This is a genomic window from Chitinophaga oryziterrae (genome assembly GCF_009758125.1).
Classification (GTDB): Bacteria; Bacteroidota; Bacteroidia; order Chitinophagales; family Chitinophagaceae; genus Chitinophaga; species Chitinophaga oryziterrae.
The window spans coordinates 115,343-173,013 of the sequence record NZ_WRXO01000006.1 but is presented as its reverse complement, the minus strand read 5'-3'; the positions used below and the strand labels follow the sequence as shown (position 1 = coordinate 173,013).

The 57,671-nt window shown below is 43.2% G+C and carries 53 protein-coding genes and 1 riboswitch (2 of these 54 running past the window's edge); of the genes, 38 read left to right on the top strand and 15 right to left on the bottom strand.

All coding sequences use genetic code 11. From position 1 onward, the window contains the following. A protein-coding gene (locus GO495_RS20475; protein ID WP_157301590.1) for a Crp/Fnr family transcriptional regulator crosses the window boundary here: on the bottom strand, nt 1-88 show its beginning. The gene continues 491 nt to the left of window position 1, outside the view; the window shows 88 of its 579 coding nt (coding positions 1-88); the start codon lies at nt 86-88; its stop codon lies beyond the left edge, outside the window. Nucleotides 89-351: 263 nt separating this feature from the next. On the opposite strand from GO495_RS20475, the gene GO495_RS20470 reads away from it, so the two are divergent. Then, nucleotides 352-1,215, top strand: a complete 864-nt coding sequence (locus tag GO495_RS20470; RefSeq protein ID WP_157301589.1) for an SDR family oxidoreductase — start codon at nt 352-354, stop codon at nt 1,213-1,215. 299 nt (nt 1,216-1,514) lie between these two features. Here the strand turns inward: GO495_RS20470 and GO495_RS20465 are convergent, their stop codons facing one another. Next, the gene (locus tag GO495_RS20465; RefSeq protein ID WP_157301588.1) at nt 1,515-2,579 is read right to left on the bottom strand and encodes a glycoside hydrolase family protein; all 1,065 of its coding nucleotides are present in this window, start codon (nt 2,577-2,579) and stop codon (nt 1,515-1,517) included. Between the two features lie 226 nt (nt 2,580-2,805). Here GO495_RS20465 and GO495_RS20460 point away from each other — a divergent pair, with 226 nt between their 5' ends. Further along, a complete protein-coding gene (locus GO495_RS20460) occupies nt 2,806-5,049 on the top strand; it encodes a GAF domain-containing protein (protein WP_157301587.1) in 2,244 nt (747 codons plus the stop codon). 63 nt (nt 5,050-5,112) lie between these two features. Beyond that, nucleotides 5,113-5,748: a hypothetical protein gene (locus GO495_RS20455; protein ID WP_157301586.1), complete on the top strand. Its 636-nt coding sequence runs from the start codon at nt 5,113-5,115 to the stop codon at nt 5,746-5,748. Here GO495_RS20455 and GO495_RS20450 read toward each other — a convergent pair. Further along, complete coding sequence (locus GO495_RS20450; RefSeq protein ID WP_157301585.1) at nt 5,691-6,998, bottom strand: cobyrinic acid a,c-diamide synthase CobB; 1,308 nt, start codon at nt 6,996-6,998, stop codon at nt 5,691-5,693. The genes GO495_RS20455 and GO495_RS20450 overlap by 58 nt on opposite strands. Nucleotides 6,999-7,042: 44 nt before the next feature. On the opposite strand from GO495_RS20450, the gene GO495_RS20445 reads away from it, so the two are divergent. The 23 genes from GO495_RS20445 to GO495_RS20335 all read left to right on the top strand — a co-directional run bounded on the left by GO495_RS20445 (nt 7,043) and on the right by GO495_RS20335 (nt 29,252). Further along, the gene (locus GO495_RS20445) at nt 7,043-8,491 is read left to right on the top strand and encodes a cobyric acid synthase (RefSeq protein ID WP_170302697.1); all 1,449 of its coding nucleotides are present in this window, start codon (nt 7,043-7,045) and stop codon (nt 8,489-8,491) included. Between the two features lie 4 nt (nt 8,492-8,495). Further along, complete coding sequence (locus tag GO495_RS20440) at nt 8,496-9,512, top strand: pyridoxal phosphate-dependent aminotransferase (RefSeq protein ID WP_157301584.1); 1,017 nt, start codon at nt 8,496-8,498, stop codon at nt 9,510-9,512. Further along, the gene (cbiB, locus tag GO495_RS20435; protein WP_157301583.1) at nt 9,497-10,405 is read left to right on the top strand and encodes an adenosylcobinamide-phosphate synthase CbiB; all 909 of its coding nucleotides are present in this window, start codon (nt 9,497-9,499) and stop codon (nt 10,403-10,405) included. The genes GO495_RS20440 and cbiB overlap by 16 nt, the downstream gene beginning before the upstream one ends. Nucleotides 10,406-10,407: 2 nt before the next feature. Further along, nucleotides 10,408-10,602: riboswitch (cobalamin riboswitch) on the top strand. A 127-nt stretch (nt 10,603-10,729) separates the two neighbouring features. After that, nucleotides 10,730-11,041, top strand: coding sequence for a (2Fe-2S) ferredoxin domain-containing protein (locus GO495_RS20430; RefSeq protein ID WP_157301582.1), 312 nt, complete (start codon nt 10,730-10,732; stop codon nt 11,039-11,041). Between the two features lie 15 nt (nt 11,042-11,056). Beyond that, nucleotides 11,057-13,315 (top strand): TonB-dependent receptor domain-containing protein, encoded by a 2,259-nt coding sequence (locus GO495_RS20425; RefSeq protein WP_157301581.1) that lies wholly within the window; start codon nt 11,057-11,059, stop codon nt 13,313-13,315. A gap of 10 nt (nt 13,316-13,325) precedes the next feature. Further along, a complete protein-coding gene (locus GO495_RS20420) occupies nt 13,326-14,138 on the top strand; it encodes a HoxN/HupN/NixA family nickel/cobalt transporter (protein WP_157301580.1) in 813 nt (270 codons plus the stop codon). Beyond that, nucleotides 14,125-14,922, top strand: coding sequence for an SDR family oxidoreductase (locus GO495_RS20415; RefSeq protein ID WP_157301579.1), 798 nt, complete (start codon nt 14,125-14,127; stop codon nt 14,920-14,922). The genes GO495_RS20420 and GO495_RS20415 overlap by 14 nt, the downstream gene beginning before the upstream one ends. After that, on the top strand, nt 14,919-15,827 hold the full coding sequence (locus tag GO495_RS20410; protein WP_157301578.1) for a sirohydrochlorin chelatase: 909 nt from the start codon (nt 14,919-14,921) through the stop codon (nt 15,825-15,827). Before GO495_RS20415 ends, GO495_RS20410 begins: the two co-directional genes overlap by 4 nt. Then, nucleotides 15,824-16,489 (top strand): precorrin-2 C(20)-methyltransferase, encoded by a 666-nt coding sequence (cobI, locus tag GO495_RS20405; RefSeq protein ID WP_157301577.1) that lies wholly within the window; start codon nt 15,824-15,826, stop codon nt 16,487-16,489. Before GO495_RS20410 ends, cobI begins: the two co-directional genes overlap by 4 nt. Continuing rightward, a complete protein-coding gene (gene cobJ, locus GO495_RS20400; protein WP_157301576.1) occupies nt 16,486-17,841 on the top strand; it encodes a precorrin-3B C(17)-methyltransferase in 1,356 nt (451 codons plus the stop codon). Before cobI ends, cobJ begins: the two co-directional genes overlap by 4 nt. After that, nucleotides 17,838-18,476 (top strand): 5,6-dimethylbenzimidazole synthase, encoded by a 639-nt coding sequence (gene bluB / locus GO495_RS20395; protein ID WP_157301575.1) that lies wholly within the window; start codon nt 17,838-17,840, stop codon nt 18,474-18,476. Before cobJ ends, bluB begins: the two co-directional genes overlap by 4 nt. Nucleotides 18,477-18,728: 252 nt before the next feature. Beyond that, entirely contained in the window at nt 18,729-19,904 is a 1,176-nt protein-coding gene (gene cbiE, locus GO495_RS32545; protein ID WP_338075450.1) for a precorrin-6y C5,15-methyltransferase (decarboxylating) subunit CbiE, read from the top strand. Continuing rightward, nucleotides 19,901-21,712 (top strand): precorrin-4 C(11)-methyltransferase, encoded by a 1,812-nt coding sequence (cobM, locus tag GO495_RS20385; protein ID WP_157301574.1) that lies wholly within the window; start codon nt 19,901-19,903, stop codon nt 21,710-21,712. Before cbiE ends, cobM begins: the two co-directional genes overlap by 4 nt. Then, the gene (locus GO495_RS20380; RefSeq protein WP_157301573.1) at nt 21,709-22,443 is read left to right on the top strand and encodes a precorrin-6A/cobalt-precorrin-6A reductase; all 735 of its coding nucleotides are present in this window, start codon (nt 21,709-21,711) and stop codon (nt 22,441-22,443) included. The genes cobM and GO495_RS20380 overlap by 4 nt, the downstream gene beginning before the upstream one ends. Next, on the top strand, nt 22,440-23,513 hold the full coding sequence (locus tag GO495_RS20375; protein ID WP_157301572.1) for a cobalt-precorrin-5B (C(1))-methyltransferase: 1,074 nt from the start codon (nt 22,440-22,442) through the stop codon (nt 23,511-23,513). Before GO495_RS20380 ends, GO495_RS20375 begins: the two co-directional genes overlap by 4 nt. Further along, entirely contained in the window at nt 23,510-24,205 is a 696-nt protein-coding gene (locus tag GO495_RS20370) for a hypothetical protein (RefSeq protein WP_157301571.1), read from the top strand. Before GO495_RS20375 ends, GO495_RS20370 begins: the two co-directional genes overlap by 4 nt. Next, nucleotides 24,202-25,140: a magnesium chelatase ATPase subunit I gene (locus tag GO495_RS20365; RefSeq protein WP_157301570.1), complete on the top strand. Its 939-nt coding sequence runs from the start codon at nt 24,202-24,204 to the stop codon at nt 25,138-25,140. The genes GO495_RS20370 and GO495_RS20365 overlap by 4 nt, the downstream gene beginning before the upstream one ends. A 41-nt stretch (nt 25,141-25,181) precedes the next feature. Continuing rightward, on the top strand, nt 25,182-25,811 hold the full coding sequence (locus tag GO495_RS20360; RefSeq protein ID WP_157301569.1) for a VWA domain-containing protein: 630 nt from the start codon (nt 25,182-25,184) through the stop codon (nt 25,809-25,811). Then, nucleotides 25,808-26,311, top strand: a complete 504-nt coding sequence (locus GO495_RS20355) for a bifunctional adenosylcobinamide kinase/adenosylcobinamide-phosphate guanylyltransferase (protein ID WP_157301568.1) — start codon at nt 25,808-25,810, stop codon at nt 26,309-26,311. Before GO495_RS20360 ends, GO495_RS20355 begins: the two co-directional genes overlap by 4 nt. Nucleotides 26,312-26,315: 4 nt before the next feature. Further along, nucleotides 26,316-27,356 (top strand): nicotinate-nucleotide--dimethylbenzimidazole phosphoribosyltransferase, encoded by a 1,041-nt coding sequence (gene cobT, locus GO495_RS20350; RefSeq protein ID WP_157301567.1) that lies wholly within the window; start codon nt 26,316-26,318, stop codon nt 27,354-27,356. Beyond that, nucleotides 27,353-28,198 (top strand): adenosylcobinamide-GDP ribazoletransferase, encoded by an 846-nt coding sequence (locus GO495_RS20345; protein WP_157301566.1) that lies wholly within the window; start codon nt 27,353-27,355, stop codon nt 28,196-28,198. Before cobT ends, GO495_RS20345 begins: the two co-directional genes overlap by 4 nt. Continuing rightward, entirely contained in the window at nt 28,180-28,677 is a 498-nt protein-coding gene (locus tag GO495_RS20340) for a histidine phosphatase family protein (protein WP_157301565.1), read from the top strand. Before GO495_RS20345 ends, GO495_RS20340 begins: the two co-directional genes overlap by 19 nt. Then, on the top strand, nt 28,674-29,252 hold the full coding sequence (locus tag GO495_RS20335; RefSeq protein WP_157301564.1) for a cob(I)yrinic acid a,c-diamide adenosyltransferase: 579 nt from the start codon (nt 28,674-28,676) through the stop codon (nt 29,250-29,252). The genes GO495_RS20340 and GO495_RS20335 overlap by 4 nt, the downstream gene beginning before the upstream one ends. Here GO495_RS20335 and GO495_RS20330 read toward each other — a convergent pair. After that, entirely contained in the window at nt 29,242-30,012 is a 771-nt protein-coding gene (locus tag GO495_RS20330; RefSeq protein ID WP_157301563.1) for a DeoR/GlpR family DNA-binding transcription regulator, read from the bottom strand. The two genes, GO495_RS20335 and GO495_RS20330, sit on opposite strands and share 11 nt — an antisense overlap. 178 nt (nt 30,013-30,190) lie before the next feature. On the opposite strand from GO495_RS20330, the gene GO495_RS20325 reads away from it, so the two are divergent. The 4 genes from GO495_RS20325 to GO495_RS20310 are packed head-to-tail and all read left to right on the top strand — an operon-like array spanning nt 30,191 to nt 34,829. Then, nucleotides 30,191-31,750, top strand: a complete 1,560-nt coding sequence (locus GO495_RS20325; RefSeq protein WP_157301562.1) for a glycerol-3-phosphate dehydrogenase/oxidase — start codon at nt 30,191-30,193, stop codon at nt 31,748-31,750. A gap of 19 nt (nt 31,751-31,769) precedes the next feature. After that, nucleotides 31,770-33,272 (top strand): glycerol kinase GlpK, encoded by a 1,503-nt coding sequence (gene glpK / locus GO495_RS20320; RefSeq protein ID WP_157301561.1) that lies wholly within the window; start codon nt 31,770-31,772, stop codon nt 33,270-33,272. 50 nt (nt 33,273-33,322) lie between these two features. After that, nucleotides 33,323-34,054 carry an MIP/aquaporin family protein gene (locus GO495_RS20315; protein ID WP_157301560.1) on the top strand — a complete coding sequence of 244 codons (732 nt, stop codon included), beginning with the start codon at nt 33,323-33,325 and terminating at the stop codon, nt 34,052-34,054. A 7-nt stretch (nt 34,055-34,061) separates the two neighbouring features. Continuing rightward, entirely contained in the window at nt 34,062-34,829 is a 768-nt protein-coding gene (locus GO495_RS20310; RefSeq protein ID WP_157301559.1) for a hypothetical protein, read from the top strand. On the opposite strand, the gene cobN is transcribed toward GO495_RS20310, so the two are convergent. Next, nucleotides 34,826-38,512, bottom strand: coding sequence for a cobaltochelatase subunit CobN (cobN, locus tag GO495_RS20305; RefSeq protein WP_157301558.1), 3,687 nt, complete (start codon nt 38,510-38,512; stop codon nt 34,826-34,828). The genes GO495_RS20310 and cobN overlap by 4 nt on opposite strands. Beyond that, nucleotides 38,513-39,565 carry a cobalamin biosynthesis protein CobW gene (cobW, locus tag GO495_RS20300; RefSeq protein ID WP_157301557.1) on the bottom strand — a complete coding sequence of 351 codons (1,053 nt, stop codon included), beginning with the start codon at nt 39,563-39,565 and terminating at the stop codon, nt 38,513-38,515. Nucleotides 39,566-39,648: 83 nt separating this feature from the next. On the opposite strand from cobW, the gene GO495_RS20295 reads away from it, so the two are divergent. Beyond that, a complete protein-coding gene (locus tag GO495_RS20295; protein WP_157301556.1) occupies nt 39,649-40,221 on the top strand; it encodes an eCIS core domain-containing protein in 573 nt (190 codons plus the stop codon). 46 nt (nt 40,222-40,267) lie between these two features. On the opposite strand, the gene GO495_RS20290 is transcribed toward GO495_RS20295, so the two are convergent. The 6 genes from GO495_RS20290 to GO495_RS20265 form a co-directional block, all read right to left on the bottom strand. Beyond that, a complete protein-coding gene (locus GO495_RS20290; RefSeq protein ID WP_157301555.1) occupies nt 40,268-42,082 on the bottom strand; it encodes a M2 family metallopeptidase in 1,815 nt (604 codons plus the stop codon). 158 nt (nt 42,083-42,240) lie between these two features. Next, nucleotides 42,241-42,615 carry a DoxX family protein gene (locus tag GO495_RS20285; protein WP_157301554.1) on the bottom strand — a complete coding sequence of 125 codons (375 nt, stop codon included), beginning with the start codon at nt 42,613-42,615 and terminating at the stop codon, nt 42,241-42,243. Nucleotides 42,616-42,621: 6 nt separating this feature from the next. Further along, the gene (locus GO495_RS20280) at nt 42,622-43,041 is read right to left on the bottom strand and encodes a transcriptional regulator (protein WP_157301553.1); all 420 of its coding nucleotides are present in this window, start codon (nt 43,039-43,041) and stop codon (nt 42,622-42,624) included. 144 nt (nt 43,042-43,185) lie between these two features. Continuing rightward, nucleotides 43,186-44,343, bottom strand: a complete 1,158-nt coding sequence (locus GO495_RS20275) for an alginate lyase family protein (RefSeq protein WP_157301552.1) — start codon at nt 44,341-44,343, stop codon at nt 43,186-43,188. 349 nt (nt 44,344-44,692) lie between these two features. Further along, a complete protein-coding gene (locus GO495_RS20270) occupies nt 44,693-45,166 on the bottom strand; it encodes a protease (RefSeq protein ID WP_157301551.1) in 474 nt (157 codons plus the stop codon). A gap of 36 nt (nt 45,167-45,202) precedes the next feature. Beyond that, the gene (locus GO495_RS20265; RefSeq protein ID WP_157301550.1) at nt 45,203-45,829 is read right to left on the bottom strand and encodes a hypothetical protein; all 627 of its coding nucleotides are present in this window, start codon (nt 45,827-45,829) and stop codon (nt 45,203-45,205) included. A gap of 73 nt (nt 45,830-45,902) precedes the next feature. Between GO495_RS20265 and GO495_RS20260 the strand changes: the two genes are divergently transcribed. Genes GO495_RS20260 through GO495_RS20250 form a run of 3 tightly spaced genes read left to right on the top strand, consistent with a single transcriptional unit; the run spans nt 45,903 to nt 47,765 of the window. Then, nucleotides 45,903-46,481, top strand: coding sequence for an LOG family protein (locus GO495_RS20260; RefSeq protein ID WP_157301549.1), 579 nt, complete (start codon nt 45,903-45,905; stop codon nt 46,479-46,481). Nucleotides 46,482-46,510: 29 nt separating this feature from the next. Further along, nucleotides 46,511-47,080 carry a HEAT repeat domain-containing protein gene (locus GO495_RS20255; RefSeq protein WP_157301548.1) on the top strand — a complete coding sequence of 190 codons (570 nt, stop codon included), beginning with the start codon at nt 46,511-46,513 and terminating at the stop codon, nt 47,078-47,080. Nucleotides 47,081-47,093: 13 nt separating this feature from the next. Beyond that, entirely contained in the window at nt 47,094-47,765 is a 672-nt protein-coding gene (locus GO495_RS20250; RefSeq protein ID WP_420808924.1) for a DUF2461 domain-containing protein, read from the top strand. Between the two features lies 1 nt (nt 47,766). Here GO495_RS20250 and GO495_RS20245 read toward each other — a convergent pair whose 3' ends face one another. Further along, nucleotides 47,767-48,948, bottom strand: a complete 1,182-nt coding sequence (locus GO495_RS20245; RefSeq protein ID WP_157301546.1) for a THUMP domain-containing class I SAM-dependent RNA methyltransferase — start codon at nt 48,946-48,948, stop codon at nt 47,767-47,769. A 640-nt stretch (nt 48,949-49,588) separates the two neighbouring features. Between GO495_RS20245 and GO495_RS20240 the strand changes: the two genes are divergently transcribed. The 4 genes from GO495_RS20240 (at nt 49,589) to GO495_RS20225 (ending at nt 56,043) form a co-directional block, all read left to right on the top strand. Beyond that, nucleotides 49,589-50,632 carry a LacI family DNA-binding transcriptional regulator gene (locus GO495_RS20240; RefSeq protein WP_157301545.1) on the top strand — a complete coding sequence of 348 codons (1,044 nt, stop codon included), beginning with the start codon at nt 49,589-49,591 and terminating at the stop codon, nt 50,630-50,632. A 187-nt stretch (nt 50,633-50,819) separates the two neighbouring features. Continuing rightward, nucleotides 50,820-51,569 (top strand): SDR family NAD(P)-dependent oxidoreductase, encoded by a 750-nt coding sequence (locus GO495_RS20235; protein WP_157301544.1) that lies wholly within the window; start codon nt 50,820-50,822, stop codon nt 51,567-51,569. A 13-nt stretch (nt 51,570-51,582) separates the two neighbouring features. Continuing rightward, the gene (locus GO495_RS20230) at nt 51,583-54,090 is read left to right on the top strand and encodes a glycosyl hydrolase 115 family protein (protein ID WP_157301543.1); all 2,508 of its coding nucleotides are present in this window, start codon (nt 51,583-51,585) and stop codon (nt 54,088-54,090) included. A 45-nt stretch (nt 54,091-54,135) separates the two neighbouring features. Then, nucleotides 54,136-56,043: a sialate O-acetylesterase gene (locus tag GO495_RS20225; protein ID WP_157301542.1), complete on the top strand. Its 1,908-nt coding sequence runs from the start codon at nt 54,136-54,138 to the stop codon at nt 56,041-56,043. Nucleotides 56,044-56,076: 33 nt separating this feature from the next. On the opposite strand, the gene fsa is transcribed toward GO495_RS20225, so the two are convergent. Together fsa and GO495_RS20215 are read right to left on the bottom strand one after the other, a co-directional pair. Beyond that, a complete protein-coding gene (gene fsa / locus GO495_RS20220) occupies nt 56,077-56,730 on the bottom strand; it encodes a fructose-6-phosphate aldolase (RefSeq protein WP_157301541.1) in 654 nt (217 codons plus the stop codon). Between the two features lie 97 nt (nt 56,731-56,827). Continuing rightward, nucleotides 56,828-57,671, bottom strand: partial view of a fatty acid desaturase family protein gene (locus GO495_RS20215; RefSeq protein ID WP_205691296.1) — the 3' portion only. The gene runs 266 nt beyond the window's last position; the window shows 844 of its 1,110 coding nt (coding positions 267-1,110); its start codon lies off the right edge, out of view; the stop codon is at nt 56,828-56,830.

Sequence of the window (57,671 nt, the reverse complement as noted above, 5' to 3'; positions counted from 1 at the left end):
TTTCGATACTAACAGCACGCACCGCATCCAGTTCGTCCGGTGTCAGGTCTGCTTTTTCCTTTAAGTAAATTTCGAAAGCTTTAAACATAGATCAATCGCAATAAAACAAATCTACAATAAATGGCCGTTTTTACAATTTCAAAATTGGTGACTGACTAAAATGACCAGGCTAACGATCTCTCCTGAAAAGCCTTTTACATTTTTGATCGCAAATATCGTGATGTCATTCTATACCCTTAATTACTGTGATAAAAGTCACAGGTATTTTGCTTTAAATGTCCTTGTCCCGGACGTACTGTTCCCGCGACCTTTGTGTACTATCTTATTATTAAGATTTAAACATAAGAACATATGTCAAAGACGATTTTAATAACCGGAACAAGTTCCGGATTCGGAAAGCTGATGGCTTTGGACCTCGCTGCAAAGGGATACACGGTAATTGCGGCTATGCGTAGTATAGCCACTAAAAATGCCGGTATAGCAAAGGAATTGAACGCTATACCTAACATCGAAGTGGTTGAAATGGATGTGACCAGCGCAGAATCAGTAAATGCTGCTGTTGAAGTAACAGTCAAAAAATACGGGCAGATCGACGTATTAATCAATAATGCGGGAATAACAGGTTTTGGGCTGTTCGAAGCAACATCCATTGAACAAATGAAAAATATTTTCGAAGTAAATCTTTGGGGTACCGTACGGAATCTTCTTGCGGTGCTGCCGTCTATGCGCGAGCACCGTTCGGGTCTGATCATTAATATTACCAGTGGTTTGGGCTTAATTACCGCGCCGTATCTCGGGCCATATAATGGATCGAAATGGGCCATTGAAGGAATAACTGAAACTATCCGTTATGAGGTTAAGGACTATGGGATTGAAACGGTAACGCTTCAACCCGGCGCCTATCCGACAGGTATTAGTGAGAAACCGGAAAATGGATCTGACAGGCCGGAGATAACAGCAGCTTATGGCAGCGAAGCGTTGGAAAAAATCCAAAAATTCGGCGGCATTATGTATGGAAAGATCGATGAATATAAAATGGACCCGCAGGAAATTGCTGATGCAGTAACCAAACTGGTAGAGATGGCACCTGGTACAAGACCATTTTATACCACTGTCAACCGGGTTACCGGTAACCTGGAACAAGAATATGCAAATACAAAAATTCCATATAATCAGGAATGGATAAAACGAATGGGCTGGGGCGAATGGTTATAAGCAGGGTATTCATTCGAATGTTTAAGCGATAAGACTTTATTCATGGCCGTTTCGAATTTGAAACGGCCATGAATAAATAATCTTTTCCTCAACTTTTATTTGAAGTCCCCAATATTTGATATATCAACTAGTTCCTTTAGGATTGTGAAAATTAAGTGGCTTTGTTTTATTCAAATCCGACTTTTTTGTACCGAAGCTTGTCGCTTCGGAATTTTGCCATTCAGGCTGTAACAGTATTTTTTGTTTCCCGTTGCCGCATACATGTTCGAGAATGCAGATAAATAATGCCTTCCGATATACTACTTAGGTCGTGAAAGTTTTACGTAGGTTGGTTTGTTTCTATCGGCTGTAAGCCACCCCGCTTCATTCAACTTTAATTCTACCACCTGAACAGAAGTGCGTCGCTGTTCATAAGTATCTTTATTTTTATCGGCTCCTATCCTGCCAGGATGAGTGAAGTAATACATATATACCCTGTTATTACTGATAACAACGTTAGCATGCAATGCATTAGGAATATCATCTTTACCAGTTCCCTGCCCATCGGGCATAAGAGGGCTTCCGGGTTGAACCTCCCAGGTATTGCCATCTTTTGAGCGATGAACTGTCTGCCCGTTCCAGGTATCAATAATCAGCCAATAATAATCTTTCCATTGAAAAGCAATGGGTCCTTCTCCGTTAGTCCTTAGTACTTCTTTGGGGGTAGATGAGAAGTAAAGGTCTTTGCTTTCTGTCACATTGATATGCGAGTAGCCTCTTTGATCTTTATAGTACATGCGCCACATCCCATCAGGCATTCGCAAAATATCGGCATCAATTACCTGTGTGCCCAGTTGAGTGAGGCGATTTTCATATTTCCAGTCGCGAAGGTTAGTGCTGCTTAAATGAGAAATAAAACCAGGAAGGCCCCATTTAACGTCAATACCTGGCACTATGCTTAAGTACATGTGCCACTTGCCATCGTCACCTGACACAATATCGGGAGCCCAAAAGGTTGTAGAATCCCTTGCTCCGCATTCTTTCGGCAGATCATTAAAATTTGCAGTACCTAAATATTTCCAATTCGCACCATCAGTGGATTCAGCAATGCCGATAGGTGAACCGAACACCCAACTAACTCCCGGTAAATTAGTCATATTGGCTCTGCGGTTTGTGTAAAACATCCACCATTTCGACACCAGCGGATTCCAAATAACCATCGGGTCGGCTGCGCCGTCATAAACCGGATCACGGAATGCCGGCTTTGGAGCTAAGACACCATTTTTTGAGTTTGTTTCATTCAAAGCTGAGTGGTTTTGACCACATACCTGTAAACAAGTGAACAAAAACAAAGTAAAAAAACTGATATCTCTTACATTTTTCATCTCAATTGTATTTTAGTCAGGCTTAAACAAGCTTTCATTATCTGAGCGGGTAGCAAATTCATTGTTTGAAGGCAATAAGAAATCCCAAATGTCAATTTACAAAGAATTAAGAATATATTTTAATAACAGAACAAATCATGCGAAAAAAGTTTGAGCCAACAGCACAATTTATAACTCCCTCCTATTGAATTTAAATTTGATAAATTTGGGCTAGTAAATAAAGACTATGCATCTACTCTGGGATACGCCTTTTCAGTTACAACTCAGTTTTGAGGAGCCGATACGTGCTTTTGAACAGTTGGCCGAAAAAGGAGATGTGAATGCCCAGGCCCTGCTGGAAGAAGTTGCCAGGTTTCCTGAGTTAAGGACCGGTATAGAGAATGTTGCGTTATTGAATGAACAGGCAGTGCTTATTAGTAAGCTGCTGAGGGATTACTTCCCTCCTGTACTTAGCGAGAATGAAATTAAGGCGGTGAGTATCCCGCTTACTACCATTATATTCAATCATTCGGAGCGGTTTAAGAAGATATTAGAGGCAGCAGGGCCCGATTTTGAGATTAATATCAGGGGGATGACCGGCCATCAGTATTATGTAATGAGCTGTTGTATCATACTGAATGAATATTATGGTACTCATCTCAATTTCAGTAATCCCCTCTTTTATGATATCCCTACTGCGACAGGGATCACCAAGCACTATAGGATATTGTATAATGGGGACTTCCTGGATATCACTCCTACGGAGAAATTCGTTCCTTTAACGGAAGCAGACATTGACCAGCTGATCAATAACTTTGATGATACTGCCCTCTGGAAAGAGAAATTCCCGCTGGATAGCTGGTTGATGCGTGGCTTTTCAATTATGAACCTTTTTGACGCTACCATTGAAAATGCGGTGTCTATTCTTAAGGAGAAATTGCTGGGGATTAATGCAAATGGATTCAGGGAGAGTATTGAGTCTATCTTCCGTTCTATTTACCAGATCCCGGATGTGCAGATAGGGTTTACCGCTTTCAAAGATGGAACGTTTGGCCCTGATCCCTTCGGGCAGCAGCTGAGTAGCTTTATTCTGCAAGGCGGAGGTGGCGAGGCTACGGAACTGATGTGTAGTCAGTCGTACTGTAGTGTGATACAGGAAAGACATTATTTTGCCGTGGCAGATACGGCATTGTCTACGGGTACGCTGGCAGCAAATATGTTATCGCAGGGGATCAGGAGTTTTATACTGGCGCCGGTTGCGAAGAATGATGTGCTGTTCGGCGTACTGGAAGTGGTATCTTTCAGGCCGAAAGAGCTGAATAGTATTAATGCGAATAAGCTGGAAGTATTAATGCCGTTCCTCACGGATACTATTGAACGGTTAAGCGCTGAATTACAGAACCAGGTACAGGCACTGATCCAGGATAAATATACTACCATTCATTCCAGTGTGTACTGGAAGTTTAAGGCAGAAGCGGAAAGGTTTATTTATAATAAACAGTTAGCACAGGATTATAAACTACAGGAAATCGTGTTTCCGGATGTATATCCTTTATATGGACAGGTGGACATCAAGGGCTCTTCTGAAGCACGGAATACCAGTATACAGAAGGACCTGAAGAAACAACTGAAAGCGTTGTCAGCTATATTAGTGCAACTGAATACACAGCAACTGGTAGAAGCTTCTTATGATATGGAGCAACAACTGAATAAATACCTGGCAGAACTGGCTTTACCTTTACAGGCCAGTACAGAACAGTATATAGATAACTATCTGAACAGAAAGGTACATCCCAGGATCAGACAGGTGACGAATGAATCCATGATGCAAGTGATCTATGAATATTTCAATACTGATTTTCATGTTTATCGAAGAAAGTATGAGACGACTATTTCGATGATCAATGAGCAGCTGGCAACCATTATTGATGAGCGACAGGTTGAAGCGCAGGAAGCTTTCCAGCATTACTATGAGCGGTTCAAGACGGACGGCGTAGAGCATAATTTATATGTAGGTGCGGCCATCGCCCCTTTTGCGGAGTTTAATATGAAGAAGTTGTATGCACTGCGCATGTGGCAGTTAAGAGTGATTTGTGAGATGGAACAGGCGCATTATCATTTGCGCCCCGTATTACCTTATCCGTTAGAAGTGACAACGCTGGTGCTGGTGTATCAGTCGCATATTGATATTAGGTTTAGAATGGATGAGAAGCGATTTGATGTGGATGGCAGTTATAATGCACGGTTTGAGATCGTGAAGAAGAGGATAGATAAAGCGCATATTAAAGGTAGTCCTGAGCGGATCACCCAACCGGGCAAACTAACGATCGTATATTCCAATGATGTGGAAGCACAGGAATATGGGCGTTATATTAAAGTATTGCAGGGTGAAAGGTTGCTGGACGTGGACGTGGAGCAATTTGACGTGGAAGACCTGGAAGGTGTTTCCGGATTAAAAATATTGCGGGCGAAAATCCTGCATCATTCATAGTATCTTTAAACAGGGGACTCCTGACGGAGTTTATTGTGGACAATAATAATATTTGCTGCATATATGTTAGAACTACCGCTTACAGTAAAGATACCTACAGACCAGGAACTGGATTACCGTCCGGATTTGGACGAGATCCTGATGAAGAGAAGGAGAGCCAATATCAGAGAAGGATATAAGCTGCTCATGAATGAGAACCCACGACTGCCTTATCGCTTTCAGGCGACTATCAATATTGATAATAGTAGTTTGTGGGAATTGTTCCTTGAACTGGCAGAGACGTTTCCGGCCAATGTTAGCTGTGTATATGGGTTGACTGAAGATGAAAGCGTTACCACCATGCCGTTAAAGAAAGAGTTTGTGTTGAGGGAGTTGTCGGGATATGAAGCTGAATTAACACAGGATTGCCAGTTAGAGTTTGGATTGCTGTTCCATCAAAAGGATTTGCTGATAGAGTTAAGTGTAAGTGAGAGTAAGTATATCCGGTATTGGGGAATAGAGCTGGAAAGATTTAAGCGGCTGATGAAGTCTTTCGATCTGCCGGCGGATGATAAGTTAGAGTTTATTGATGAATATCCCAAGATGGTATTGCCTTTAAGAGATGTATTACCAGGCAGCAAGGCCCCTGAAACAGTGGTGTATTATTTAGATGATGCGTTCAAAATTGACAGGAATGCGTCCAATGCATTGTTTGACTGATGCTCTCCCCAGTAGAAATGTATGTAAGAGGCTGTTACATTTTTCTGCTGGTAGACAGGCGTGTTTACGTTGATCCCTTTTGCGTTTTGTACTTCTCCTGTTTTCACAAGATCTCCTTCTTCTTTGTAAGTAGAATAATGGAACTCATGCCCTTTTAATATATTATTGTTGATCGTGACTGTCCTGTACCCCAGCGTTAATTTAGCCTGTTCCATTGAAGTAGTAATGTCTAAAAATCCCGCCATTGGGTAGCTGGTCCCTTCCCTATCTGTAATAGATTTCCCTAAGTACATCATCCCTCCACATTCTGCTATTACCCGGCCACCATTATTACAATAGTTGAATATTTTTTCACGCATTTCAGCATTAGCGGATAATGCTTCTACGTAAAGTTCGGGATAACCGCCGGCCAGGTATAGTAAGTCTGTTTCAGGCAGGATGGTATCGTGTATGGGACTAAAGTACGTGACTTCGCCTAATTGCTTCAATACTTCTATATTCTCGTAATAAGTAAAGTTGAAAGCTTCGTCTTTTGCGATCGCTATTTTTAGTGTACCTGTCTGAGGAGTATTTTGTGTATAAGGAATCGAAGCAGTAGAGGTAGTGATCTCCAGTAATCTTTCTACGTTTACTGTTTTACTGATATGATCGGCGATGCTATCATAATCATATTCATCTCCAATATTTAACCCTAAATGACGGGAAGGGATCCTGATATTTTCATTGACAGGTACATATCCCAATGCCTCTACCCCTACATCTTCACAAGCCTCTTTTAAAAACCGGTAATGGCTTTCTGTGTTCACGCAATTGAAGATCACACCAGCGATGTTTACCGCCGGGTCGAAGTGTTTGAAGCCATATAACAAAGGCGCTACAGAGTAGGCCATCGCTTTGGCATTGATGACCAGGATAACTGGCAGATTTAATAAGATGGCTATTTCAGCACTGCTGCCTTTCATTCTGTCGGCCCCGTCAAAGAGTCCCATAACACCTTCGACGATGGAGATATCCGCATCGTATTTATGAAATAAAGATTGTACGTGATCCGTGCTCATCATGAATGTATCGAGGTTGATACTCTGAGACGCTGCCGCTGCAGTGTGATGTTTTGTATCAATGTAATCAGGGCCGCATTTAAAAGGTTGCACCTGTAAACTCCGGTTATGTAATAACCTTAATAAACCCAGTGTAAGGGTTGTTTTACCGGAGTTGCTGGATGGAGCCGCAATTAAAAACCGAGATTTCATTCGGACAAAGATAGTACATTTGCAAGATTAATTTTTTTGACCACATGCAAAGATTAAAGCCCATTATGTTTGTTGGCACAGCTTCCGATGTTGGCAAAAGTATTATCAATACCGGGTTTTGCCGCATCTTTAAACAGGATGGTTATCACCCCGCTCCTTTTAAGGCACAGAACATGTCGCTGAATAGTTATGCCACTCCGGACGGACTGGAGATAGGCCGGGCACAGGCGGTACAGGCAGAGGCCTGTGGCATACCATGCAGTACGGATATGAACCCCGTGTTGCTGAAGCCTACTTCAGAGAAAAGCTCGCAGGTGGTGTTGCTGGGGAAACCGATCGGGAACCAGTCGGCCTATGATTATTTCATGGGGAATAACAAAGAAGAGCTGTTTAAAGAGGCGAAAGCAGCGTATGACAGGTTATCTGCTTTATATAATCCTATTGTACTGGAAGGGGCTGGCAGTATCTCTGAATTGAACCTGAAACACCGCGATATCACTAATATGCGGATGGCATTGCATGCAGATGCCAATGTATTTTTAGTAGCGGATATTGACAGAGGCGGGGTATTTGCCAGTGTATATGGCACCATAACCCTGTTAACACCAGAAGAAAAAAAGCTGATCAAAGGTATTATCATTAATAAATTCCGGGGAGATGCGCGTTTGTTCGAAAGCGGAAAAAAGACCATTGAAGAGTTGTGCGGGATACCGGTAGTAGGTGTAGTCCCATTCAGAAAAGATATACATATTGAGGAAGAAGATTCTGTTGGGTTAGAACAGAAACATGCCACAGCATCCAAAGGGAAAATGAATATAGCTGTGGTATTGTTGAACAGGTTATCCAACTTTACAGATTTTAATGTGCTGGAAAAAGATGAACGCGTACACCTTTTTTACAGTAATAATCCGGCGGAGATAGAACAGGCAGATATTATCATTATTCCGGGTAGTAAGAATACGATTGCCGATCTGGTGGATATTAAAAACAATGGTGTAGCGAAAGCGATCGTACATGCACATAAGAATGGTAAAACGGTGATTGGTATCTGTGGCGGATACCAGATGATGGGGCAAAGCGTAGAAGATCCTTTTCATGTGGAAGGCAGTGTGGAAATGATGCCGGGACTGGGATTATTACCTGTACAGACCGTATTGACGGAAGATAAGGTGACATCTCAATGTACGTTTACTTATAAGGACAAAGGTGTTTGTGAAGGATATGAGATCCATATGGGAGTTACTATCAGTACTCATCCATTGAACCAGTTATCAACGGGTAGCGGAGATGGGTTCTGGTTAGATGATAACTGCTGGGGGACCTATATCCATGGTATCTTAGATAATGAAGTGGTGATCAATGACCTGTTAAAAACAGAGGCCGCTGTGGTCCCTTTTGACTATAATACTTTTAAAAATGAACAGTATGATAAGCTGGCTGCCCATCTTCGGGAGCATCTTGATCTTACTTATATTTACAGCCAATTAAAATAAACGTATGTTAAACGGGCATGGGGATGACGGGTATTTATTCGGTAAGGAGATCAAAGCCGACTTTAGCTCTAATGTATTTTACGAAGGACTGGCAGATGGATTGAGAAAACATTTGTCTGACAGTCTGTATAAGCTGAATAACTACCCCGAAGTGAATGCACAACGCCTGCAAAAGGCGCTGGCAACGTGGCATAACCTGATACCGGAACAGGTGCTGGTAACGAATGGCGCTACAGAAGCGTTCTATTTAATTGCACATGCTTACCGGAATTCTTCTGCGACTATTATTACTCCTGCTTTTGCAGAGTATGAAGATGCCTGTGTAGCGAATGATATGGATGTGCGGTTTAAAGAATGGGAGTACTATCCGAATTTTATCCCTGTTGATACCTCACTTGTTTTCTTAGGTAATCCTAATAATCCTACAGGTAATATCGTATCTCCTCCTAAATTATGGGAGTGGATCAGGCATTATCCTGATACTATTTTTGTATTGGATGAAGCATATGCCGACTTTACAAAAAGCAGACGGTCGATGGTGCAGATATTATCCGACTGCAAGAATCTGATCATCGTAAAATCCCTTACCAAAACCTATTCCATACCGGGTTTACGACTGGGTTACCTGTTGGGCAATGCGGAGATCATTCAGCATATACAGGAGTATAAAATGCCCTGGTCGGTGAATGCATTAGCGATTGAAGCAGGATTGTATATTATTGAACATGCAGCATCCTTAGCTTTACCGGTAGATAAATTACTGGCGGATACGGCTTCATTGATGAGTGAACTGAAACAGTACGTGACAGTATTCGATACCCAGACCAATTTCTTTTTATGTCAGACAGATAAAGGGACAGCCGCAGAACTGAAATCATTTTTATTACATGAATATGGTGTATTGATACGCGATGCTTCTAACTTCAGAACGTTAACACCGAAGCATTTCAGGGTAGCTACACAATCGCCTGAGAAGAATGCATTACTTGTAAAAGGAATCGCAGCATGGACCAAAAGCTGATCGCTTTAATTGTAGGGTATATAGCAGACCTGCTGCTGGGAGATCCCCGCTGGCTCCCCCATCCTATCCGTTTATTCGGTACCGTGATAGATAAAGGTGAACGCTGGTTGAATAAAGGGGATTACAGGTTTGTGAAGGGGATGTTGTTTACATTGATACTTTGTGGGGCTGTGGCCGTGTTCTTTGTTGTTTTGATGTTATATGTACCCTGGACAGGTGGTCTTTTTGTCTTTTACGGATTAGCCAACAGCAGCCTTTTACAGGAAGGCAGGGAAGTGTTCAGGGAATTGGATACCAATGGCCTGGAAGCCGGCCGTAAACGTCTATCCTGGATAGTAGGCAGGGATACCAGCCGCTTAGACGGGAACCAGATAAGGACAGCCGTATTCGAGACATTGTCCGAGAACCTGAGTGATGGGGTAATAGCTCCCCTGTTCTATTATGCGATTGGCGGTGTACCCGCTATGATGACCTATAAGATGATCAATACCCTGGATTCCATGATAGGGTATAAAAAGGAAAGGTATCGCCTGTTCGGGCGTTTTGCGGCCCGGCTGGATGATGTGGCTAATTATATTCCCGCCCGTTTAACAGCCCTGTTAATGGTGCTGGTAACGGGTAGCAAACGGGGGCTTGTATATATATTCAGGTATGGGCATCAGCATGCCAGTCCGAATTCCGGTTACCCCGAAGCAGCCCTGGCAGGTATTCTCCATTGCCGGTTTGGCGGCCCTAATACCTATGATGGCGTGGTGGTAGAAAAGCCTTATATAGGGGACCATCCCCGGTTCATCTTTGAAAAGGAACTGATAAAGGTGATGTATATCAACCATGCTGTTACCTTCCTGATGGTCACCGCTATTATTCTTCTCAGGCTGTTTATCAAATTTTAACTACTTTTAGGTGCGTTTTTGGTTTTTATCTCTACTGAGATAAAATTAAAAGGGAACCTGGTGAGAATCCAGGACAGTTCCCGCTGCTGTAAGTTCTATCATTGCTTTTAACATTCTCTCTGCCACTGTTCTTTACTGAATGGGAAGGCGTTAAAAGCGGAACGAGTCAGAAGACCTGCCACAAACCAAGTTTATCCAACGCTTCGGGAAGAAAGCATGGGTGATACAAACATGATGCATCGTGTTTGTCCCGCCACCTTATTCCCCAGGTTTTGTTTAATCGTTAACGGGTAATTAACTGTATTAAAACAATTTGTAAAAGGTATGGCGATTAAAGATCTGACCAAAGTGCAGAAAATTGTATTTATCTGTAACGGCGGCACCTGCACAAACAAATCAGGACCAGACGACAACACAGCAGAATTAAGAAAACACCTTACGGAGTATGAACTGAATGACGGGGTACACACAGTGCGCACCAAATGTATGGGGCAATGTGATAAAGGCCCTGTTATGTTCATTCATCCCGAAGGAGTATGGTATGGCGGCGTTAATCCGCAGATAGCCCGCGAGATTGTAGTGAAACATTTGATTGGAGACACGTTATTAGAAGAAAGTATCATTTTTAACAGCTAACCCCTACCCCATCACGTGAATAGAAATATAAATAAGGTCTTCTTATTTACAGCATTCATATGCGGTATAGAGGCCAAAGCACAAACGTCCACCATAACCGGTGCTGTTAACGATCATATCGATCAGCATGCTATTCCCGGTATCAGCATATTTATTCCGGAAGTGAATAAGCGTATGATGAGCGATGAAAACGGGCAATATACCTTTTCACATTTACATGCCGGAGAATATACGGTCGTATTTTCTTATACAGGCTATATTAAAACAAGTAAAACAATCACAGTAAAAAATAACGAGACCGTACGTTTGAATGTCTCTCTCAAAGCGGACCTGTTGAATCTTTCCGAAATCACGGTATCCGCTTCTACTACCCGTCAGGGAGAGAATAAGATGGATATGATCGCGATGCAGTTACAACCGGTAAAGTCAGCACAGGACTTATTACGTACAGTGCCGGGGTTGTTCATTGCACAGCATGCCGGTGGAGGAAAGGCAGAACAGATCTTTGTGCGTGGAACGGATAATGATCATGGTACAGACTTCGCTATTTTCTTTGATGACATTCCCGTGAATATGCCCACGCATGCACATGGACAGGGATATGCGGACATGCACTTTATGATCCCTGAAATAGTAGGTAAAGCCGGTTTCTATAAAGGACCTTATGATGCCAGATTGGGCGATTTTTCTGTGAGCGGCGCTGCATTGTTTAATTCACTTTATAAGCTGGATAATAATGTAGCAAAAGTGGAATATGGCATGTTTAACAGTCAGCGTGCATTACTGATGCTGAATCTATTGGATAAGAACCCTCTTGTAAAAAAATGGAATGATAATGCTTATATAGCGGCAGACTACATGCATAATGATGGTTATTTCATCAATAAGCTGCATTATAAACGGCTGAATATTTTTGCCAGATATAATGCGCATATCAGCAAAAGTACAGACCTGATGTTCACGGCCTCTACGTTTAACAGTACCTGGGATGCATCCGGACAACTGCCTTTACGAGCCGTGGAAACAGGTAAGCTGGACAGACTGGGCTCTGTTGACCCTTCCGAAGGGGGCCGTACTTCCAGGACGAATATCAACCTGAAAACTATTACTACGTTTAAGGATAACAGTACTTTTAAGAACCAGTTGTATTATACGAAGAATATCTTCGACCTCTTCTCCAACTTTACCTTTTTCATGAATGATACTATTAATGGTGATGAGATCAGGCAATGGGAAAACAGGGATCTATTTGGATATAAAGGCGCTTATAACAGGACGGACGGCAACCTCAGTTCTGAGGCGGGCATTACTACCAGAACAGACCTGTTACATCGTGGCAGGGACCATGTAAAGGCCCGTCAGTTATTGAGTATAGATGATGTTGGTAATGCGCAGATCAGTGATCTTAGTTTTTACATTAATGAGAGCTGGCATTTTCATCCTAAATGGAATGTAACACTGGGGCTGCGGAATGATGTATTTAACTTTAATTACCAGGATAAGCTACATCCCGAAAATTCCGGTCATAAATGGGTAAACCGCTTTAATCCAAAACTTGATCTGTATTATGATATTTCTACGAATGTAACATTGTTCGCTAAAGCAGGATCGGGATTCCATTCCAATTTTGTGCAGGCGGTGGTGAGTAAGGAAGCCAATGCCAATCCGGTACCCGGCGCTTATGGAACAGACCTGGGCACTAACTTTAAAATAGGACGCCGGGTACTGGTGAGTTTAACAGCATGGTGGTTACAGGAAGGTGCTGAGTACGTGTTCGTAGCGGATGATGGGAGTTTTGAAGATATCGGGGAGGTAAAGAAGATAGGTTTTGACGCCTCTGTGCGTTACCAGTTGAATGCTTTTTTATGGGCAGATGTGAACCTGAACTATGCGCATGGGACACTGGTGAATGCGCCCAAAGGTGAGAACCTTTTGCCATTGCAGCCTACGTGGAATTCTACCGGTGGACTGACCGCTAAATTAAGAGAGGGCGTCAGTGCGAGTTTACGTTACCGTTATATGGGAGAGCGCCCTGCCACCGAGGATGGCTCGGTAAAGTCAAAAAGTTATTTTATCACAGATGCCGTGGTGAAGTATACCAGCGCCAGGTATGAGCTGGGGGTTTCCGCTGAGAACATATTTAATGAGCAATGGGCAGAGGCACAGTTTTATGATGAGTCGCGTTTGAAAGGAGAACCTGCTCCTGTCTTTGATTTTCATAATACACCAGGTACCCCATTCTATCTGAAAGGAACATTAAGTGTCTTTTTTTAAACATATTGTTATGGAAGAACTGCATCATAATTTTACGGGATTCATTATACTGGCGGTATTGGGATTGCGGCACGGACTGGACCCGGACCATATTACTATCATTGACGGGTATACGTATCGGTTGCACTTAACTAAAAGTATGTGGACCCGCTGGGTAGGCACCCTGTTTACTTTCGGGCATGGGATTATGGTAACGGCGATAGCGCTGACGCTCTGTATATTGAAAAACAACTTTGCCATGCCGGCGATGCTGGATATTGTGGTGGAGTGGATGTCTACGGTGATGTTGTTTTTTATAGGGGTGTCTAACCTGATCGCGTTAATGCGGAACAGTCAGGGACAACTGAGTGGTGTGAGGAAATGGCTGTTGCCGAAGTCGTTCAGTACTTCTATCAATCCTTTTACCGTGATCGTTACCGGGGTGATCTTTGGATTTATCTTCGATACATCTTCCCAGATAGCAGCATTCGGGTATGCTATTTCGGTGTCTAACCAATGGATATATGCTATTATTGGCGGACTGGTATTTTCGCTGGGGCTGATTATGACGGGCACCTGTGATTCCCTGCTGTTAAGTAAACTACTGAAGACTTTTGATCAGAAAAAGATCCAGAGCCACCGGTTTAAGCTGAATGTGCTGATCACGATCATGTGTTTTGCCATTCCTTTGTATAAAGTACTGAGCACAATCATGCCTTTTCTGGAGTTATCAGACCTGCAAAACAATATTGTAGGACTTACTTTTATCACTATAATCATATCTTTATACGCTGATTTATATTTAAAACATAAATACGCCCGGACTGCTGATGAAAACGGTTAGTATATTAGGTTGTGGCTGGCTGGGCTTACCTCTGGCTTCGCATTTGTTGCGCGAAGGATATAGGGTACATGGCTCGGTTACCAGTCAGGATAAACTTGCATTATTACAGGAAAAGGGAATCATTCCTTATCAGATACAGATTACTGATACGCAGATTACCGGGGATCAGCTCTCCGGTTTTCTGGCATCTGAGATATTGATCATTAACGTTCCTCCTGCACGCAGGGAGGATATTGTGGCGTATCATACGGCGCAGATGTCTTTGCTGCTTCCTTTGATAAAGGCTCAACATGTGTTGTTTGTGAGTTCCACTTCTGTATATCCGGAGCTGAACCGGGTAGTGACTGAAGATGACCATTTTGAACCGGTGAAGGGCAGCGGGAAAGCACTGGTAGCGGTGGAGGAGCTATTCCGCACACATACGGATTGTACGGTGTTGCGTTTTGCAGGCTTGATAGGGTATGATCGTCAGCCGGGGCGTTTTTTAGCGGGAAAAACCAATGTGGAGAATGGGGATGCCCCGATCAATGTGATACATCAGGATGATTGCATCGCTATTATTACGGAGATTATTCGTCAGGGTGTCTGGGGGGAAGTGTTCAATGCGTGTTCGGACGTGCATCCTTTGAGGAAGGATTTTTATACATTGGCAGCATCAAAAGCTGGGTTGGTATTACCCACTTTTATTGCCGGCGGGAATAAATTTAAAATCATCAATTCGGATAAGCTAAAGCAGCGCTTAGGTTATGCTTTTAAATATCCGGACCCACTTGAAACACTATGAAGGGCATCTTAATTTGTGGACATGGCAGCCGCGACCCTGAAGGAGTTGAAGGCTTTAAGGAACTGGTGAAGTTGTTGAAACTCCGGTATCCCGACCGCCTTGTTGATTATGGTTTCCTGGAGTTCTCTCACCCGGTATATGCCGCGGCGGTGGAGCGGATGTATGTGGCCGGTGTGCGTGATATTATTGCGATCCCGGCTATTTTATTTGCGGGCGGTCATGCGAAGAATGATATTCCTTTTGAGATGAATACGTTGCAGAACCAGTATGCTGATTTGCGTATCAGGCTGGGGAAACATATCGGTATCACGCCTTCTGTTTTGCAGTTGTGCAAGAAACTGATCGCTGCCGTTAGTACTTATGATAAGGATACGTGTTTATTGGTGGTAGGTCGTGGTACTTCCGACCCGGACGCGAATTCTGACGTTGCCAAGTTAACGCGGATGTTATGGGAAGGGATGGGTTTTGGCTTTGCCACAACGGCTTTTATTGGCGTTACACAGCCCCTTTTAAAGGACATTTTACCTGTGGTGGAGTTATTACCTTATAAGCGGGTGGTCGTGCTTCCTATCTTCTTATTTACGGGTATATTGCTGAAGAAAATATATGCACAGGTTTCGGAGTTCAGCGCCGGCTCTGATAAAGAGTTTGTGTATACGGGGTCTTTTGAGTGTGATGAGTTGTTGTTACAGTCTTTGGATGAGCGTATAGCAGAAGTGGAAACCGGTAATCCCAATATGAATTGCCAGTTGTGTAAATACAGAACACAGATTATTGGTTTTGAGGAAGAGGTGGGGAAAGAACAGGTAGGGCATCATCTGGCGGTGAAAGGGATTTTGTTTGAGGAGGATGAGAAAATTGAGGGGAAGTTTTTATCTACATTTAAAAAGATCCTGGGGATATGATATATGGCGTTTCGTTAGGACCGGGAGATCCTTTGCTGATAACAGTGAAGGGATTGCAGGTGTTGCAGCAGGTGGACAGGATCTATTATCCGGGGTCTTTACCGGGGAGTAGTTATTCTTTAGGCATTTTACAACATTATAACCTGGATGAAAGTAAGTTCCGGGGGATGTTCCTGAATATGTCTGATGACAGGGAACAGGCGGAGAAGACTTATGCAGAGACTTTTCAGGAGATGCTTACGGATTATAACAATGGGTTGGATATTGCTTTTGTAAGTGAGGGAGATATTTCTTTCTATAGCACGTTCGCTTATTTGCTGAAGCATATCCGGCAGCATAAATTAGATGTAGAGATCATTGCGGGAGTGCCTTCCTTTTTGTTGGGCGCTGCGGCGCATCAGTTACCGCTGGCGGTGTTGAATGAGAAGATCGCGATTCTTCCGCGTGCTAAAAACATAGCGCGTTATTTAGAAGAGTTTGATACGGTGGTATTGATTAAAGTACGCAGTGTTCTTAGCGGCATCATGCCTTTTATTAAAGACCTGAATATTGTCTATTGTGAACGTTTAGGTACGCCACAGCAATTTATTACTACGGACATCAATGATCTGAAGGATAGAGAGATCCCCTATTTTTCATTACTTATATTAAAGAAAGTATGAAGTTAAGTGTAGTAGGTATTGGTCCGGGCGGACAGGATTACATTCTCCCTCTTGCGCAGCAGGTATTAGCGGATGCGGACATCGTGATAGGGTATAGTTATTATTTCCAGTTTATACAGCATCTGTTAAAGCCTTCATGTGTAGCCGTGGGTAAAGATCTTACAGAAGAAGAAGCGCGTGCAGCGCTGGCGGTGAACAGTTGTGAGCCGGGGAAACATGTAGTGGTGATCAGTTCCGGAGATGCAGGCATTTATGCCATGGCATCCCTGGTGTATGAGTATGCCAGCAAACGCCCTGATAAGGAACTTGATCTGCAGACGGTCCCGGGTATCAGTGCATTCATTGCTTCTGCCGGGAAGTTAGGGGCACCATTAGGCCATGATTTCTGCTGTATTTCTTTATCAGATCTAATGACACCGTGGACGACGATTGAAAAAAGGATCTTTGCAGCCGCCACGGGGGATTTTGTGACCTCTTTGTATAATCCGCGAAGCAAGAAGCGGTTCTGGCAACTGGAGCGGTTTAAGGAGATCTTTTTAGCGCACCGGGCTCCTGAGACGCCGGTGGCTATCATCAGGCAGGTAACGCGTCCGGAAGAGCAGATTACGATTACTACTTTACAGGAGTTTGATACTACTCTGGTGGATATGTTCTCTTTGGTGATGGTGGGAAACTCCCAGACTTATCAGTTTAAGGATTTCCTGGTGACGCCTCGCGGGTATCTTGCCCGTAAGCCACAGACCGGACAGGAAATACAGGATGAGAGTTTCAGGCAGATAGCGGAGCAGTTGCATAGGCATGATATCAGTGCGGCGGACCAGTGGGCGATTATCCGGTGTATACATACTACAGCGGATTTTGAATATGAGGATCTATATCTCTCTAATAAAGATGCTATTTCACGCTGGCATGAGTATTTAACGAACGGAGGCACGATCGTGACGGATGTAACGATGGTACAATCCGGGATTACGAAAGAGTTTATTAACCGGTACAATGTGAATGTGTATTGTTATTTAAATGATCCTGAGACGATCCCTTTAGCGGAGAAAGAAGGGTTAACACGGAGCCAGGCCGGTATGCGGATCGCTATTGCGAAACATCCTGAAGCATTGTTTGTTGTTGGCAATGCACCAACTGCCTTGTTTGAGTTATGTGATCAGTTCCCGGAATTTAATCCTGCGGGGATTATCGGTACACCGGTGGGTTTTGTGAATGTGGTAGAGTCTAAGTTGAAATTGCAGGCGATGAAGCAGGTGCCTTATGTGATCATTAAAGGGCGTAAAGGCGGGAGTAATGTGGCCGCGAGTATTGTGAATGCAGCGTTTACTGTAAATACATTAGTATCATGAGAAAGTTTACTGATGCAGAAGCCGGGTTACTGGAAGAGCTGATTTTGAATAGAAGGGATGTTCGGGGGAATCGTTTTATTGCTGCTCCTGTAGAAGACGATATTATTTCGAAGCTGATATCGGTGGCGCTGAATGCTCCTTCGGTAGGGTTTTCACAGCCCTGGGAGTTTGTGATCATAAAAGATGCGACGATAAAAGCAAAGATAAAAGAAACGTTTTGTGAAGAGAATGAAAAGGCGGCCGGTGTTTTTAAAGATGAGAAACAGCAGGAGTATATCAGGTTGAAACTGGAAGGGATCATAGAAGCCCCGGTTAATATAGCCGTGTTTTACAAACCAGCTGTTGGCCCTGTACTGGGACAAACAAGCATGGGAGAAGTGGGATTGTATAGTGTGATCTGTGCCGTGCAGAATATGTGGTTAATGGCCAGGGCGTTGAATATTGGAATTGGATGGGTGAGTATTTTAGACCCTGAAAAAGTGAAAAGTATTCTTAAAGCGCCTCCCGCCAATAAACTTGTAGCTTATTTGTGCGTCGGACATGTAGATCAATTTTCGGATAAGCCGGAGCTGGAGATATTGGAATGGGAGAAGCGGAAACAAAAGGATGCTGTGTTGTTTTTTGATAGTTATTAAGTTTCTGACGCTATAATTTGAATATAGATTGTCAGGTGTTGTTGCTCATAAATACACTGCATCTGACTGTTTAGTTCCCTGATTTAGCTTTGGAATATGGGTCAGGATTTATTTTCAATTTGACTTCACCTAATATTCACGTCAGATAAGGTGTATTTATGAACAACAACACCTGCCGCAAAGATTATGTAATCAAACTAAGCATTTTTTTATAAACACGGAACTCCTAACGGAGCTTAACTAAACAACATTGTGGAGTATATAATAATAGGCATATCAAACAATCCTGCTTTTTCATTTATGGATGAAGTGAAAAGTATATTGCCTTTACATAGTGTGTTTTCGGGTGGTAAGCGGCATTATGAGTTAGTGAAAGGCTATTTACCGGAGGGGCATGTTTGGATTGATATTATTGGGGATATGGGGCGGTTGATAGAACGATATCGGGAGTTTAATCAGACTGTAGTTGTATTTGCTTCCGGAGATCCTTTGTTTTATGGGATTGCTAATACTATTATGAGGTTAGATACCAGTGCTGTAATGAAGGTGTATCCTCATTTTAATAGTTTACAGGTGCTTTGTCATCGTTGTAATATTGCTTACCAGCATATTTGTAATACTTCTGTTCATGGGCGGGGGTGGGATGAACTGGATATTGCTTTGATTTCAGGGTATTCTCTGATAGGTGTATTGACGGATGGGGTTAAAACTCCTTCGGCGATTGCGGAGAGAATGCTGGAATATGGGTTTGATAACTATTCTGTGATTGTGGGAGAAGCGTTGGAAGGGATTGATGAAAGGATTAGTTATTTATCGCTTGAGGAAGTAGGATCTTCCTTCAATGCATTGAACTGTGTGTTATTAGTAAGGACTGTTTTGAAGCCTAAAGCATTTGGTATCCATGATACTGCTTTTGCAGGATTGGAGAACAGACCTAATATGATTACCAAAATGTCTGTTCGGCTGTTAAGTCTTTCACAACTGGATTTGCATAACAGGACTTCATTCTGGGATATAGGTTTTTGTACAGGATCTGTTTCTATAGAAGCTAAGAAACAGTTTCCGGCTTTACAGGTTACAGCATTTGAGAAAAGACCGGAATGCAGTCAGTTATTTGATATAAATACACGGAAGCATTCTACACCTGGTATAAGTAAAGTAATGGGAGATATCTTTTTACAAGAGTTAAAAGGGCAGGCAGATGCTATATTTATAGGCGGGCATGGGAACAGGCTGACAGAGCTGATTGCATTGGTTGATTCCCATTTAAATATTAAGGGGCGGTTAGTGATCAATGCCGTAAAAGAAGAAAGTAAAGAACAATTTATCACAGGTATACAACAGTTGAATTATCATTTACTGGACCCTATTACGTTGAGAGTAGACGAACATAATCCAATTACTATTTTAACAGCAGAAAAATTATGAATAATACTGCCATTATAGCGAGTACAGATAAAGGAGTAGAACTGGGGCTTCGTATCCAGAAAGAGTTTTCTAAATCTGTATTGGTAAGTACAAGGTTGAATAATATAGAAAGCATCACCTCCTTTTTAGAAAAGGATTTTGCTAAGTTTGATACCCTTGTGTTTATAGGAGCTTTAGGTATTTGTGTACGCAGTATTGCGCCTTATCTTACTGATAAGAAGCAGGACCCTGCTGTGGTGAACATGGATGATCATGGAACGTTTGTACAGTCTGTTGTATCCGGGCATGTTGGCGGGGCCAATGAGCTGGCTATTAAATTAGCCAATGCGATAGGTGCTTTACCTGTGATTACTACATCCAGTGATATACAGCAATTGTGGGCATTGGATACATTAGCAGCTCAGTTTAACTGGAAATCAGGTAGTGATTTAAATCAGCAGATCTCATTGTTTGTGAATAACAAACCAACTGCTTTATTACTGGATATTAAAGATAAAGGAACTCTTTATCTGGAAAAATCCAAACCTTCTTTTGTTGATTGTTATTATGATTATAAAGAGATAGATTTTTCTAAGTATTCCCTGTTTATAGCAGTGACTTATAAAATTTATGATGTTCCGTGTCCCTCTTTATATTACTATGCTCCCGTATTAAATATAGGTATGGGATGTTCCCGTGATATTGAATCTGATCTGTTACTGGCATCCTTCAGATTCCGGTTGGCAGAAGAACATTTAGCAATAGAATCCGTAAAGGCATTAGGTTCTATAGATGTGAAACACGATGAAGCAGCATTTATTGATCTTTCTAAAACATTCAATATTCCTTTTGTTACTTATACGACAGATGAGTTAAACTCACAAACTGTTGTGAACCCTTCCGAAGTAGTAATGTCTAAATTAGGCGTACACAGTGTTTCAGAAGCATCAGCAATGTTGTTATCCGGGAATAAAGAGCTGTTGCTGGAAAAGCAAAAGATATCCTTATCATCCGGTAAGAAACATACGATTGCCATTGCAGTAGATAAACAGGTATTACGTAAAGCCGTAGTAGCTATTGTAGGTGCTGGTCCGGGTGATGCTGAACTGATCAGTGTAAAAGGGAAACAACTACTGGAAGAAGCAGATCTTATTTTATATGCCGGTAGTCTTGTTCCTTTGGAACTAACGCATTACGCGAAACCGGGCGCAATTATCAGGAACTCTGCCAGCATGACCCTGGAAGAGCAGATAGCATTAATGGATACCCATTATGCCAAAGGGCATATGATTGTGCGGTTACAATCCGGCGATCCCTCTATATATGGCGCCATACAGGAGCAGATGACCATTTTCGATGAGAAAGGAATGGACTATTACATTGTACCTGGCATATCCTCTTTTCAGGCAGCAGCAGCGTATTTAAAATCGGAGTTTACGATTCCTGAAGTGGTGCAGAGCATTATTCTTACAAGAGGTGCAGGTAAGACCCCTTTACCGGAGAATGAGAAGCTGAATGAGATGGCGAAGCATAAGGCAACGATGTGTATCTTTTTAAGCGCCACGATTGCTAAATCTGTACAGGAACAGTTATTAGAGCATTATGAGGCCGAAACGCCTGTAGCTGTTTTATATAGAGTAACGTGGAAAGATGAAGAGGTGTATACGGGGCAATTGAAAGATCTGGCAAAGATCATCAGGGATAATAAATTAACGTTGACGACACTGGTAATTGTAGGTGCAGCTATTGGAGCAAGGAAGAACAGGTCGCATTTATATAGTCCGGAGTGGAAACATACTTTCAGAACAGGTAAAGAGATAAAGATATGATCTTAGTATTTGGCGGAACAACAGAAGGGAAGAAAGTAGCAGGTATTCTAGAGGAAGCGGGATATCAGTTTTGTTATTCAACTAAAACTGAAACTGATTTCCAACCGGGGAACTATCGCTTTGGCGCCTTTACAAAAGAGAGTCTGGCAACGTTTTGCCAGGAAAAGGATGTACAGGTCATCATCAATGCCAGTCATCCTTTTGCAGAAGGATTACATCAGACCATTTATGAAGCTGCGGATGTGCCGGTATTACGTTTTGAACGTACTTATCCGGAAAGACTCGCTCATCCCCTTATCCATTATTTGCCCTCCTACCCTGCTGCTATAGACTATTTACATCATCATCCGGTTAATAATTTATTAGCCCTGACCGGTGTTCAGACTATAGAGAAATTAAAGCCCTACTGGTCTGATCATACAACTATTTTCAGGATATTGCCAAGGTCAGTAGCCATTGCAGAAGAAGCAGGTTTTCCCGTAAAGGACCTGATACTGGAAATGCCAACAGACGACCTGCAACATGAACTGTCTATCATTCATCAGTATAATATAGACGGGATCATTACAAAGGAAAGCGGGGATTCCGGGTTTCTTTTTATCAAGATCGCAGCCGCCATACATGCAGGCATTCCTATCGTCATCATTACAAGGCCGGAATTACCGAAAACGTTTTTCCCGGTATATGATGAAGAAGAGCTTTTATCTCAACTAAATAAAATACTGGAATGAGTTTACAGCCAATACCCGCCGGCCCGTTAAGAACGGGATACACGACAGGAGCCTGTGCTACTGCCTGTGCAAAAGCGGCGTTACTGGCGCTCATCCAACAAAAAGATATTAGTGAGACAGAGATCACTTTGCCTTTAGGGGAGAAAGTGACCTTTCAGGTAAACAGTTCATTTACTACGAAGAATGCGACCTGTACCACCATCAAAGATGCAGGCGATGATCCTGATGTAACACATGGTGCAACGATAGGTTGTACCGTATCTTTTAATACATCCGGTGATGTCAGATTCATCAGAGGGAAAGGGGTTGGTATTGTTACTTTGCCAGGGTTGGCTATTGGTGTAGGAGAACCGGCTATTAACCCTGTGCCGAGGAAGATGATCACAGATGCTGTTCATTTTATTACGCATCAGTATAAGATAGATAAAGGTGTGGATGTAGAAGTGTTTGTCGTGAATGGAGAAGAGATCGCTAAGAAGACGTTGAACAGCCGTATCGGTATTATAGACGGGATTTCCATATTAGGTACTACCGGCATAGTGAAACCGTTTAGTGCCTCTGCTTACATAGCCAGTATTACACAGGGCATTGATGTAGCGATCGCGAATGGATGCAGGGAGATTGTGATTAACTCCGGTGGCAGATCGGAGAATATATTGAGAAAACGTTTTCCTCATTTACCGGAATTTGCTTTTATACAATATGGTAACTGGATCGGTGAAACACTGGATAAAATAAAGGCTTCTTCTTTAGAGAAAGTAACCATGGGCATTATGCTGGGGAAAGCAGCTAAACTGGCCCAGGGAGAACTGGATACACATAGCGGGAAGTCGAGCTGGGATAAGCAGTTTATTTACAACCTGGCAAAAGCATGCGGATATAGTGATGAACAATGTTTACCCATACTGGACTTAAATATGGCGAGGCGTTTAACGGAGATATTTCCTTTTACTGCGGAAGAACCATTCTTTAAGCAACTGGCGGCTGCATGTTATGCAGTTTGCCAGGCTATTATTCCGGATGTGACGTTACAGATATTATTGATCGATGCCAATGATACAATTATATGATAGGATACTTATTTGCTGATTCAATATTATTGGGAATACAACATTCTTTTGAACCGGACCATATGGCCGCCGTATCCGTACTCGCGTCTGACAGGGCCAATAATAAGATCAGGACCTCCAGGCTGATATGGCGATCTTCTCAGTGGGCATTAGGGCATTCCCTATCCCTGATATTGTTCAGCATCTTTGCCTTACTGTTAAAGTCGGCCTTACCGCTGAATATTTCCGCGTATGCAGAAATGGCGGTAGGGCCTGTGATGATATGGCTGGGGATATCGGCCATCCGGCGTAATCATAAGCTGAAGAAGATGATGGCCGCACATAAAGTATTTGCCGAACATGAGCATATAAATAACGCCCTGCATATACATGGCAGGCAGGGACAGGAAATCGCAATGAACCCGCTTAGCAGGTCGTTTTGGGTAGGCATGTTACACGGACTGGCAGGAACAGGCGGCGCCTGTGCGATCGCCCTTGTATTAGCCTCTGAGAACACCAGCACGGCTATCGGGATCATTGTGTTGCAGAGTGCAGGCATTATACTGGCCATGACCACTTATAGCTGTGTACTGGCGTTCTCTGTATCGAGGTTCATCGAGCGGAACCAGGTAGCGTTTAAATCGATGAATGCCATTGTAGGCTTATTTTCAATTGGAGTAGGATGTCTCTGGATCTATAATATTTTCATATGATGAAGGCTTTTCCATTTACGGCTGTCAGCGGACAGGAAGATTTCAAACTGGCACTGATACTTTGCATGATAGATGCGAGTCTGGGTGGCGTGTTGGCCCTCGGCGATAAAGGCACCGGTAAAACCACCACGGTACGCGGACTGAGTAACCTCATGCCCGGCTTTCCATTTGTGAACCTGCCTATTGGAGCAACAGAAGACAGGGTGTTAGGTACGGTGCAACTGGAAACACTGATCAATGAGAAAAAGACGGAGATCAGGAAGGGCTTGCTGGCAACCGCCAATCATGGGGTGTTGTACATTGATGAGGTAAACCTGCTGAACGATTACCTGATGGATGTATTGTTAGATGCAGCTTCCGGTGGCGGTTATTACCTGGAAAGGGACCATATCTCGCAATGGCAGGAAAGTAAGTTCTGCTTAGTAGGCACCATGAACCCGGAAGAAGGTGAATTAAGGCCACAACTGTTAGACCGGTTTGGGTTAAGTGTGACCATTAAAACACCGATGGACAGGGCCACCCGTATGGAGATCGTAAACAGGCGATTGCTGTTCGATGCTGATCCCGCGGCGTTTTGCGCATTATTTAATGAGTCGGAGGTCTTATTATCCAAACGCATTATCAGGGCCAGGAATAATTTATTACATGTTGTTCTGCCGGATATTATTCATGAGGAGATTACGGATGCCTGTATACAATACCAGGTAGAAGGGCTACGGGCCGATATACTGCTAATGAAAGCAGCAAGGGCACATGCAGCCTATCATGATAAAAAAGAAGCAGATAGTGAGGATGTACATAAAGTAATGGCTTTTGTATTATCTCATCGTTCTAAAAATTTCTCACAAAATAAAAGTCCTCAGCAGAACAGGGAGAATCAGTCCCCGAAGGAAGAAAAGGAGGGCGAGACGAAACGCTTCAGCAATATTTATTAAAGGCGAAGAGTACACAGCAGCATCTGAAATACAAGAAGCCTGTGACCAGTGCTAAAAAAGGATTGAAGATCATTGCTTACAGAGGAGTTAAACAACCTTTAGTTAAAGCAGCAGTTGTAGATGTATTAGCCACTGTTCAGCATTATTTATCAACAGATAAAGTAACGTTGAAATTAAGGGGCAATGCCTCTAAAGCAGCGATGCATATTATCTTCTTAATCGATTCCAGCGGATCTATGGTAAAAGACCAGCAGATCGCTTATATAAAAGGATTGATACAGGATACTATCGCTCATTATAAAGGCAAAAGGATTTTGTATGCAGCAGTGGCACTGAGTAATGACGACGCACAATTATTATCTTCATTTACGGTGGATACAGAACAGTTAATGCAAACAGTAACATTATTAAAATCCGGTGGCAAAACCAATATGAAAGCGGGGTTTGCTATTGTTCATCAATTAATGAGATCTGACGCTCATTTGTATATTTTCACGGATGGAAAGATCAATGTAGGTACATTTGAAGACACTGTTTCTTATTATAATGCTTATCTAAAACAGGTAAAATCGGCCACAGTGATTGATAATGACAGCGGATTCATTCAGCTGGGGTTATCCCAAAAACTAGCTACAGCAATTGGTGCAAAGTATAATCATATAAACAGATGATCCATTATATATCAGGCGGCCAAAGGTCCGGTAAAACCAATTACGCATTACAGTTAGCGAGATCGTTATCTGACAAACCTGTGTATCTGGCCACTTCAAGGATCTGGGATGAAGGGCATAAAGCCCGGATAGAAAGGCATAAAAGTGAAAGGGATACATCCTGGGAGAATATAGAGGAAGAAAAGGAACTGAGTAAACTATCTCTTTCCAATAAGACAGTCGTGCTGGATTGTGTAACATTATGGCTGACTAATTTCTTTACAGATACTAATTATGATCTCACAGTTTCTCTTAATGAAGCAAAGGAGGAGTTTGATACCTTTATCAAACAGGAAATGCAGCTGATCATTATCTCTAATGAAATAGGTATGGGTATTCATGCAGCTACTGATATGGGCCGTAAATTCACGGACCTGCAGGGATGGATGAATCAATATATTGCACAGAAAGCGGACAGCGCTACTTTTATGGTATCCGGTATCCCGGTTAAAATTAAATAGACAAATGAACACATTCGACATTCAACCCGTTAATAGCAATACGGCAGCGGCATTAACACATAAGATCAACTACAAGACCAAACCACTTGGAGCGTTAGGTGTGTTAGAGAAAATAGCATTACAGGTCGGCTGTATACAGGATACGTTAGCGCCGGCCCTGCATCATCCTGCTATTGTCGTATTTGCAGGTGATCATGGGATAGCTAAAGAAGGTGTAAGTCCTTATCCCCAGGAAGTTACTTACCAGATGGTGTATAACTTTTTGCAGGGAGGTGCGGGCATTAATGTATTCTCCCGTCAGAACGGAATTGCTATAAAAGTAGTGGACGCCGGTGTGAACTTTAATTTTGAAGCACATCCTGATCTGATCAATGCGAAGGTGGGTCATGGTACAAAAAGTTATCTGACCGGGGATGCTATGAGCGAAGCCGAATGCAGTACGGCTATTGATAAAGGAGCCGCTATAGTGAAGGAGATCTGTGCAGAAGGATGTAATGTGATTGGTTTTGGTGAGATGGGAATAGGTAACACTTCTTCTGCAGCTATTATCATGAGCCTGTTATGTGAATTACCACTGGAACAATGCATTGGCAGAGGTACAGGGTTGAACGATGAAGGGTTGAAGAAGAAAACAGCCGTGCTGACAGCAGCGATGGACTATCATGCCAATCTGGATAAAACGCCTTTTAATATATTGAAAACCTTTGGTGGTTTTGAGATAGCGATGATATGCGGAGCGATGTTAAAAGCAGCGGAGCTGAAAATGGTCATACTGGTAGATGGGTTCATTACTACTGCTGCATTACTGGTCGCAGCAGGTATTGATACAAATGTACTGGACTATTGTATTTTCTCTCACCAGTCGGATGAACAGGGCCATGCTTTAATGCTGAAAAAGCTAAAAGCAGAACCGGTATTACATCTGGGAATGAGATTAGGTGAAGGGACCGGCGCCGCAGTGGCTTATCCTCTTATAAAATCAGCAGTAAATTTTTTAAATGAAATGGCCAGTTTTGAATCTGCCGGTGTATCTAATAAAGCATGATTAAAAGAGAAATACGCGTATTCCTGACAGCATTGATGTTCTTTACACGGATACCTGTGCCAAAAAATATTGGTGTGACAGATCTTAATAAATCGAGCCGTTATTTTCCCCTGGTAGGGATTATAGTGGGGTTGACAGGTGCGCTGACCTATTATGGCGCTTTCTTCCTTTTTAAGGATCCCTGGATTGCGTCTTTCCTTTCTCTGGGAGCTACCTTACTGGTTACCGGCGCTTTCCACGAAGATGGATTAGCTGATGTGGCAGACGGTTTTGGTGGTGGATGGACGAAAGAGCGTATACTGGAGATCATGAAAGATTCACGGGTAGGCGCTTACGGGGTTATTGCACTGATTGTAGTACTTGGATTGAAAGTTACGCTTGTGACTAAACTGACGGATACACTTCTTACGAAGCTATCTGATCCTCTTGCTACTAAACGAACAGATATTCTTATTACGAACCTCGCAGATACACTGATATTATATGTAGCCGCGCATTCAGTGAGCAGGACCATGCCTGTTTTCTTTTTGCGGTTCATGCATTATTCAAGGGAAGACGATCTGTCTAAAATAAAACCATTAGCAACACAGATCAGTTGGTGGGGGCTATTTACAGCCATTATAACCGGGCTGTTGCCATTATTTATTGCAGTATTGGCATTTCACTTTAACGCATATCTGTTTTTAAGTGTGATCCCCTGTGGATTATTAACACTTTATCTGGGCTGGTATTTTAAGAAGTGGATCGGCGGATATACAGGCGATTGTTTAGGCGCTACACAGCAATTGAATGAACTGGTGTTTTATTTATCAGTATTGGCGTTATGGAGATTTCTTTTATAAGACATATTAAGCCTGTTATAGCAGCGGGTATCTGTTACGGGCAACTGGACGTACCGGTCCCTGATGAGCCTTATCTGCCTGTTATCATTGCTGATATAGTGTATAGTAGCCCGTTACTCAGGTGTACCGCATTAGCAAAACAACTATCCCCCTCTCCTGTTACCGATGCCCGTTTAATGGAACTACATTTCGGGGACTGGGAAGGAAAGAAATGGGATGAGATCGATGAAGCCGCCTTACGGGTATGGGGAGAGGATTACATCCATTTATCCCCGCCTAACGGAGAATCATTAATAACGTTATTAGAAAGAGTAAGCGGATTTATTGATGAGGTAAAATCATCCTCTTATAAAAAAATAATTATTGTCACACATGCGGGGGTTATCCGCTGTGCCATGCATTTATTCAATCACATTCCTTTACATCAGATCATGATGGAAAAGGTAGATTTTGGTGGAATTTATACTTTTAAGCTATGAAGATATATACTAAAAAAGGGGATAAAGGTACTACCGCATTATTTGGTGGTAGTCGCGTAGACAAAGACGATGTACGTGTAAATTGTTATGGCACATTGGATGAGGTGAACTCCACTATTGGCCTGTTACGTGCTAAGTTAGGTAACGAGCATGAATGGCAGCCTAATCTGATGAAGATCCAGAAAGATATGATGGATATGATGTCTCATCTGGCACGTCCGTCTGATTGCAAAAAGGAAAACCCTAATCCGAAACCGGTAGACGGAGCAGCATTCTGCGAGCAGTGGATAGATGAATTAGAGGCAGCGATGACCAGCAAATCCGATTATTTCTTACTGCCTGGTGGTAATGAAATATCTGCCCTGTGTCATGTGGTAAGAACGCAGATGCGCAGAGGGGAACGACTGCTGGTAACGCTTATGAAAGCAGATACTGTGGATGATTATATCCCTGCTTATATCAACCGTTTGTCTGACCTGTTTTTTATATTAGGTCGTGCAGAGATGGATAAAGCCGGTGTAGCCGAAGAGAAATGGCAGCTGTTTTTATACAAGAAGAAGAATATTACACAATAATCACTTCTATGCCCTGGTTTTCTAGTTCACGCACCATGGTGTTACTGACACCATTGTCGGTGATGATCTGATCTATATCATTTAAAGGGCAGATCTTTCCGAATCCCCGGCGACCGAATTTAGAGGAATCGGTGAGTATGATCGTTTTTTGTGCCGTACGGATCATGGCTTTATTCAGCAGGGCTTCCATCATATTTGAAGTGGTACAGCCCTGCTCCAGGTCTATCCCATCTACCCCTAAAAAAAGTTTGCTGCAGGTGAAGTTATCCAGGATGCTTTCTGCATAGTTGCCGGTAACGGATGTAGAGGTTTTGCGAACGACCCCTCCCAGTTGTACAATTTCAACATTCGCTTTGTCCAATAACGCCATAGAGATATTCATGGCAGAAGTGAGTACGGTGAGCTTCAAATCCGACGGAATAGCCTTTGCCAGGTATAATACGGTAGTACCCGAGCCGATAATAATAGCATCATCGGGCTCTATCATCTCTGCAGCTCTCTTACCTATACGAAATTTTTGGTCAGCTAAAATATTTTCCTTTTCCAGGACACTTCTATCTTTACTGTAGGGATTGACTCTGCTGATATTCCCATGTGTACGAAACAACAGTTTTTTATCTTCAAGGATCTTCAGATCCTTCCTGATAGTAACTGCGGACACATCAAGTGCGTCAAACAGATCAGCCACCCGAACATTCCCTTCTGATTCTAACCTTTCCAATATGTAGGCGTGACGCTGTGACATGGATTCGAACTTCATATTTCTCTTTATAACGTGTTTTTTGGGCAAAATGGCTTTGAACAATAGTACAAGGTTAATGCTTTCTTAAAAAATAAGCAAAACAAAGAAAAATTTGGAAATAATAACAAAACGAAACATATTTACATAACAAAAGGAAACTAAAAGAAACTTTCGATTGGTTTAAATTACTTATTTTATGGACAGATCGCAGTTATTAGAACAGCTATCATCAACTACAGAATGGGACGTGATCATTATCGGAGGAGGCGCCACCGGCCTTGGAATAGCGATGGACGCTGCAACCCGCAATTACAAAACCCTTTTGGTGGAGCAGGCAGACTTTGCCAAAGGAACTTCCAGTAAAGCCACCAAACTGGTACATGGAGGGGTCCGCTACCTGGCACAGGGAGATCTCGGACTGGTAAGGGAAGCCTTACATGAGAGAGGGTTATTACTGAAAAATGCTCCTCACCTGACCAGGAACGAAACTTTTGTTATACCCAATTACACCTGGTTCAATGTGTTGAAATATACGGTCGGACTGAAGTTTTACGATCTTTTATCCGGAAAGCTCAGTTTAGGGCCTTCTAAATACATCAGCAGAAAACAAACTATTGCTGACCTGCCTACCATTAAACAGGAAGGCTTAAAAGGCGGCGTAGTGTACCATGATGGCCAATTTGATGATTCCCGCCTGGCCATAAATATTGCCCAGACGGCCTTGGAAAACGGCGCTACCGTGCTGAACTACGTAAAAGTAGAAACCTTAGTAAAAGATAACAATTCGAAAGTTGTCGGGATTATCGCGAAAGATGTCGAAACCGGGGTTTCTTATAAGGCGACCGGCAAGGTAGTGATCAATGCCACCGGCGTATATGTTGATAATGTTTTACATATGGACAGGCCGGATGCCCCTCATATGGTACGGCCGAGTCAGGGTGTACACCTTGTTCTTGACCCGTCTTTCCTGCCCGGTGAATATGCCCTGATGATCCCTGAAACTTCTGATGGAAGGGTATTGTTTGCGGTGCCCTGGCATGATAAGATCATTGTAGGTACAACAGATACGTTGCGTGATCATCCTGAACTGGAACCGCATGCACTGGAACAAGAGATAGAATTTATCCTTACTACGGCCGGTAATTATCTTACCAGAAAGCCCAAGCGTTCCGACGTGCTGGCGATGTTTGCCGGGTTAAGGCCACTGGCAGCACCACAGGGAGAAGGCGCTAAAACAAAAGAAATTTCCCGCAGTCATAAAATCATTGTTTCTGCATCCGGGTTAATTACCATTACAGGTGGTAAATGGACCACTTTCAGGCGCATGGCGCAGGATACGGTGCAGAAAGCCATTGAACTCGGTGTGTTGCCCAATAAGCCCTGTGCCACAGAGCAATTGCATATCCATGGTTATTCCGGTATCCCTCATACAGATCCTTTGTATTTCTACGGGTCTGATCTTGTCGGGATAAAAAAACTCATTGAAGCGAATCCATCTCTTGGAGAAAAACTTCATCCACAATACCCATATATCAAAGCGCTGGTAGTATGGGCCGTTAAGAACGAATATGCCAGAAAGGTGGAAGATGTGCTTGGACGCCGTTTTCGTCTTTTATTCCTGGATGCCCGTGCAGCCGTTGCTGCGGCTCCTGCCGTTGCGAAGATCATGGCGGAGGAATTAGGACGCGATGCATCCTGGATACAAAATGAAATTACCGATTTCACTCAATTAGCCCAAGGATATACGTTAAACTAATCACATAAAAGAATTCCATATGAACACAACTGAAAAATTCATTCTTGCCCTGGACCAGGGTACTACCTCTTCACGTGCAATCATTTTTAACCATGCAGGCGAGATTGTAGCCGTGGCACAAAAACCATTTGAACAGATCTTCCCGCAGCCGGGATGGGTAGAACATGACGCCAATGAGATCTGGTATAGCCAGTCGTCCGTAGCTGCAGAAGTAGTGGCGAAAGCAGACCTTAACGGAACCAACATCGCGGCCATAGGTATTACCAATCAACGTGAAACGGCTGTTGTGTGGGACAGGGAAACAGGTATTCCTGTTTACAATGCGATCGTCTGGCAGGACAGGCGTACTGCTAAATATTGTGATGAGCTGAAAGAGAAAGGTTACTCTGATATGATCAAAGAGAAAACCGGGTTGGTTATAGATGCCTATTTCTCCGGCACTAAAGTAAAATGGATATTAGATAATGTAAAAGGCGCCAGGGAAAAAGCAGAAAGAGGGGAATTATGTTTCGGCACGATCGACAGTTGGCTGATATGGAAGTTTACCCGTAATGGTATGCACATTACAGACGTTACCAACGCCTGCCGTACCCTGCTCTTTAACATACATACCATGCAGTGGGATAAAGAACTGCTGGAACTGCTGACCATTCCTGAAAGCATGCTGCCTGAAGTAAGACAGAGCAGTGAAATATATGGCAATACTGCCACTACCCTCTTCGCTACCAAAATCCCTATTGCAGGTATAGCCGGCGACCAGCAGGCAGCGCTGTTCGGACAAATGTGCGTGGAAGAAGGGATGACCAAGAACACTTATGGCACAGGATGTTTTATGCTGATGAATACCGGCAATAAAGCAGTGCTCTCCAAGAATAATCTGCTGACTACCGTTGCGTGGAAGATCAATGGCGAAGTGACGTATGCACTGGAAGGCAGTGTATTCGTTGGCGGTGCCGCAATACAATGGCTGCGTGATGGATTAGGTATTATTAAGACAGCAGCAGAGAGTGAGACACTGGCCGCTTCTGTTGAAGATAATGGCGGCGTATACTTTGTGCCTGCATTAACCGGCCTGGGCGCTCCTTACTGGGACCAGTATGCCCGTGGCGCTATCTTAGGTATCACACGAGGTACAACGTCCGCACATATTACCCGTGCCGCACTGGAAGGTATTGCATTCCAGGTGTACGACCTGTTAACCAGTATGGAATCTGATTCCGGTAAACAATCCTCAGAACTGAGAGTAGATGGAGGCGCAGTAGCCAATAATGCACTGATGCAGTTCCAGGCGGATATTTTCGGTAGTTCTGTGATCCGTCCGAAGATACTGGAAACAACCGCATTGGGAGCAGCTTACCTGGCAGGGCTCGCAGTAGGTTACTGGTCGGGTATAGATGAATTGAAAAAGCAATGGGCAGTTGAAAGGAAGTTTGAACCCACGATGGACAAAAAGGAAACGGAGAAGTTACTTCGCTTCTGGAAAAAGGCAGTAGAAAGAACAAGAGGATGGTCTGAAGAATAGGTTTCGCGTTTCTTTTCTACCCACTTAATTACAATTTCAAATCATTTATCATGACACCCTTCATCGCAGAAATAATTGGCACTGCCGTACTGATATTGCTCGGCAACGGCGTAGTAGCCAATGTAGTTTTGAAAGACACAAAAGGAAATAATGGCGGCTGGATCGTTATTACCACCTCATGGGCATTTGCCGTATTCGTAGGCGTTCTGATTGCCGGTCCGTACAGCGGAGCGCATTTAAACCCAGCGGTAACGCTGTCACTCGCCATAGCCGGTAAGTTCCCCTGGGCAGATGTACCCACGTACATTGCCGGAGAGTTTATAGGTGCTATGATTGGAGCCTTCTTTGTATGGGTATTTTATAAAGATCATTTCGACCGTACCGAAGACGGTGGCGCTAAAATGGCCGCGTTTTGTACCTCTCCCGCTATCAGGAACCTGCCGAATAATTTTATCAGTGAAGTGATCGGTACTTTCATACTCATCATCAGTATCCTTTACATTACCGGCGCTGAAATAACCGGCGGTCATCAACCTATAGGGTTGGGTTCTATTGGCGCATTACCGGTGTCTATCGTAGTATGGGTGATCGGTCTTGCACTGGGCGGAACTACGGGTTATGCCATCAACCCCGCCAGGGACCTTGGTCCGAGGATCATACATGCAATTCTGCCTATTAAACAAAAGGCCGGCAGCGACTGGGGATATGCCTGGATACCTGTTGTGGGCCCGGTTGTAGGTGCTAGTCTGGCAGCTGCAATGTATCTGTTTCTTTTAAAATAATAACATCATGAAAGCATTCATAAATGCAAGCCTTCTGGCTGCATGCCTGGGAATCTATGCCCCTAACGCAAGCGCACAGGGCGCTTCAAACGACACTATTCCGGTTAAAAAATACCAGCCATTCAGTATGAATCTACAGGTAAGGAATCTGTATATATGGCGCGGGTTTAAAGTTTCCAATTCACCCATTACAGACGTGAACATGCACTATACTACCAAAGACGGCCATTTCGAGGCAGGGTTCTGGGGTGGAGCAAGTTTCACGGGAGATTACAAGGAGTTTGACTATTACGTTCAGTACACCAATAAGAATTTCAATGTGTCTGTTTGGGACGTCAATAACTTCAGTGATTTTCCCAATGCGGATATCTTTGATTACAGTAAGACGACAACGTCTCACTTTGTTGATGTACGTCTGAATTATAAGATCCCGATGAAGTTACCACTGACCGTCAGCTGGAATACAATTTTCCTGGGAAGGGATTATTATATCAATAAGAACGGGGATGCTCAGGCCTCCTATTCACATTATGTGGAGCTGGACCAGACGTTGTACAATGGCGATACTTATAATGTACATGTGTTTGTTGGTGGAGGATTTGCCTTTGGACAGCAGCAGAATTTTTACGGAAATCATCCCAATGTTGTGAATACAGGGATTACCATGAACAGGGATTTAGTGCTGTTCAAGTATCATGTACCATTATCTGCCACGGCAATGTTCAATCCGGAGAAGAAGTATGGTGCATTGCAGCTGGTTGCGAATATATTCTAACGTTCGCTTTCTATAAAAATGGTTTGTAAGCGTTCCAGCGTGGCGGGTTTTGGATCTTTCCACATGCCCCGCTGGACTGCTTCAAGCATCCTCTCCGACATATCTTTCAAAGCCCAGGGATTTACTTCTTCTATAAATTTCCTGTTCTCCTCATTGAACAGGTATTCCTGTGTGATGCCTTCGTACATAAAATCATCTACCAGGCCGGTAGTAGCGTCATAAGCAAACAGGTAGTCCATCGTAGCCGCCATCTCAAAAGCCCCTTTATACCCATGTCTTTTTACGCCTTCTATCCATTTTGGATTTACTACCCTTGAGCGGTATACTTTCAGCAGTTCTTCTTTCAGTGTTTTTACCTTTGGATTTTCCGGACGGGCATGGTCGCCGAAGTAGATCTCCGGCTGTTCTCCTTTCACGGTTTGTACGGCGTTGGCCATACCACCCTGGAACTGGTAATAATCATCAGAGTCCAGGATATCGTGTTCCCTGTTATCCTGATTATGCATCACTATCTGGATATCGGATAAGCGTTTTTCAAATACTTCATGAGCGGATTCCCCTATACGGTCACTGCCGTAGGCGTAGCCGCTCCAGTTGATGTATACTTTGGCAAGGTCTTCTTTTGTCTGCCAGTTTTTCTCATCTATCATTGCCTGTAGTCCCGCTCCGTAAGCACCCGGTTTGGAACCGAAGACGCGGAATAAGGCCCTTTTATATGCTTTGCTTTCATCAAGACCTTTCTCCTGCCATTCTTTCTTTTCCTCTAAGAAACGTTTTCTCACGGGGTTCTGATCTAACGGTTCATCCAGTTGTGCGATCCTTTCCACGACGGCGTTAAATAAGGAGATCACGTCCGGGAATGCGTCCCTGAAGAAGCCGGAGATCCTTAACATGACGTCTATACGCGGGCGTCTTAGCAAGATGAGGGGGATAATCTCAAAGTCGGACACACGCCTATTGGCAGTCTGCCAGACGGGCTTTACGCCCATTAAGGCAAATGCCTGGGCGATGTCGTCCCCGCCGGTGCGCATGGTGGAAGTACCCCATACGGAAAGACCGATGGATTCCGGGTAATCGCCATGTTCCTGCAGATATCTCTCGATGATCAGATCAGCGCTTTTAAGGCCGAGGTTATAGGCGGTTTGGGTGGGGATGGTACGAACGTCTACAGAATAGAAATTACGCCCTGTAGGCAGCACATCCAACCTTCCGCGTGTAGGTGCACCGGAGCTGCCGGAAGGCACGTAATAACCGTTTAAACCGGTCAGTAAATTGCTTATTTCAGCGGTAGTGCTGCGTAATTTATTTAAGGTGCCGGTAAAGGGATGAGGTTTATCACTGTTGATATATTCATTGACCATATCCTTTGCCAGTAATTCCAGTTTTTCTACAACATCCCCATTCGTTCTGCAATCCGCAAATGTATCGTTACCTGTTTGTTCAAATGCTTCTTCATATTTGCAGTTCAGCGGATCGAATGATAATCCCTGTGCTTTAGCCAGGGATTGCGTGATGCCAGCCTGACCCGATACCGGTACACGGTGCAAGGCTATCAGCAGATCTGTCAACTGTTCTCCTTCCGGCACTTTACCTAAGATATGGAGCCCGTCCCTTATCTGTGCTTCTTTTAATTCACAGAGATAACCGTCCAGTTTAACGAGCAGTTCATCAATATCGTTTACGGAAGATTGTAAATCTGTTTCAAGATCAGTTTCGGTTACTAATTGTTTTATTTGCGCCTTGATACTGGAAGTCCTTTTAGGATCTATATTATACGCCTCATAGTATTCATCTATCAAATGTTCCAGCTTTGTTAACGCACCATAAGTTTCCGCCCTTGTCATAGGGGGAATTAAGTGATCTATAATGACAGCATGGTTCCTTCTTTTAGCCTGCGTACCTTCTCCCGGATCGTTGACGATGAAGGGATAGAAGTGAGGAACGGGTTTTAGTAAAGCAGCCGGGAAACAGGTGTCTTTGCTTAAAGCGACACTTTTACCAGGCAGCCATTCCAGGTTACCATGTTTGCCAACGTGTACCACGGCATCTGCATTAAACACGTTATTTACCCAGAAGTAATAAGCCAGGTATGCGTATGTAGGCGGTAAATCAGGTGAGTGATAGATAGCCTTTGCATCCTGGTTATAGCCGCGGGAAGGCTGGATACTAACGAAGATGTTACCCAGTAAAAATCCCGGGATAATAAATTCGTTGTTATTATAGTTGGGAGAGTCTTCTATATTGCCCCATTGCCGTGTAACTTTCTGTTGTAATACGGGAGATAACTGCTGATAATATTTTTCGAAGTCCTGTATGGAAATACTTACCTGGTAAGGTCTGTAGGTATCCATATCATTCGTTACATAATTTGTTATCAGTTGAATCAGTTCTGCACTGTCCTTTGGAATGAATTCTCCCGTATGATAAGCCTTTTGCTGTAAAGCCTGTAAGATCCCAACGATACTGGCAGGGGTATCGAGCCCTACCCCATTGGCTAAACGGCTATCCTTGCTGGGATAGTTGGGCATGATGAGCGCAATGTTCTTTTCCGCGTTGGTCTTATGTTTTAATGTTATCCAGCGGCGGGTGAATGCAAGGACTTCATCACAGCCTTCCGGATGGGTGCTGTATTTCAGGATATCCGAATCGGTAAGGGCATCTTTGCCCAGGGAGGATTTGAAAGAGACCGCAGTAGTGATGATACGTCCGTCGATTTCCGGCAGGGCGATATTCATGGCCACGTCTGTAGGCGTAAGGCCAAAGAGGTTATCCTGCCAGATCTCTTTTGTACAGGAAGCAAAGATCGCCTGTATAACAGGTGCGTTTATTTTCAGGAAGATGAAATTATCATCTTCTTCATTCAGCGATTTTATGGAGAAACTGGTGGTATTGATAATGACATCAATAGTACGTGTACCCTTATTCGTGAGCAGATCGTATAAATCGTTACAGGTATTCTGGTCGCGCAGGTTATTGACAAAAGCGATGACGGGGTTGATGCCTTTCAGATTCGCTGCAAGGTAATGTACCGGTTCCAGGTTATCTGCCAGGTAGTGGGTCTGATAAACGAGGATGGCCACGTTTGGCAAGTTATTATCCCGTTGTTCCTCCTGGGAAATAATTCCTCTTTTGATATCGAACAAAAAAAGGTCAGCGATGCGTTGTACCGGAGCAAATGAATAAGGCAGATTGAAAATAGCCTGGAAGATATATTTCAGGCAGTTGATCAGGTTCTGTTTTCCTCCGCCACACAGGTATTTCCAGACGGTATCAGCGATATTTGCTTCTACGGTGGAGCTGTTCAGCAGTTCTACATCCGGCGCATCATATCCCGGCAGGAATAATACGGGGATCTGTTTTTGTTCGCAGGTGATGCTGATTGTTTCGAAGAGATATGGGTAGTAATTTCTGCCACCCAGCAGGCGGCAAACGACCAGTTTCGCCTTTCCTATCACTTCCTCCACGTACTTATCGATCGTTAGTTCCTGTTTAAGATAAACAAGATTGGCGATCCTTAAAGCAGGCATACCGGGTTGATAAATCTCCCGGTATGCATTATTCAGTGAGTGTATTTCTGTGTCGGCAGATGAAAGGAAAACGATATCACCGGGAGTTTGCTGAATATGGAAAACCCCTTCATCGTTGGGGTTCCAGCCTCCCGGAATAGTAGGAATTAAGTGCATTTAGTTTGCGGTGCTAACGGTTAGCCTTTCATTGATGACAGCATCCAGGTTTTTCTCATGCAGTTCATCACCGATGATAACCAGACTGGTCTTGCGGGTTTCGCCTTCTTTCCATTTACGGTCGAAGTAGTGTTCGAAGCGGCTGGATACGCCCTGTAATACCATCCTCATAGGTTTGTTCTCTATGTTGATGAATCCTTTAACGCGGTAGATCTCATGTTCTTCGATCAGTTCTTTCAGTACTTCTACCAGGCTTTCGGGTGTATGTGGAGCAACGATGTCCACTACTACTGAATCTATATGATCATCATGTTCATGTTCCAGGCCGTTGGCATGGTCTTCTTCATGATGAGAATGCCGGTTGTCCAGGTCGTTCTCTGCCTCCGCGTTGATGCCCAGCAGGATATCGGTGGCCAGTATACCATTGGAAGCAGAGACCATCTTTACGTTTGGGCGAACTTTATTAGCGATGATCGTTTTAACGGCATCGAATTCAGCGTCGCCGATGAGGTCTTTTTTGGTCATCACGACCAGGTCTGCGCATGACAACTGGTCTTCGAATAGTTCTTCGATAGGTGTTTCATGATCGAGAGAGTCGTCTGCCAGGCGTTGGGCCTGTACACGTTCCCTGTCGCATATTTCACCGGTTGCCTGTCCCACGGCATCTACAACGGTAACCACAGCATCTACGGTGATCTGAGGTTTCAGTTCAGGCCAGTTGAAAGCGTGTAATAATGGTTTAGGCAGTGCCAGTCCGGATGTTTCGATGATGATATGGTCGATGGTATCTTTGCGTTCCATCAGTTTGAGCATTACGGGAAGAAATTCTTCCTGTACGGTGCAGCAAAGGCAGCCATTGCTCAGTTCCAGTACATCTTCTTCATTGGTGCAGCATGATTTCAGAATCTCTCCATCGATCCCCATTTCTCCAAATTCATTTACGATGACTGCCAGGCGGCGGCCATCAGCGTTTTGGATGAGATTGCGGATTAAGGTGGTTTTTCCTGAGCCTAAGAAACCGGTTATTATCGTTACGGGTATTTTACTTGCCATGGTCACTTTTTATGAGGTGCTAAAATACATTATATTCTTAATTCTCCGTTTTTTTGTAAATTGGGTCTTAGAATTCACTCCCTATGGCAAAAGACCTTGAATACTCCAAGTCCAGACAATCATCTGACCGTTCAAATGCTCACAATACCTCTGCTGCCGGTATATCTTATCCTGCTGTGTCCCAGAGGCAGGTGGCGCAATTAGTTGCCGAAGAGGAAGAGCCTGTGGCAGCACAGTTGATGGAGAAACCGGAAGAAGAGACCGCGCAGTTAATGTCTGCGGCTACAGCACAGTTAGAGGGGGGACCGGAAGAAGAGGAAGAGCCGGCACAGCTAAAAGCGAATAATACCAACCTGCCGGATAATCTGAAGAGCGGGGTGGAGAATCTTTCCGGCGTGTCTATGGATGATGTAAAAGTGCATTATAACTCTGATAAGCCATCACAATTGCAGGCACTGGCGTATGCACAGGGTTCCGATATACATATCAGCTCCGGGCAGGAGAAACATCTGCCGCATGAGGCGTGGCATGTTGCGCAGCAGAAACAGGGACGGGTACAGGCGACCATGCAGATGAAAGAAGGAGTTCCTGTGAATGATGATCCGGCATTGGAGACAGAGGCGGACGTGATGGGCGCCAAGGCAATGAATGGTTAACAAGAAAGGGCTATATCAAAGATTGATACAGCCCTCTATATGAATTTTAGAATGTATGCTTCTCCGGTAGTGTATATTTCCTTCCCTGGTTAATCCTCTTCAGGTAACTCATCAAAGGATTAAAGTAATCTACCATCGCTTTTGCGCTCATATCACTATGAATGGATTTTTGCTGTAGCTCGCGCCAGTCAATACTTGCACCAGGACTCATTACTTTATGCAGAAAATCTCCCACTGCTTTATTTCCCCAGTAGTTGGTAGCATGCGGGTTCTGATGTAAGATGCTATCCGCAATATAAGTATGGAACTGGAAGACCAGCACATTAGCAATAGAGTAATCATAGTACTGAGCAGGATCATCATTGATATGCGTTTTAGTGGCAGCATCGCAATATTCTTCACCCCGTGGAGAAGAAGGCACTATCCCCTGGTATTCTTTTACAAGCTCCCACCAGCGTTTGTTATACTGATCCTTAGGCAATTTCTTCGCATACAGGTTATATTCGAACTCCGTCATTACACCACTCCCCCATGGAATGTTTACGATATAGCTGAGCGCTTCCTTTAAGAGCTTTAAGGTATCATTGGTAGGTATGCCTTTTTTGATCATTCCCAGATTCTCGAGGAAAGGTTTTTGCAGAGAGGCCAATCCCATCATTGTACCAAATGCTTCATGATAACCCCTGTTTGCACCGGTACGTAAAATAACAGGGATATCAGGATTGGAATATGACAGGAAATAATAGATATGTCCGAATTCATGTAGTACGGTACTCCAGTAGTCTGTAGTAGGTGTAATACTTTGTAGTGAGCGCACATCATGATCGAGGTCCATATGCCATGCAGAAGCATGGTTATTCTTCGTAAAAGGAGAATCAACAGGGACCGGGTACAGGCTGCTTTTAGTCCAGAAGGAAGCAGGCAGGGAATCGAAGCCGATACTCTTGTAGAAGTTCTCGCTTTCATGTGCCATCCACTCAGCACCATGGCTTTTCAACACAGGATCGATACTTAGTCCCTTTACATCTACCAATGCGGACCAGTCCTGCCCCCAGCGGTTAGGTAGCCATTCAGCAGGGATGTAGTCAGGCACAGGTTGTTTATATTTTGCAGCCAGTTCATATCTTGCCCAGGTATGTAATTCGCGGTACAGCGGCCATACCTCTGTAATGAACTGATGTGTTAACTGAATAATTTCATCTTCCCCCATACCATATTCGCGGGCATTATAATCGAAGAAGTCTTTATATCCCAATGGTGTAACGGAAGCATTCCGCAGGTATTGCAGGGAGTCCAATCCGTCTTTCAATACTTTCCCTACTTCTTTACTCGCTTCCCATGTTTTAAGACGTTTTTTAATATCTGTAGAAGATTCCAGGATAGCATCAATATCGCCGGTAGTGACAGGTTTGCCATCAATGCTGTATTTAAATCCGAATAACAGGGACGTCTGTTTATTATTGGCCTCAATACGGCGGTTCACGATAGCCTCTGCAACAGCAGGGTTGTTACCCGCATTAAAGAGAATGACTTCGAACTGCTTTATCTGCAAGGGCGTCAGCGGGTCTTTGATAGCCAGGTATTTCTTAGCGGAATCGATATTAGACTTACTACCGGTAAATTGCGCCATCTCCTTATCCGCCGCATCTGCTAATTTACCCGTGATGGTATCTCCTTTTACAATACGTGTATTCAGCTTCCATTGGGCCTCGTTCTGCGCGATGACTAATTTCTGGTACTTCTGGTTGTAACTGTCCAGGTAGGTTTGGGCCTGCTGCTTCGTCAGTTCCTTATTCTTAGTAGTTGGATTGTTCATACATGACGTAGCCAGTACAATAATAACGATGGAAATGCGATTCATATGGGAATGTTTAGAGCTGCTAAATTTAATATTATTTTATCCGAGTGCCAATTATACTATTACACCGGATAATATGGAGAAGACGCTAAGGTGAGGAATTGCAGAAAGTCCAGAATATTTTAATAGAAATAGCGGCATAGGCAATGCCGCTATTTTTTTTATTTCCCCGGATGCAATTTATGATAAGTGAGATAAGAGATCAACAGCACTGCAAACATAATAACCGGAAACAGGATCATGGGGGTTAATCCATCTACCGCGGTATTCCCGATCCCCGCAGAGATGAAATCGATACCGAAAGCAACGTATGTCCATTCTTTGAGGCGTTTGGGGAAGAATGGCAATATCAGGATAATCCCCCCTATAAATTTAGCTATGCCCAGTTCCCAGTGAAACCACATTGGCATGCCCAGATGTCTTGTTCCCTCCAATGCCGCCTGGCTGTTCAGAAAGAAAATACCGGGTAAAATAAATGCGGCCAGCAGCCCTGTAGTGATCCAGTAAACGACTTTTGTCTTTTTGTTATTCTCCATGATTTATCAGATTTGATTTGATAGAATTCTTATCATACATTTTAGGTCCGTCTTATTATAATACCACTCTACACATATACCATTGGGATCGATACGGGGATCTGTCAGTAGTTCCTGAAATGCCTTTCCGATAGCAGGAATATCATTCATATAGTTGATGATGTCGATGCTAATGTACTCTCCTTTTTTCAGGATAAACTTTTCAAGGTTTAATCTTTCTGCTTCGCCTGGTATTAATTCTTCTACAGCAGCTTTATAGATAATAACGTGCTGTTCATCCGGGCGGGAAAGGCCATAATATTTTCTTTCTGTTGAAAAAGGGAACAACGCGTGTAATTTTTCATGAGCAGCCATTACGCCATCCGGAAATGAGGTGGCCGTTATGCACATTACACTGATATCTTCTTCCAGAATATAGTTTTCCATCTTTCGTGTATTTACATACGAAATTAAGGGGTATCCTGATGGAAAATGGTGTGTAAATACGACAAATGTGGAGGTTGATTGCGACAAAAAACCCTTACAGCCTGTTGGCTGTAAGGGCATCTATATTACCTATATATTGTTTAATTAAAGGCTGGGAACGTTGAAATGCGTATAGGAAGTAAAGCCTAAAAACGTATTATCAGAAGTTACACCAAGAGGATCCTGTAATTCTCTCAAATATTTCAGATTGCTGGTCTTTAAATGATTGTATGCTACTTCTGTACCTGGGAATACTGTGCTTGAGGTAGTACAGTAGTTACATCCGGTGGTACGGGCGTAAGCCGCTCTCATAAAATCATAACCTTTGCTGATCCTGTTTCCGTTGGCAGTCCACAGAGAGCTATCGCCCTGTATTTTTGCCAGTTCTGCTGCGTATGCAACGGCGGTCAATGAATACTGATAGTGCACACAGTCTTCTCTGTCGCACAGCTCAGGACAGGTACCATCTGCTGCGATCACATCGTTCAGATTGGCCAGCAGTAAGTTGTAACCATTCTGATAAACGGTAGTGCTGTTCAGGAAAATTCCGATGGCCATTTTCGCATAACCGGCAGAAACGTCCCAGTTATTGCTATAGTCGGGAATGTTATTGATATAGTTGTTCTTCACGTTATTGAGGTAGTTGGAGAACTGTGCAATATCAGCATCAGACCAGCCGGCACCTACTCCGTTTACTTTGTAGTAACGGATGATTTCAGCAGCAGCAACGAAACTTGGAGTTGTCCATGAAGCTTCCAGTGCCGGCTGATTGGCATTGGTTGATGAATTCAACAGTGCATAATTCTGGAACGTATAAGACCATCCGTTTAAGATACCGATCGCCTGTTGAGCATAGGTAGCATTACCGGTTTTAGTCCAGCGTAATGCCAGTGCATACACTAACTCTGCATCCTTCCTGATCTGTGATTTAGATGGAGATGATGCACCATTTGATCCTACTACTACGGTAGCATAGAATGAAGTGGGATAATCATGGCTGTTGATATAATCAAGCACTTTCTGATAAGATGCCAGACGGGTCACATCACCACCGTTGGTTTCGGCAGCTACCTGTTCCAGGCTTGCCTGTGTATTTAACACACCGGGATGTACGAAGGTTGTAATTGCTGCGGCGCTTGCAGCTGCTACGGACTTGTCTGCCAGGGGAAGTGTTTTCATTTCAGGCTTGGAACAGCCGATCTGAAAGCTCGTTAATAAAAACAGGCTGGCGTAAAGTAGCCGTGAGGAAACTTTAATGTTCATGTTGAGGGATTTGAGTTTTTCGTTAAGGTATTATAGGTATATAGGTAATATTAACGTGGTTAATTACTTAATATTATCAATTTAGTAAATATTTTAGGATGTAGTGAAATTTATTTCCTGTTTGGAATGTATGTTGTAACGCTGTTTGAGGTAGTCTTTGTTATCTGCATGTAACCATGCTTAATGAGGAATAAGCTATAATAATCAGATTTACTGAAGAGCAACTGGTAAGCTTCAAAAGAGGTTCATCCTCCGTTTATCCTACGTCTTTTAACGTAGGATAAACGAAGGATGAACCTGTTCAGAAGCTCTTTTCGGATATAACAATATACCGGAAAGAGCTATTTAATTACTGTGTTACAGTGAAAGAAGTCTCGTTCACCTTTTCCAGTCCGCTGATGCCGCTGGACTGATAAGTAATTTTGTACTTACCGGGGGTCGTTACATCATAGGCCTTTAACAGGTCTATGGTGGCGGTTACACTGTCACCTGCAGGTACAGCCATATAGGCGTCTGCTGGTGGAGGCATCACCCTCTTGGCCATCGCTCCTTTGTATCTGGCTTCTTCTCCTTTACTATCGGTGATGGTAAAGATGGAATTTCTGAAGCCTTCAAAAGGGGTGTGCCATTTACAGAATTTCAATTCTTTTGAAGAGGTGTTACGTACAGTAAATGTTAACATTACCGGATTGCCGGTTTTTACAGGTCCTGGTACAGACATATTGGTAATCAATTCTCCTGCAGTTGTTTTGTGCATAGTTTTACAGGCAGCGAAAGTGAATAACGACAGACAGGCTGTCGCGATAATAAGCGGTTTCCTCATTTTATATATTCAATTGTGCCGGAAAATTAAATGAAATTATTGGTAAATGCGATTTTGCCTGTTTCGGAAATGCTCTAAATAAGCACTTACTTCCCAGGTAAATTCCTCTGCAGCAATAGTATATTCGTCTAATGAGTATCTGTAAATCTCACCTGTATCTAACAATAAAGCCAAGATATAATTATAGCTATCATATTTTGATCCTCTTATGGGCTTTATAATTATATACATATCCAGGATATGATCCCATGAAAATGTTTTTTCCTCTAATTTTATTTGCTGAGAAGAAATTTCAATCTGATTATTTCGTTTCAGACTGTATAACATTCCGAAAGTCATAGTGCCTACGAATAAATTAAAAACGACAAGAGTGAAAAGAGACCACCCCGTCGGCACCCCATCTTCAAAAAATGAATGTGTCATTAAACATATAAGAACTATGAATATTGCTGAGCAAATGATGCGCGCAATTTTCATTGAAATGCGCTGTTTCAATATCTGCTCTTGTAAATCATCTTTAATTAGTTTTTGATACTTATACCGGAGTATTGCCGTATTCGTTATTTTAGTAGTGTATTCCCATACGAAACGGTAAGTAGTTATTTGTTCATCCTTACACAATTTTTCATACAAGCGGTCTCTTAAATCTGTTCTGTCTGACATTAATTATAGGGATAAGTTGTCAAATATATGAAAACCTTTGGCCTTATTCTGCTTTGTCCCTACTTTTACATTCATGAAAAGACTAACCGTATTTTGTGGATCCAATCCGGGGAATCATCCTTCTTATCTCCTTGAATGTGAGAAATTAGCTGAATTAATGGTATCAAAAGGTATAGAGCTGGTATATGGCGGTGGCAATGTGGGCCTGATGGGACATATTGCTGATTCCGTACTGAGCCGGGGAGGAAAAGTAATTGGCATTATACCGGAAAGGCTGGTAGATAAAGAGGTAGCTCATAATGGTCTGACGGAGCTGATCGTGGTGAAGACCATGCATGAGCGCAAGGCTAAAATGGCCGAGTTATGTGATGGGTTTATCGCCCTGCCAGGAGGTATCGGAACATTAGAAGAAATCATGGAAGTATTTACCTGGACACAGCTGGGATATCATTCAAAACCTTGTGCGTTATTAAATGTAAATGGCTTTTACGATTCCCTCAATATATTTATTGAACAGATGGTGACTACCAGGTTTTTAAGAAAAGAACAAAAAGAATTATTACTGATAAGTGATGATGCGAAGTATCTTATAGAACAAATGGAATCCAGTAAAATTGTATACCAGGATAAATGGCTTAAAGACAAAATTTAACCTGTTGCCAGTTTATTAAATCAACTTACATGAGTTTCAGATTACCAGACAGTAAAGAGCCGGATGTTTTGTTATCCTTCCTGCAAGACATTTCAAATGACAACGAAAATTTAAGTTCCGAAGAAATAGCCATCATTGCTTCATTAAAAGATCATGAAAATGAAGATATCAGAGAAGCTGTTGCTCAGTCGTTGGTTGGCGTAGAGGATAAAGCAGCAGTAAACATACTGATAGCACTGACAACAGACGAGGACCCCTCTGTAAGAAGCTGGGCAACCTTCGGAATAGGGAATTACGATATACCCGATGTAACCGACGTTTTATGGGACAGGATTGACGATGAAGATGAAGAGACAAGATTTGAGGCTATCAGCGGATTAGCGAAACGAAAAGATGTTCGAATAAAAGGTATTATTACAAGGGAGCTTTCTACCGCTGAATTCGGATCGTTATTATTTGAAGCCATAGCCGAATTGGGAGATACTGATTTCCTGCCTTTATTAGAGCTTCTCTTAACGCAATCAAATGAGGACAAAACCATTGATGAAGGATGGCTTAAACACCTGAAGAATTGTATAGACGTACTTAAAGCATCCTGATAACATGCAGATTTTGAAAGAAAGTTTAAAATACCTGGAGTTATTGAAAAATAATAATAACCGGGATTGGTTTAATGATCATAAAGACCTGTTTATCCAGGCGCAGTCTAATATAGAGGAATTTGCGGAAGCATTGTTACAGGAGCTTAATATGCACGACCTGATTGAAACACCATCGGGTAAAAAGAGTCTGCAACGCATTTACAGGGATACCCGTTTTTCTAATAATAAAACGCCTTATAAAATAAACTGGGCCGGCAGCTTTACAAGGGCTACCAAACTACGCCGTGGCGGTTATTATTTCCATATAGAACCAGGTAATAGTTTTATCGGTGGTGGGTTCTGGGCGCCGAATCCGCAAGACCTTAAACGTATCAGGGATGAAATTGCTTTTGATGCCACTCCTTTAAGGAAGATCTTAAAAAGTAAATCGTTCGTGAGTACTTTCGGAGAATTACTGGGGGAGCAGATAAAGACAGCGCCTAAAGGTTTTGATATTAATAATGAAGCGATTGATCTGCTGCGTTTCAAACAGTTTTTAATCATGAAGAAGTTTACAGATAAAGAAGTATTAGACCCCTCATTTGTAAAACAGGCATCACAGACGTTTAAAAACATGCGTCCGTTCTTCGATTATATGAGTGACATATTAACCACCGATATTAATGGAATAGCCCTGGAATAGGCTATTCTTTTGCTTCTTTAGGCACTGCGCGTGTACCACTGTATAATTCATATTCCAGCAGGCGGCAATCGATCGTGCTGGTATAAAACTCTATACGTCGTTTGGCTTTAAGACCTATCTTCTTTGCCAGTTCAAGGTTTCCGGTGAATACATATCCGAAGTAACCACCGCATTTTTGTTTCATAAAGTCTCCGATGCGGCCATAAGTTTCTTCCAGTTCAGTTACTTCTCCCAGGCGTTCACCGTACTCCGGGTTCACGTAGAATACGCCGGGAACATTGGCAGGTATCTCTGTATCCGCGAAATCGCATACAGCGAATTTGATGAGCCCTGCCACACCTGCGGCTACCGCATTCTTACGTGCGTTATCGATGGCTCTTTCACTGTAATCCGTAGCAATGATGCGAAGGCCCGGCACTTCTTTTATCTGTTGTTCCAGCTTTGCGTCTTCGTCTATATATACCTGTTCATCGTATCCTTTCAGGTGCATGAAAGCGTAGTTGGTCCTGAAGAGGCCCGGGCTACGGTTGGTAGCGATCATAGCGGCTTCAATAGCGACTGTACCTGAACCACACATCGGGTTCACGAACGGGCTTTTTCTATCCCAGCGGGAAGCATAGATGGTAGCAGCAGCCAATGATTCCAGCATAGGCGCCATACCGGGTATTTTGCGGTAACCGTGGCGTGCGAGTGAATCTCCCGATGTATCTATAAAAACTTCTGCATGTTCATTCTTCCAGAACAGGTGAACGACTGCACCTGTTAAGGCAGCACCGGTAGAAGGACGTGTACCGGTCTTATCCCTCATCCTGTCTATTACCGCATCTTTTACACGCAGGTTGGCAAACATGCTGTTATTGATGCTTTCATTGCTGACATTGCTGGTAATGGAGAAATAGCCGGTTTCCGGCAATATATCTTCCCAGGGGTAGGTACACAGATTGTTATACACTTCGTCTGCGTTAATGGCCTCAAATGCTTTAAGGCTATATAATACCTGGCTGGCACAGCGCAGGTTCAGGTTCAGCTTAATACACTCGTTTACCGTAGCCTTCAGCTTTATACCGGTTATAAACGTTTCTTCCACATTAAATCCAAGATCCTTTACTTCCTGCTCCAGGTAAGGCATCATACGTTTGTGACAGGTAATGGTAACGGTCCCTGCTGTAGTATATATACTCATGAGGCGCAAATATAAAGGCTTTTCTCCAATACGCATGAACCCATATGGGTCGGGATTTTGTTGTTCCGGATTATTTTGGGGGTTAACCGGGTTATTTTATTGCTGCTACCAGCCCGATATTTTAGTATAAACTTATATTTCAGCTCCCATCAAAGCTCATGTAAACAAATCTAAAATTGATTTGTTCACATGACTATTGCAAAACTCCTCTCCTTTTTTCTTATCTCCGTAGTGAACCAACTGTATCGCACTTTGTTAAGTAGTCATGCCTGTTTTTCTTCTAAGGGAGCGCCCTCACTCCTAACAGGAATTTTATAACTGGAAGGGGTACACTGATTACCGTTAGTGTTTTCCGGTTACCATTAAAGATTGAACAGGTCACAAAAGGTATCGTACTATATAGTTAATGCAGATTCAATTATCCAGTGGAGCGGCAATTTTCCTGCATTTCTACCCGCACAGGCAGCTAACCTGACGAGCACACTGGCAATGGTTGTATGGTCGATCCCTGCCCTGTTCACGTACTATTGCGCATGTAAGAGAATTTGGGCGACTATAAGAAAAAATGAGAAAGGCGCAACCGATTGCATTTTTATATTCAAAAAAAGTTCGCTTCCTTTGATAAATAAGCCAGAATAATATGCCAGAAGACCGGGAAGTAACCATATATGACATAGCCAAGTACCTCAATCTGTCTGCAGCCACCGTTAGCAGGGGACTGAATGATAATCCCATGATCAGCAAAACCACCAGGAAAAAGATTGTGGATGCAGCAAAATCACTTGGTTATCAATCAAATACCTTTGCAAGTAGTCTGAGAAGCAAGCAAACCCATACGCTTGGGGTGCTCGTACCACGTCTTAACAGCCATTTTATGTCATCAGTACTGGCAGGGATGGAAGATGTGGCCAACAGGCATGGCTATAATCTTATTATTGCGCAATCGCTTGAGGACGTAGAGAAGGAAAAGCTGAATGCTGCGACGATGTTCAATAAGAGAGTTGACGGCCTATTGATCTCTCTTTCTTATAATACAAAGGAAATCACCCATTTAGATCCCTTTTTCCAGCGGAAGATACCCGTTGTCTTTTTCGACCGTGTTCCTCCTCATAATGAAAGCACTTCCATCGTTATAAATAACTTCAGCGCGGCTTATGCTATCACCAAACACCTTATAGAGCAGGGCTGCAGCCGGATCATGCACCTGGGCGGGAATGTACTGAGGAATGTTTACCAGGAAAGGCTCAACGGCTACCAGCAGGCGCTCAGGGATTACAATCTGCCCTTTATTGAACAATTTCATTTAACCAGCACACTTTCGGAACAGGCCGGAACAGATGCTGCCAGGTATATACTGGATTTACCCCCTGAAGAGCGTCCTGATGCCGTATTTTCAGCTAATGATACCGCTGCAGTGTACTGCATGCTCGCCCTTAAAGCCGAAGGCCTGCGTATTCCGGAAGACGTGGCATTTGCAGGCTTCAACAATGACCCCATCAGCAGGGTTATCGAGCCAAACCTTACTACCATTGACTATCCGGGAGATATTGTAGGCAATACGGCTGCTACCAATATAATTAACCACCTTAAAGGACTCAGTAACCTATATACAACCAATTCCATTACCCTGCGTGCCGATTTAGTTATCAGAGCCTCCTCCCTGAAAACAAATTATAAAAATTGATTTTTTTTACGATCTTAGCAACCGATTGCAGATTAAAGGCTTTAATTTATAAAATCGGGCATCTCAAATACCTGTAAGTAGTTTGTTGTCCATATGAAAAATTACACGTTAATGATGTTACACTTTCGCAGTGGCGGGTCGTCGCGCCCTACAGTACTCCCATGAACATTAAACTGACAAGATAAAGATGATAGCAACGAAACGAAAATTAGCAATTGTGACAGGTGGCGGGTCTGGCCTTGGTTTTGCCATTGCCGAAAAATTTGTGCAAAAGGGCATTCAGGTCATCATAGCAGGAAGAAATAAGGAAAGGCTGGACAGTGCTAAACAAAAACTGGGCGACTTATGCCATGCCATATCCTGTGATGTAACCGATCTTGCATCAATCCCTGTTTTTATACAGGATGTAATTGAGCGGTACGGTCAGATCGATATACTGGTAAACAATGCAGGCGCTAATATGAAAAAGGAATTCACAGAAGTAACAGACGAGGAGTTCCAGGGAATAATCCTGACTAACCTTACTTCTGTTTTCGCTATGAGCCGGGAGGTTACCAAAAATATGTTGCGGCATCAGTCGGGCTGTATCATCAATATCAGCTCCATGGCTGCCCAATACGGGATACCTAAAGTAATCGCCTATTCTGCCAGTAAAACGGCCATTGACGGCATGACCAGAGCGATGGCAGTTGAACTGTCTTCCAAAGGCATACGGGTAAACGCGATTGCCCCGGGATTTATCTATTCTGAAATGACAGCGAAAGCATTAGATGACGATCCCGAAAGAAAAGCAAAAGTATTCGGACGAACACCCATGGGAATTATGGGACAACCTGCTGATATAGGCGAGGCCGTATATTTCCTTTCCAGTGATGCTGCCAAATTTATTACAGGCATCGTATTGCCTGTGGATGGCGGAAATAGTATTGGTTTTTAAAACTCATCAACACATGAAACGATTCATATCTTTCTTAACGGTAAGCTTACTGGCTATTTACTGTCATGCGCAGTCCATCATTATTGATAAGCCGTCGGATAAGACATTTTCTCTTGCCGGTGCAGTGATCTGTGTCGATCCCAATGACTATGAGCTGGTGCAGCAATCAGCCATCTGCCTGCAGAAAGATATTGAAATGGTTACGGGAATGAAACTACCCATTACTGCAACAGTACCACAAAAAACTGCTATTATTATTGGATCTGCACAAAGATCGGCGCTCATTAAATCTGTTGATGTCTTAAAAAACAAATGGGAAGGCTATCTTATAAAAAGCACGGGCAACAGTCTGATCATAACCGGAAGCGACAGAAGAGGAACAGCATATGGTGTATTTGAGATATCCAGGCAATTGGGCGTATCCCCCTGGTACTGGTGGGCAGATGTGCCTGTAAAAAAGAAGGAAAATATATTCGTTAAAAAAAATGTATCGGTCAGCGATGCTCCTAAAGTGAAATACCGGGGGATTTTCATTAATGATGAAGCGCCCGCATTATCTGGTTGGAGTAAAGAAAAATTCGGCGGCTTTAACCATCAGTTTTACGAAAAAGTTTTTGAACTCATTTTAAGATTGAAAGGGAATTACCTGTGGCCGGCTATGTGGGGAAATGCCTTCTATGATGATGACTCACTGAATATAAAAATGGCAGATAAATACGGGATCGTGATCGGTACCTCACATCATGAACCCCTGATGAAAGCGCATGATGAGTGGAGGAGGTATGGAAGTGGAAAATGGAACTATGACAGCAATGAAGTAAAACTGAAAGCATTCTGGCGGAGTGGCATGGAAAGAGCCAATAATGAAAAGATAGTGACCGTGGGAATGCGGGGCGACGGTGATGAACCTATGTCGAGAGAGACGGCAACCGCATTGCTGGAAAAAATAGTGAGTGATCAAAGGGCGATCATTGCAGATGTAACCGGCAAGCCTGCAAGTGAAACCCCTCAGCTTTGGGCCTTATACAAAGAAGTGCAGGACTATTACGACAAAGGTATGAGAGTACCGGATGATGTAACGCTATTGCTTTGTGATGATAACTGGGGGAATATCAGAAAATTGCCCAAAGTGAATGAAAAGCCCAGAAAAGGCGGCTACGGCATCTACTATCATTTTGATTATGTTGGTGATCCAAGGAACTATAAATGGCTTAATACAAATCCTTTACCACGTATCTGGGAACAAATGCATTTAGCCTGGGAATATAACGTGAGGCAAATATGGATCGTAAATGTAGGGGACATTAAACCCATGGAGTTCCCCATTTCATTTTTCCTTGATTATGCCTGGAACCCGGATAAGATCGGAGCAAATGATCTGCAAAGCTACAGTGAGAAATGGGCGGGTCAACAGTTCGGTAAACAGTATGCAAAAGATATTGCTGACATATTGGGCAAATATGCAAAGTACAATGCCAGGAGAAAACCTGAGTTACTTGATGCTGATACTTACAGCCTTGCCAGCAATGAATGGTTAACTGTTGTGAATGATTATAACGATCTGCTCAAAAAAGCAGAAAAGACCGGAGATGCATTGCCTGCTGAATATAAGGACGCCTATTTCCAGCTTGTATTGCACCCTGTAAAAGCATGTGCCAACCTGAATGAATTGTATTACAATGTGGCATTGAATAAAAACGCTTATGCCAACAAATGGAAAGAGGCAAATGTATATGCAGACAATGCAAAGGAATTGTATGCAAAAGATTCTGCGATTACGGGTCAATATCACCGGCTGAACAATGGCAAATGGAATCACATGATGAGCCAGACCCATATCGGTTACACCTACTGGCAACAGCCGGAACACCAGAAAATGCCTGAGGTGTTTTATGTAAACGCTGATTCTGCCATCTCACGAAAAGAACCAGCGACACCGGATTTAATGCGGGCTACAATGCCGGCAGGCATAGAGAGAAAAGTATTTCAACAGGTAGAAAAAAGAGGTGTTTCTATTGCGGCGGACCACTATACTAAAGCAATTAACACGGATAAAATAAAATGGCAGATACTGCCTGATCTGGGCAGGACCGGCTCCGCTATCAGCACTTTTCCGGTTACATCTGCGGAGCAGCAACCGGAGCATGCACCACATCTGGAATATGAGATCTATACCTATAGTAAAGGCGATTTTTCCATCAATACTTACCACTCTCCTACCCTGAATTTTCAGCATAAAGAAGAGGGTTTACAATATGCCATTTCAGTGGATGATGAAAAGCCACAGATCATCAGTATCAATAAAGATTATAAAGTTTCCGGTACCTGGGATAAATGGGTGGCAGAAAACATCATTATCAAATCAAGCAGGCACAGCATTGATAAGCCGGGAAAACATGTTGTAAAATACTGGATGGTAAGTCCGGGTGTTATTTTACAGAAACTGGTGTTAGACTTTGGAGATACGGAGCCAGGTTTTCTGGGACCTCCTGAAACCATGTATGTAACTGATCAAAAATGATTATATGCGATTTCATACCTTTTTGTTATTGATAATGATCCTTCTATGAAAAGATTCATCATCATTCAGCTATTCCTATTCTCGTTATTCAGCGGATCGGCCCAGGTGAAACTACCCGGACTTATACGGGATAGTATGATCCTTCAGAGAGATGAAAAAATAAAGTTGTGGGGATGGGCATCTGTCAATGAACGGGTGCAAATCCGCTTCAATGGCAAAGTATATAGAACGAAAGCCGATGCGGGCGGTAACTGGATGGTGCATTTACCCCCCACTAAAGCCGGTGGTCCCTATAGTATGGACATTATAGCAGGTAATAAAATTACCCTGCATGAGATATTGTTTGGTGATGTATGGTTTTGCAGTGGTCAGTCGAATATGGTCCATCAGATGAATATTCATGATGTCACGTATGCACGTGATATTGCTGAAGCAAATTACCCGCAGATCAGACAGTTCTGGATACCCACACGGACGAACTTTCAAGGGCCTCAGACCGATTTACCCACCGGGTACTGGAAACCCGCTGTAGGCGAAGAAGTGAGACCATTTTCTGCGGTAGCCTACTTTTTCGCAAAGAGAATCCATGAAAAATATAAAGTACCTGTAGGTATCATCAATGCCAGTGTAGGCGGAACACCTATCGAAGCATGGATCAGTGAAGATGGACTGAAAGATTTCCCGTTACTGACAGCGACAAGTGAAAGAAATAAAGATACGGCTTACGTGAATAGTTTTAACCGGAAGCCGGTATCAACTCCCGTTAAGCCCGATGCGGGGCTCACTAATACGCCTAAATGGTATGATCCTTCACTTCTTCCTAAAGGATGGCGGAATATCCATATTCCCGGTTACTGGGAAGACCAGGGAATCAGGGACTTGAACGGAGTGGTATGGTACCGCCGGGAGATGGACTTACCGGCTTCTATGGCCGGTAAACAGGCCAAGGTGTTCCTGGGAAGGATTGTCGATGCGGACGAGCTTTACATTAACGGTAAAAAGGTAGGCAGTACCGGTTATCAATATCCCCAACGCAGATATCATGTACCCGCGGATATATTGAAAGCCGGCAGGAACGTATTTGTTGTTCGGGTGACCAATACCACCGGCAAAGGCGGCTTTGTACCGGACAAACCTTATTACATTTTTTCAGGTACCGATACGGTTGATTTAAAAGGTGACTGGCAGTATAAAGTGGGCGCTGTTTCTCCCCCTGTTACCGGTGTAGACATGCTAAGTTCTCAGAATCAACCCACTACTTTGTATAATGCGATGGTAGCCCCGGAAATCAATTATACGGTAAAGGGATTTTGCTGGTACCAGGGAGAGAGTAATGCAGGTCGGCCAGAAGAGTATCGAAAGTTATTACCTGCCCTGATCAGTGACTGGCGGGGTAAATGGGACCAGGGCCTTCTCCCCTTTCTGTATGTACAGTTGCCGGGGTTTATGGATTACAATTATTTGCCGGCAGAAAGCAACTGGGCAATGTTGAGAGAATCCCAACTTAAATCACTATCTGTCCCTAATACGGCCATGGCTGTAGCTATTGATCTTGGCGAGTGGAATGACATTCATCCTGAAGATAAGAAAGACGTTGGCGAACGCCTGGCCCTCACAGCAATGAAAGTGGCCTATAAAGAAAATATTACGTACTCCGGTCCTCTTTATGAATCGTCCGTTATCGAAGGAAATAAGATCATTATCAGCTTTACCAATACAGGCGGAGGATTAATAACTATAGATGAAGATACCCTGTCAGCATTCGCGATTGCCGGCGCCGATAAAAAATTTGTCTGGGCCAACGCCAGGATAGAAGGAGATAAAGTAATTGTATGGAGTGACGGGATTACGGCCCCTCGGTACGTTCGTTATGCCTGGGCAGATAATCCGGTAAACCCCAATTTATTTAATAAGGAAAGGTTACCGGCCTCTCCCTTCAGAACTGATGAGTAGCTACGCAGCAAACCCGGTAAGGTGTATGCCCATTCATCCATGTTTCTGTGCATCTTCCAGAAATTTCTTCAGGCCAATATCTGTTAAAGGGTGTTTGAATAGCCCCAGAATAGGTTCAAGCGGACTTGTACATGCATGTGCACCCAACGCCGCGCAATTGAGGATCTGATTGCTGCTGCGGATAGAGGCCGCTAATATCTGAGTTTGGTATTGCTGTACTTTAAAAATGTGGGCTATCTGGTCGATCAGTTCAGTGCCATCCCAACCGGTATCATCTATGCGCCCAATAAACGGGGATACATAGTAAGCTCCGGCTTTCGCCGCCAGTATTGCCTGACCGGCAGAAAAAACAAGGGTGCAATTCACGCGTATACCATTTTCAGTGAGCCATTTAATGGCTTTTACGCCCTCTTTAATCATTGGGACTTTTACCACTATATTCGGATGAATACCCGCCAGCTCCTGCCCTTCTTTTATCATTTCTTCGAAACCTGTTGCTACTACTTCCGCACTGATGTCGCCCGCTACCATTTCACAAATGTCTTTATAATGTTGAAAAATGGCGGGCTTTCCAGTAATACCTTCTTTAGCCATCAGGGAAGGATTGGTAGTGACCCCGTTCAGTATACCTAATTCATTGATTTCTTTTATCTGCGAGAGATTAGCAGTATCTATAAAGATTTTCATATAAATCAATTGAATGTATGAGTGATGTACTGTTCGGGGTACAAAAACTGAGCCCGTATCACAGTTCAAAAGTTCATGTAACTGCCACAGATCAGTACTACTCCCGCCCAAGCATCTTCAGCATTTCCGCATGTTTACGGAGTGCCTGTAAAAAAGTTGGCTGTACATGATAGGGAAGCCCATAATCTTCGGCAACAGACTGTACGATAGGCGCAATTTTCGTATAATGGACATGGCAAATACCCGGGAACAGGTGATGCTCTATCTGGTAGTTAAGACCGCCGATAAACCAGGATAAGATATGATTGTGCGGGGCGAAATCAGTCGTATTAGCTACTTCATGTACAGCCCAGGTATCCTCCATATGCCTTTTGCCATCCATTTGCAGAGGTGATGCGAAAGCCGATTCTTCCACAACATGTGAGGGTTGAAAAATACAGGAAAGGAATAATCCTGCCGTAAAATGCATTAATAAAAAGCCCATAACAACAAAATACCATGGCTGGCCGGCAAACAATATGGGCAATACTAATATATAAGCATAATAAAACAGTTTATACACAGTAATGCGTAATAATGCCTGCTTCAGCGAAACTTTTTGTTTAATGAGTAAGTCGTGTTGCTTGTAGCGGACTACCTGCAGGTAATCCTTCGCGGTCATCCAGAACAGTGTCATTATCATATAAAAAAACCAGGCATAGATGTACTGATACCGGTGAAACCAATAGCGGGGCTGACGTGGAGAGAAGCGCAATAATATGATGCTGTCAATGTCTTCATCCAGTCCGGCTACGTTAGTGTAGGTATGATGCAATACATTATGCTGGATTTTCCAGGTAACAGTATATCCCCCAATGATTTCCAGGATATGACTGATAAAATTGTTTACTTTTTTATCAGGAGAATATGTGCCATGATTGGCATCATGCATAACAGCAGTT

Excerpts from the sequence above, each read along its gene's own strand:
- GO495_RS20470 (WP_157301589.1), top strand. The coding sequence starts at position 352 with ATGTCAAAGACGATTTTAATAACCGGAACAAGTTCCGGATTCGGAAAG.
- GO495_RS20465 (WP_157301588.1), bottom strand. The coding sequence starts at position 2,579 with ATGAAAAATGTAAGAGATATCAGTTTTTTTACTTTGTTTTTGTTCACT.
- GO495_RS20460 (WP_157301587.1), top strand. The coding sequence starts at position 2,806 with ATGCATCTACTCTGGGATACGCCTTTTCAGTTACAACTCAGTTTTGAG.
- GO495_RS20455 (WP_157301586.1), top strand. The coding sequence starts at position 5,113 with ATGTTAGAACTACCGCTTACAGTAAAGATACCTACAGACCAGGAACTG.
- GO495_RS20450 (WP_157301585.1), bottom strand. The coding sequence starts at position 6,998 with ATGAAATCTCGGTTTTTAATTGCGGCTCCATCCAGCAACTCCGGTAAA.
- GO495_RS20445 (WP_170302697.1), top strand. The coding sequence starts at position 7,043 with ATGCAAAGATTAAAGCCCATTATGTTTGTTGGCACAGCTTCCGATGTT.
- GO495_RS20440 (WP_157301584.1), top strand. The coding sequence starts at position 8,496 with ATGTTAAACGGGCATGGGGATGACGGGTATTTATTCGGTAAGGAGATC.
- cbiB (WP_157301583.1), top strand. The coding sequence starts at position 9,497 with ATGGACCAAAAGCTGATCGCTTTAATTGTAGGGTATATAGCAGACCTG.
- GO495_RS20430 (WP_157301582.1), top strand. The coding sequence starts at position 10,730 with ATGGCGATTAAAGATCTGACCAAAGTGCAGAAAATTGTATTTATCTGT.
- GO495_RS20420 (WP_157301580.1), top strand. The coding sequence starts at position 13,326 with ATGGAAGAACTGCATCATAATTTTACGGGATTCATTATACTGGCGGTA.
- GO495_RS20415 (WP_157301579.1), top strand. The coding sequence starts at position 14,125 with ATGAAAACGGTTAGTATATTAGGTTGTGGCTGGCTGGGCTTACCTCTG.
- GO495_RS20410 (WP_157301578.1), top strand. The coding sequence starts at position 14,919 with ATGAAGGGCATCTTAATTTGTGGACATGGCAGCCGCGACCCTGAAGGA.
- cobI (WP_157301577.1), top strand. The coding sequence starts at position 15,824 with ATGATATATGGCGTTTCGTTAGGACCGGGAGATCCTTTGCTGATAACA.
- cobJ (WP_157301576.1), top strand. The coding sequence starts at position 16,486 with ATGAAGTTAAGTGTAGTAGGTATTGGTCCGGGCGGACAGGATTACATT.
- bluB (WP_157301575.1), top strand. The coding sequence starts at position 17,838 with ATGAGAAAGTTTACTGATGCAGAAGCCGGGTTACTGGAAGAGCTGATT.
- cobM (WP_157301574.1), top strand. The coding sequence starts at position 19,901 with ATGAATAATACTGCCATTATAGCGAGTACAGATAAAGGAGTAGAACTG.
- GO495_RS20380 (WP_157301573.1), top strand. The coding sequence starts at position 21,709 with ATGATCTTAGTATTTGGCGGAACAACAGAAGGGAAGAAAGTAGCAGGT.
- GO495_RS20375 (WP_157301572.1), top strand. The coding sequence starts at position 22,440 with ATGAGTTTACAGCCAATACCCGCCGGCCCGTTAAGAACGGGATACACG.
- GO495_RS20370 (WP_157301571.1), top strand. The coding sequence starts at position 23,510 with ATGATAGGATACTTATTTGCTGATTCAATATTATTGGGAATACAACAT.
- GO495_RS20365 (WP_157301570.1), top strand. The coding sequence starts at position 24,202 with ATGATGAAGGCTTTTCCATTTACGGCTGTCAGCGGACAGGAAGATTTC.
- GO495_RS20355 (WP_157301568.1), top strand. The coding sequence starts at position 25,808 with ATGATCCATTATATATCAGGCGGCCAAAGGTCCGGTAAAACCAATTAC.
- cobT (WP_157301567.1), top strand. The coding sequence starts at position 26,316 with ATGAACACATTCGACATTCAACCCGTTAATAGCAATACGGCAGCGGCA.
- GO495_RS20345 (WP_157301566.1), top strand. The coding sequence starts at position 27,353 with ATGATTAAAAGAGAAATACGCGTATTCCTGACAGCATTGATGTTCTTT.
- GO495_RS20340 (WP_157301565.1), top strand. The coding sequence starts at position 28,180 with ATGGAGATTTCTTTTATAAGACATATTAAGCCTGTTATAGCAGCGGGT.
- GO495_RS20335 (WP_157301564.1), top strand. The coding sequence starts at position 28,674 with ATGAAGATATATACTAAAAAAGGGGATAAAGGTACTACCGCATTATTT.
- GO495_RS20330 (WP_157301563.1), bottom strand. The coding sequence starts at position 30,012 with ATGAAGTTCGAATCCATGTCACAGCGTCACGCCTACATATTGGAAAGG.
- GO495_RS20325 (WP_157301562.1), top strand. The coding sequence starts at position 30,191 with ATGGACAGATCGCAGTTATTAGAACAGCTATCATCAACTACAGAATGG.
- glpK (WP_157301561.1), top strand. The coding sequence starts at position 31,770 with ATGAACACAACTGAAAAATTCATTCTTGCCCTGGACCAGGGTACTACC.
- GO495_RS20315 (WP_157301560.1), top strand. The coding sequence starts at position 33,323 with ATGACACCCTTCATCGCAGAAATAATTGGCACTGCCGTACTGATATTG.
- GO495_RS20310 (WP_157301559.1), top strand. The coding sequence starts at position 34,062 with ATGAAAGCATTCATAAATGCAAGCCTTCTGGCTGCATGCCTGGGAATC.
- cobN (WP_157301558.1), bottom strand. The coding sequence starts at position 38,512 with ATGCACTTAATTCCTACTATTCCGGGAGGCTGGAACCCCAACGATGAA.
- cobW (WP_157301557.1), bottom strand. The coding sequence starts at position 39,565 with ATGGCAAGTAAAATACCCGTAACGATAATAACCGGTTTCTTAGGCTCA.
- GO495_RS20295 (WP_157301556.1), top strand. The coding sequence starts at position 39,649 with ATGGCAAAAGACCTTGAATACTCCAAGTCCAGACAATCATCTGACCGT.
- GO495_RS20290 (WP_157301555.1), bottom strand. The coding sequence starts at position 42,082 with ATGAATCGCATTTCCATCGTTATTATTGTACTGGCTACGTCATGTATG.
- GO495_RS20285 (WP_157301554.1), bottom strand. The coding sequence starts at position 42,615 with ATGGAGAATAACAAAAAGACAAAAGTCGTTTACTGGATCACTACAGGG.
- GO495_RS20280 (WP_157301553.1), bottom strand. The coding sequence starts at position 43,041 with ATGGAAAACTATATTCTGGAAGAAGATATCAGTGTAATGTGCATAACG.
- GO495_RS20275 (WP_157301552.1), bottom strand. The coding sequence starts at position 44,343 with ATGAACATTAAAGTTTCCTCACGGCTACTTTACGCCAGCCTGTTTTTA.
- GO495_RS20270 (WP_157301551.1), bottom strand. The coding sequence starts at position 45,166 with ATGAGGAAACCGCTTATTATCGCGACAGCCTGTCTGTCGTTATTCACT.
- GO495_RS20265 (WP_157301550.1), bottom strand. The coding sequence starts at position 45,829 with ATGTCAGACAGAACAGATTTAAGAGACCGCTTGTATGAAAAATTGTGT.
- GO495_RS20260 (WP_157301549.1), top strand. The coding sequence starts at position 45,903 with ATGAAAAGACTAACCGTATTTTGTGGATCCAATCCGGGGAATCATCCT.
- GO495_RS20255 (WP_157301548.1), top strand. The coding sequence starts at position 46,511 with ATGAGTTTCAGATTACCAGACAGTAAAGAGCCGGATGTTTTGTTATCC.
- GO495_RS20245 (WP_157301546.1), bottom strand. The coding sequence starts at position 48,948 with ATGAGTATATATACTACAGCAGGGACCGTTACCATTACCTGTCACAAA.
- GO495_RS20240 (WP_157301545.1), top strand. The coding sequence starts at position 49,589 with ATGCCAGAAGACCGGGAAGTAACCATATATGACATAGCCAAGTACCTC.
- GO495_RS20235 (WP_157301544.1), top strand. The coding sequence starts at position 50,820 with ATGATAGCAACGAAACGAAAATTAGCAATTGTGACAGGTGGCGGGTCT.
- GO495_RS20230 (WP_157301543.1), top strand. The coding sequence starts at position 51,583 with ATGAAACGATTCATATCTTTCTTAACGGTAAGCTTACTGGCTATTTAC.
- GO495_RS20225 (WP_157301542.1), top strand. The coding sequence starts at position 54,136 with ATGAAAAGATTCATCATCATTCAGCTATTCCTATTCTCGTTATTCAGC.
- fsa (WP_157301541.1), bottom strand. The coding sequence starts at position 56,730 with ATGAAAATCTTTATAGATACTGCTAATCTCTCGCAGATAAAAGAAATC.